The following is a 53,587-nucleotide window of genomic DNA, read 5'->3' as shown; positions in this document are numbered from 1 at the left end:
AAGGGCAAGTATACGCCCGATTGCTAACCTTGGGCGATCTGGGCCACCAACGCTCTGCGCCGCTGCAGGCTCTCCGCCATCTGCGCCTGTACCCTGGCGTAAATGTGCGGCGGGGCCAATTCCGGCGTGCCGCCCTCGAACGGCGGCGCCGGGGCGTATTCCAGATAGAGCTGGATCATTTGGGCGGTCTCTTCGCCGTGCAGTTCGGCGATCAGCGCCAGTGCGAAATCGATGCCGGCGGTGACGCCGCCGCCGCTGATCACATTGCCGTCGCGCTCCACGCGCGCTGAGCTCGGCACGGCGCCGAACAGCTTCAGGCTGTCGCGCATCGACCAGTGGCAGGCGGCGCGTTTGCCTTGCAGCAGACCGGCGGCGGCCAGGATCAGCGAACCGGTGCACACCGAGGTCAGGTAGCGGGCATCGGCGCCCAGCCGACGGATCTGCTGCATGAAGGCCTCATCTTGTAGCGCCTGGGTGCAGCCGCTGCCGCCCGGCACGCACAGCACGTCGCAGCGCGCGATCTCCGGCAGCGGGCGCAGTTGGGTGAAGTGCAAGCCTTCCGACTCGACATCCGCGCCGTCTACCGAGGCGACGATGATTTCCGCGCCCGGCATGCGGCGCAGGAACTGCAAGGGGCCCGTGAAGTCGAGCTGGGTGACGCCTTGATAGATGGGAAATACAATCACGAGTGATTCAGACATGATATTCGCCTCATTTTTATCGTTGGACCTGGGGCATAATAGCCGCCCTGTTTTTGGCTGATATGACAGATAACCCTCAAAAAGCGCCATCATGAAAACGATCGGTTTTGTGGTTTTTCCCGGTTTTAACCTGCTGGACTTTGCCGGGCCGCTGGCGGCGTTCGATAACGTCAGCCAGTTCACCGACCCGCCGGCCTACCGCTGTGTGGCGATCTCGCCGCAGGGCGGCATGGTCGCCAGCTCGGCCGGGGTGGAAATCGCCACGCAGCCGTGCGGCGACGAGCGTTTCGATACGTTGGTGGTGGCCGGCGGCAGCGGCAATGTGATGGCGGCGCAATCACCGGCGCTGGCGGCGTTCCTGGCCAACCAAAGCCGACGAACGCGGCGCATCGCCAGCGTATGTACCGGCGCGTTTATTCTGGCGGCCTGCGGGCTGCTGGACGGCAAGCGCGCCACCACTCACTGGTATCACGCGGCGCGGCTGCAGCAGAACTACCCGCGCATTCGCGTCGACAGCAACCGCATCTTCATTCGCGACGGGGATATCTGGACCTCGGCCGGCATCAGCGCCGGCATCGATCTGGCGTTGGCGCTGATCGAAGACGACCTGGGCGCCACCCTGGCGGCGGCCGTGGCGCGGCAGCTGGTGGTCTATCACCGCCGCCCCGGCGGGCAGTCGCAGTACTCACTGCTGCTGGCGCTGAATCCGTCGTCGGATCGCATGCGCACCGCGCTGTCGTACGCGCGCGAGCATTTGCATCTGCCGCTGTCGGTGGCGGATCTGGCCGACGCCGCCTGCCTGAGCGAGCGGCAATTCGGCCGGCTGTTCCGCGCCGAAACCGGGCAGACGCCGGCCAAGGTGATCGAGCAGCTGCGGGTAGAGGCGGCCAGGGGGCGTATTGAAGAGAGCGCCGAACCGCTGGAAGCGATCGCCCGCTCGGTGGGGTTCAGCGATCCGGAGCGTATGAGGCGGGCGTTTATCCGCGTATTTGGCCTGTCGCCGCAGGCGATCCGCCGGCTTGGCCGCGCGGGATAACTTTTTTGCCACGCCTGGCGGCGGGGCGCATCAGAGGAGCAACGGATGTATCAGGATTTTGAGAGCGAATTGAGCTGGGCGATGCGCCATATGCCGCGCACCCGGGCGGCGGTGGCGGCGTTGCCGGACCTGCACGGGGTGCGGTTGGCGTGCAATATGCACCTGGATCTGAAAATGGCGCCGCTGGTGGCCGGCCTGCTGGACAAGGGCGCGGCGATCTTTCTGACCACCTGCAATCCCACCACGGTACAGAACGACGTGGTGGCCTGGCTGGAACGGCGGGGCGCGCAGGCTTACGCTTGGCGCGATATGAGCGCCGGCGAATGGTCGGAATCTTTCGATCGCGCGCTGGCCTGGCGGCCGACTCACCTGTGCGAAATGGGAGCGGATCTGACCACCCGTCTGCACCAGTCGCCGAACGGCCCGCAGATCGTCGCCGGGCTGGAGGCCACCGGTTCAGGCATCAGCCGGTTGAACGGCGTGGCGCCGCGCTACCCGATCTTCAATTGGGACGATCTGCCGGTGAAAGAAGGGTTGCATAACCGGCACATGGTTGGGCTGACCGCCTGGCATACCTTCTTCCAGACCACCCATTTGACGCTGCACGAGAAGCGCGTGCTGGTGATCGGTTACGGCCTGGTCGGGCAGGGCACGGCGGCCGCGGCCAGAGCCTACGGCGGCCAGGTGATGGTGGCGGAAATCGATCCGGCGCGTGCGCTGCAGGCGCGTTATGACGGCTGGCAGGTGGTGGATCTGGCGAGCGCGGTCGCGCAGGCGGACGTTATCGCCACCGCGACCGGCGCGAAAAACGTGCTTTCGGCGCAGCATCTGCAACAGGCGCAGGACGGCGTATTTATCCTCAACGTCGGCCACGTGGCCGAAGAGATCGATGTCGGCTTCCTCAAGAGCCTGCCGCACCACGAGCCGATGCCTTATGTGAATGCTTACCAACTGAATGAAAAGACGGTCTATTTGCTGGCCAATGGCTCGATGTTCAACCTGACCGCCGGCTATGGCGACAGCCTTAACGCTTTCGACGTCACGCTGGCGGTGATGGCGGCCGGCATCGGCCATATCGTCGGCGCGGGAGCGCGGCAAACGCCGGGGCTGTACCTGTTGCCGCAGTCGGCGTGGCAGCCGGCACTGTAACTTTTTCCCCGCGGGCGTTCATCCCAGAGCGCCCGCGGGCTGTACCGATTTTCGGCCGACAGAATTTGTCACAAATCCGCCATACAATCCCAGTGCCAAGCGCTGAACCCTCACATATAATTCGCTGAATTCAAGCCCCCATTTCAGAGTAATGCCTGTGAAAATACGTGTTTTGGTTCTGACTCTGCTCGCTTTGCAGGCGGGCGCAGGCTTTGCGCCGCGCGCGCTGGCCAGCGACAACGCCGCCGCCGTGCACGCCACCCAGCCGGAGCTGGCTTCCGGCAGCGCGATGGTCGTCGATATGCAAACCCATAAGGTGATGTACGCGCGCAACCCGGATGAGGTGGTGCCGATCGCCTCGATCACCAAGCTGATGACCGCCATGGTCACGCTGGACGCGCACCTGCCGCTCGACGAGATGCTGTCGGTGGACATCCACCAGACGCCGGAGATGAAAGGGGTGTATTCGCGGGTGCGGCTGAACAGCGAAATCAGCCGCAAGGATATGCTGCTGCTCGCGCTGATGTCGTCGGAAAACCGCGCGGCCGCCAGCCTGGCGCACCACTATCCGGGCGGCTACAACGCCTTCATCAAAGCGATGAACGCCAAGGCCAGGGCGCTCGGCATGACCAATACCCATTATGTGGAACCGACCGGGCTCTCTATTCATAACGTGTCGACGGCGCGCGATTTGACCAAACTGCTGATCGCCACCAAGCAATATCCGTTGATCGGCCAGCTCAGCACCACCACCGAACGCATGGCCAGCTTCAAGGATCCCAACTACACGCTGCCGTTCCGCAACACCAACCACCTGGTGTACAACCCGAAATGGAACATTCAGCTGACCAAGACCGGCTTCACCAACCAGGCGGGGCACTGCCTGGCGATGCGCACCGTGATCGGCAACCGCTCGGTGTCGCTGGTGGTGCTGGACGCCTTCGGCAAATACACCCACTTCGCCGACGCCAACCGTCTGCGCAGCTGGATTGAAACCGGCAAGGTGACGCCGATCCCGGCTGCCGCGCGTGACTATCGCCGCCAAAAAGACGCCCGTCTGGCGAAGAACGACAGCGAATAACCCGCCTGGCGGTCCGCCCGTTTGCGGCGGGCCGCTATCGGCCCTCGGGCCGTCTGATGACAAATCCCCGCTCGCGATCGCCGTCGAAGCCCGCTTTCAGGTAGAGCTGATGCGCGCCGGTGCGTTGCTGCCCCGACAACAGCATCACCTTGTAACAGCCTTTGCGCCAGGCCAGCTGCAGCGCGTACTCAATCATGGCGAGCGCTACGCCGTGGCCGCGGTAGGGCTCCGCCGTCACCACGTGTTCGATGACGCCGAACGGCTGCGCCTGATGCGCCAGCCCCGGGATCAGCGCCAGCATGCAGGTGGCGATCGGGTGTTCTTCTTTCGCCGCCACCACCAGACGGATCGCCGGGTCGTCCAACAGGCGTTGCAGGGTACGGCGCGCATCGTCGGCGCGCAGCGGCGCGTCCTGCGGGCGCAGCTCGCGATACAAGGCTAACAGGCCGTTGAGATCGTCCGGCTGCGCCAGGCGATGAATGATGCTCATGGTTGCTCCTTTCCGCCGCTTCAACGGTAATCCGCTATCCTCCATTAATACCACAACGTTTGCCGGAGGGGATGTTATGAGTCAGGTTTCGACCTTTGTCATGTTCCAGGGAGAGGCGCAGCGGGCGATCGATCTCTACAGCCAGGTGTTCGAGCGTTTTCGGCTCATGCAGGTGCAGCATTACGATCCGACGCCGGACGGCCGGCGGTTGATCAAGCATGCGTCCATCGATTTTGATCGGCAGAACCTGGTGTTTACCGATAGCCCGATCAGCCATGACTTCAGCTTTACCCCGGCGGTGTCGCTGTTCATCAACCTGCCTAACGAAGAAGCGTTGGAGCGGGCGTTCCACCGGCTGGCGGAGGGCGGCAAGGTGCTGATGCCGCTCGATGACTACGGCTTCAGCGCCCGTTTCGGCTGGCTCAACGATCGTTTCGGCCTTTCCTGGCAGCTCAATGTGCCGGCGGGCGATCTGCCCTGAGCTCAGCGCGCGGCGTGCAAAAGGGATGGTAGCGCCTACTGTTGTTTCATATGCTTATCGCCATGGCGGCAGGGCTCTCTGCCGTGGGCAATACCGACAACATCATGGAAAGGTGCGCTTTGATTGATTTTGACCGCTATGTTGAGCAAGCGAAGTCTTACGGCGAGTGGCCGGGCGGGCATGTGGACATGTCGTCCGGTTGCGTCGAGGGGTTGAGCTATCGTCTGTATCGGCACGCAGCCGAGAGTGAAGACGCGATCGTGGTTTATCACGGTGGCGGGGTGAACAGCGCCGCCGGGTATGGCGTTCTTGCGCGCCAGCTGGCCGCCGAGCCAACGCTCGCGGTGTGCCTGGTGGATATCCGCGGACATGGCGATTCCACGGGAGAGCGGGGGACGGTTGAGCGGCCTGAGCGTATTTGGCGCGATGTCGATGTCATCCTGGCGGAAATGCGCCGCCGGTTTCCGTTGGCGCGCAGGCACCTGCTGGGCCATTCGAGCGGCGCCGGGATGTTGCTCAACTACCTGACCCGTTACCCAGGCGAACAGCGTGCGGATAGCCTGATCATGCTGGCGCCCGAGCTGGGGCCATTTTCCGGGATGGCCCGCGATCTGGCGGCGACGGCCCGTTTTGCGCAGGTGCGTCAATGGCCGTTTGTCGCCAATGCGCTCAGCGGCGGGCGCTGGTTTGGGCAAGTTCGGGCGGTCAGCCTGAATTTTCCCCCGGCTGTGCTGGCCGCCGCCCCCGATTTTGTCTGCCAATACAGCGTCAATATGGCTAACGCGTTGACGCCTCGCGCCCCGGCCAGGCAACTGGCGGCGCTGCGATTACCGACCTTGCTGCTGGCGGCAGCGCAGGATGAGTTGTTCAATGCGCAAGCGATGCAGCGCTTCGTCGAACAGCATGGCAACGCCCAAACCGCCTTTGGTTTGCTTGAAGGCAGCACGCATTTATCGTGCGTATTTGATGCCCATCGCCTTGTCCTTCAACATATCTCGCGTGCGGCCGCTACCGGATCCGATGAGGGGCCGGCGGGCGAGGGGGGTTAACGTCGGCGCGGGGCGGCCATTGCTGGCCTGGCGTTTTCCTCTCTCATCCTATATCCCTGCATGGCACTTAACCGCTATGCTAAACAAATAATAAATGTGAATGTAAAAGGATGAATCATTTTGGCAGGAAGTAGCTTACTCACTCTCATCGACGACATCGCCTCATTGCTGGACGATGTCTCTTTAATGAGCAAGATGGCGGCGAAAAAAACCGCCGGGGTGCTGGGGGACGATCTGGCGCTCAACGCGCAGCAGGTCACCGGCGTTAAAGCCGACCGCGAGCTGCCGGTGGTGTGGAGCGTCGCCAAAGGCTCGCTGATCAACAAGGCGATCCTGGTGCCGTTGGCGCTGCTGATCAGCGCCTTCGCGCCCTGGGCGATTACGCCGCTGCTGATGGTGGGCGGCGCCTACCTGTGTTACGAAGGGTTCGAAAAGGTGTTCCACAGCCTGAGCCCCGGCAAGGCGGCGCAGGAGGAGACATCGGACGGGCCCGGCGCCAATGAGGACGCCGCGGCCTATGAAAAACGCAAGGTCAAGGGGGCGATACGCACCGATTTTGTGCTGTCCGCCGAGATTATCGCCATCACCTTGGGCACGGTCGCCGGCGCCACCTTCAGCCAGCAGGTGATCGTCTTGTGCGGCATCGCCGTCGTGATGACGCTCGGTGTGTACGGCATTGTCGCCGGCATCGTCCGCCTGGACGATCTGGGGCTGTATCTGAGCCGCAAACGCAGCGCGGTGGCGCGCTCCCTCGGCGGCGGCATCGTGCGCGCCGCGCCTTATTTGATGAAAACGCTGTCGATCGTCGGCACTGTCGCCATGTTTATGGTCGGTGGCGGTATTCTGACCCACGGTTTGCCGCCGGTGCATCATCTGTTCGAAGACTGGGCCTCGTACACCACTGTGGTGCCGACGTTTGGCCATCTTTTGCAGGGGGTGATCCCGGCGCTGTTGAACGTGGCGTTCGGGCTGGTGGCCGGCGGTGTCGTGCTGGCGGTGGTGTCGGCGCTGGGTGCCGTGCGCGCGCGTTTCAAGGCTTGATGAAAAGTCTCGCCCCGGGAGGGGCGGGACGTATCAGACGGATTAAAAGATCAGTTTGAGAACGCCGGTAATCGTCAACAAACCCACGATGAAGATGATGGCGACAATCCACAGAATAATTTTCATTGGCTTCTTCCTTACCGGTTAAAGGTGGGGCGCGATTGGCGCTAACTTAATGAAATCATTCTTCACTATAGACGCTATCTCTCTATCGTGCGTCGTCATGCCTTCACGGGCGCCGCTTGTCGCCCGCGCCCAGCGCGCGCTGCATAATCTGCGTGTCACGCCATTCCCCCAGCTTGAACCCCACCGCTTTTAACGTCCCTGCACTGGTGAAGCCGAGTGACTGATGCAAGGCCAATGAGCCGCGGTTGGCGGCGGAATCGCCGACGATCGCCAGCATCTGGCGCCAGGGGCCTTGTTCGCAGCGGGCGATCAAGGCGCTCAGAAGCGCGCTGCCGATGCCTTTACCCTGTTGCCCTTCGGCGATGTACACCGAGTCTTCCACGGTAAAGCGGTAAGCCGGCCGGGGGCGATAAGGCGTGGCATAACAGTAACCCACAATGACACCTGCGCTTTTCGCCACCAGCCAGGGCAGGCCGGCCTCCCGCACCTTGCTCAGGCGCAGCTGCATTTCCGCCAGCGTCGGCGGCTGCTCTTCAAACGAGGCCGCGCCGTACAGCACGTGCTGGGTGTAAATACGCAGCACGGCGGCCATATCGTCCGGTGTGGCGTCAAGAAGGCTGAGTACGGGGGCGGAGAGCGTTGTCACGTGTCTGTTTACCTTGAAAATCAGCGGATAAACGCCATTATGCGCGCTGCTCGCCGTCGGGATAAATCGGGTTTTCTTATGGTGAGATAAGAAAAGGCGATGATGAGCGGGAAGGGGCTCTTTGGGGAGAGCCCCTGAGGCGGTTTGCCTGGCATTACCAGCCTTTCACCGCGCCGCCGTTGAAGATTTTTTCGGCGGCTTTGGCCACTTCATCCGATTCATAGGCCTTGATGAAGTTCTGCACGTTCGGCGCGTCCTTGTTGTCTTCGCGCGTGACGATGATGTTGGTGTACGGCGAGTCTTTATCTTCGATGAAGATGCCGTCTTTGGTCGGCGACAGGCCGGTTTGGTTGATGTAGGTGGTGCTGATGACGGCGACGGTGACCTTCGGATCGTCCAGCACATGCGGCAACTGCGCGCCTTCCAGCTCCATGATCTGGTAATGATGCGGGTTGGCGCTGATGTCCAGCGCGGTAGGCAGCAATCCTTTGCCAGGCTTCAGGCTAATCAGCCCGGTTTTTTCCAGCAGCAGCAGGGCGCGTCCCAGGTTGGTCGGATCGAGCGGAATGGCGATCACCGCCCCGTCCGGCAGCTCTTTCAGCGATTTTATCTTTTTGGAGTAGCCGGCCATCGGGAAGACGAAGGTATTGCCGACCGCCACCAGCTTATAGCCGTGATCTTTGTTTTGCTGTTCGAGGAACGGGCGGTGCTGGAACACATTGGCGTCCAGTTCGCCTTTGTCGGTGGCGTCGTTCGGCAGCAGCGAGCCGCTGAAACCGACCAGCTCGACGTCCAGCCCGTATTTCTCTTTCGCCACCTGCCTGGCGACTTCTGCCACGTCCTGTTCCGCGCCGTTGATGACGCCGACTTTGATATGGTTTTGGTCGGTTTTTTGATCGCAGCCCTGAAGCGCCAATACGGCGGCGAAGGCCGCCGCCAGAGGGGTGATACGCCAGCGTAAGGTCATCGAACTCTCCCTGAAAAGAACAATAAAATCAGTTGGTTTTTGTTCTTACAGCTAAGCCTGAACCGCCGATGAAGTCAAACGCTCGTTCAGCATAAACGGCTATAGCTTATAGCCGTTATACGGTGGGGGATTATCGGCTGAGTGAACGCAGCACCACGATGCCCGGCGTGGCCATCACGTAATCCATAAAGGGTGAATCGACGACCTGCATGTTGGCCTTGCGCGATGAGGCGTTGCGCAGCACCGGGCCGTTGTCGGTCATGACGAAGATGCCGGTATGGGTCACGTCCAGCCCGGCGAGGTTGGTGTAAATGCCGATGTAGTCGCCGGTGCGCAGCTGGGCCAGCACCTTGTCGTCGACGCGGTCGCTGGGAATGTAGGTCACGCTGCGCTGCACGACGGGCAAGCCGGGCAGGTAGCTGCCGCCGTCGGCTTTCTGATTGAGGTTTTTCACGAGGCTGACGGCGTGCGGGCTGAGCTGGGCGGTGATGTCTTCGGCCACTTTTTTCGGCCGCTGCGCCCAGTCGGTGAAGAAGTGTTTGCGCTGCGGGAAGGCGATTTTGCCGTCGACATAGCGGATGTCCACCAGGCGCTGAACGAACTCGGCTTCGCTGCGGGCGGTGCTGAGCGCTTCGACATAATCGATGTAGGTGAAGCAATCCAGCCCACGGAAGTCGATCACCAACTGCTCGGGCGTGCTCTGCGAACCGATCAGGCGGTTGGCGAGATAGGGCGTGCCGAGGAATTCGCGCGAAATCAAATCGACGGTGCGGCCATGCGGCTGCGCGGCGGGCCAACCGGCGCGCAGTGCGAGGATCTCACGCAGCTTGCTGCGGGTGCTGTCATCCATCTGCGGTTGCAGGTTCGGCGGCGAAACGGCGGCGTCGGTCGGCGGCGTTGGGGGGGGGACGGCGGTGGGGCGATCGGCGCATCCGCTCATGGCGATAGCTAACATCAGTAAAACAGCCTTGTTCTTGTTCATACGGCCCTCCATGGGTGTCGCTGGTTTATCAGAGTAAGTGATAACAGTTCTCATCCGATGGTAGGGGTTAAAAAGTAAACATAACCTCAATGGCAATCGATAAATCAGTAACCGATTTCGCTATTGAACGGCAAATACCAGAACAGCGCGATTTCGTGATCGGCGATCTCCGGTTCGGCGCGGTACAGCAAGCGATCGATGCCGCCGAGGATAAACCCATAGTGCTGGTAGCAGCGGCAGGCCGCCAGGTTGTTGTTCTGCGTTTCGAGCATCATACCTGAGGTTTCCTGCTGCCGCGCCCACTGTTTGGCGCAGTCCAGCAGCGCCCCGGCGATGCCCTGGCGGCGCGCGTCAGCGCTGACGGCGATCTCGTCGATCAGGGTGTAGCCGTTCCAGTTTTTGCTCAGCGTGATGTGGCCAACGGCGTCGTTCTGGCGATAAGCCAGGAAGGTCACGCTGTCTTCGTTGGCGAACGGCGCCAGGGGATAGCGTTTGCGAAACGGCGCCACCGGTCGGGTTGGCCAGCTGTCCACCGGGCTGTCGAACTGCGGCAGGGCGTAACAGGCGATGGTGAAGCTGAAATCGCCGCGGGCCAGATAATCGTCGGGCAACGTCTCAATGGCCGCGATGCGGATGGCCGGGTTCATTACGGCAGCTCCCGCAGCAGACGCGCCGGGTTGCCGGCGTAGATCCCCTTGCGGGTGATGTCGCGGGTCACGACCGCCCCGGCGCCGATCACCGCGTCGCTACAGATCGTCACCGCCAGGATCGTGGCGCCGGAACCGATGGACACCCGATCACCGATGCAGGTGCGCCCCCAACTGGCCGGATCGGCGTTGGGCGCGCCGTCCCGGAACAGATCGTTGGCGAAGGTAACGCCGTGGCCGACAAAGCACGCTTCGCCGAGGGTAACGTATTCGCAGATAAAGCTGTGCGACTGAATTTTACTGCGCGCGCCGATGCTGACGTGGCGCTGGATCTCGACGAACGGGCCGACGAAGACATCGTCGCCGAGCCGGCAGCCGTAAAGATTGCAGGGTTCTACCACGGTGACGTTGCGCCCGGCGTCGACGATCCCCGCCTGGCGGGTGATGATAGCGGATGACATAACCTTCCTCACAGCCTGGGTTTAATGGGGGGAGTATAAGACAAAGCGCCGCGCCTTTCGCTTTCCGCACGTTTTTTCGCCAAAAGACTATAATTAGTACAGGGGAGAGAGCCCCGTGGCCGCAATCCTCGCACGGGTAGCTGTCCGTCAGAGGTGTGAAATTCGTTCGCCGATCGCGGCCTACGGCGAGATAGGAGGTGTCTCATGGTCAGTCATGTTTGGGGACTTCTGGCGCATCCCAGCGCCGAGTTCGAACAGATCAAAAGCGAGAATGAAAGCGTCTCGCACCTATACACCCATCACGTGTTGCTCTTGGCAGCAATCCCGGTGGTCTGCGCCTTTATCGGCACCACCCAGTTGGGCTGGCTCTCCGGCGAGGGACATGCCATCAGGCTCGACATGTTTACCGCGTTTTATACCGCCGTGGCGTTCTACCTGCTGATGCTGGCAGGCGTAGCGGCCATGGGGAAAGTCATTCACTGGATGGCGCGGCGTTATGAATCGCGCCCAAGCCTGCACCGCTGCATGGTGTTCGCCGGCTACGTGGCGACCCCGATGTTCCTCAGCGGGGTAGTGGCGCTTTATCCGGTCGTCTGGCTGTGTCTGTTTGTCGGCATTATCGGCCTGTGCTATTCGGGCTATCTGCTGAATCTGGGGATCCCGCACTTCCTGAATATCGACAGTAAGGAAGGGTTCATCTTCTCCAGCTCGACCTTCGCCATCGGCATTCTGTTGCTCGAGCTGCTGCTTGGGGTGACGGTGCTGCTGTGGGGGTACGGTTCCTGGTTATTCTGAGTTAACGGTTGTTGTTATCGCCCCCGCGCCGGAGGAACGGCGCGGGGGCTTTTGTTTTTAGGCTATGCGCGGCGGAAAACCAGCATCACGCCGAGCACGATGCCCGCCATGCCCAGCAGGCTCAGCGCGGCCAGCGCGTGGCCGAGCAGCAGATAATCCAGCAGAGCGGTGACCGCCGGGATCAGGTAGAACAGGCTGGTCACCTGCACCAGGTTGCCGCGCTGGATCAGCCGATACAGCAAGAACGTCGCCAGCACCGAGATCACCACCGCCATCCACAGCAGCGGCAGCACGAACTCAGGCTTCCATTCGACCCGCAGCGGCTCAAACGGCAGCGCCAACGCACACATCAACAGCCCGACGGCATACTGCAGCGGCAACACCGCCAGCGGCGGCTGCGTCATGCCCTTTTGCAGCAGGGTGCCGGCGGTCATGCAGCCCAAGGCGATAAAGGCGAACAGCATGCCGCTCAGCGAGAAATGGGCCACCATCAGGCTTTGGTACACCACCAGCGTCAGCCCCGCCAACGCCAGCGCCAACCCGAGCGCGCGCAGCCCGGCGCAGCGCCGTTCGGTAATGAACTGGGTCAGGATCGGCTGTACGCCAAGCAGCGTGGCCAGCACGCCGGGGGTAATGCCCCGTTCGAGGGCCAGCAGATAGCAGATCTGATAGCTGCCGATCATCAGCACGCCGATCAACGCGACGCGCCGACGGGTGCCGGCGGCGGGCAGGCACTGGCGCTGCCACAGGCCGATGGCCAACAGCACCGCCAGCGCGATGGCGCAGCGGAAGAACAGAAAAGCGAAGGCGGAGGCGTGCTCCAACCCCCAACGGGAGAAGATCGCGCCGCTGCTCCAAAGCAGGACGAACAGCGTAGCCAGGCCGGCATTGGCCCAGAGAGAAGGTAATCGCATATCAATTTCACCTGTCGTGAAAATTACAGGCTCCGGCGCGCGCGGCGGTCTACGCCTGAACGCAACAAATCAACATAAGCCGGAGGTAAAAAGTCGGTGTGGCTTAGCGCACGACCACAAGGCGTGGCGGGTAAGCGGCAACCGCGGAAACGACAGAGAAAACTGCGGGTGGAGCGGAGGAAGCACACAGCAAAACGACGGCCGGAACGGTCGCGTTTGTCGGGTCTGTGCTGTGCGCCAGGTAGGTCATGTGAGTTCCTGAAAACCGTGAATGAAACCAATCGCTTCAAACATAGCCAAGTTCAGCGGGGCGCGCAACCGAAAATCACAGAAGCATAAATGATAATGAAAATCATTATCATTAAATTAAAGGTGTGCTATGTTGCTGCAAAAACGCAGTTTTAACGCCAGCGCGAGGCGCAAGGGGGTAGGCTCCCCGCCGCCGTTTCCCGTCATGCGTGCAGTGAGAGACTTTACGATTCGTTTTTGCAGAGGGCGCGCAATCGTGATAAAAATATTGATATGTTATAATATAACAATTAACACATAATGAATTCAGCTCACGACATCCTCCATGTTGATGGGGTTAGCCTGACCGGCCACGGCGGGGCCTCGATACTCGACAACATCCATTTCACGCTGCGCGCCGGTGAGAAACTGGCGGTGATCGGCCCTAACGGCAGCGGCAAATCCAGCCTGTTGCGCACGCTGATCGGCGAAACGCGGCCGGACAGCGGCGAGATTTACTGGCGAGGGGGCGCTTTGTCCGGCTTGTCGGCGGCGGAACGCGCCAGAAGCATCGCCTTTCTGGCGCAAAACGATCTGCCGGATTTGCGGCTGTCGCTGGAGGACTATGTGGCGTTAGGGCGTTTGCCGCATGGCGAACGGCCCGCGGCGGGAAAACGCATCGTTGACGAGATCATCGGGGAAACCGGCCTGGCGCCGCTCAGGCACCACCCGTTGGGGCGGCTCTCGGGCGGCCAGCGTCAGCGCGCTGCGTTGGCCCGGGCGTTGGCGCAGACTCCCGACCTGTTGTTGTTGGATGAGCCGACCAATCACCTCGATCCCCCCGGGCGTTCGGCGCTGCTGTCGTTAGTAAAACATAAAGCCATCGCCGTGATTGCGGTGCTGCATGACCTGCCCGTGGCGGAGGCGTTCGCCGATCGGATCCTGGTGCTCAACGAAAGCCGCCAGGTGGCCTGCGGCTCGCCCGCGGCGGTGTTGCAAACCCCGGTAATTCTGCCGGTGTTCGGCATGCACAGTTTCAGCGTGGCGCATCCCGTCAGCGGGAAAACGCTGCGTATTTTTGAAGTTCCCCATTGCGCTTGATAAACCAGAGAGAAACATGAACATACGCGTATTCCCCTTGCTCCTGCTGTTGGCCGGCGGAGCGGCAGCGGCCGAAAAATTTCCCGTCACCGTAGAAAGCTGCGGTACGCCGATCACTTTCAATCAGGCGCCGCAGCGCGCCGTCATCAACGACATCAATATGGCCGAGATGGCCTTTGCGCTTCATCTGCAGGATCGGATCGTCGGGCTGACCGGCATCACCGGCTGGTACAAATTGACGCCTGATTTCAAGGCGGCGATGGGCGCCATTCCCGAACTGGCGCCGAAGTATCCCGCTCTGGAAACGTTGCTGGCGGCGCAGCCGGACTTTTTCTTCGCCGGCTGGAATTACGGCATGAAGATCGGCGGCGACGTCACGCCGGAGACGCTCGCGCCGTTCGGCATCAAAACGCTGGTGCTGAGCGAGAGCTGCGTACAGGCCGGCGGCCGGCCGCAGAAGGCCGATATGAACCTGCTGTATGACGATGAGCTGAAGCTCGGCAAGATTTTCGGCAAGCAGCGAGAGGCCGCCGCGCTGGTTGAGGGCTGGCGCCGCCGGTTAGCCGCGCTGCCCGCCAGACCGGCGGGTCAGGCGCCGCTCAAGGTGTTCGTGTATGACTCGGGAGAAGAGAAGCCTTTTACCAGCGGTAAATACGCCATGCCGACGGCGATTGTCGAAGCGGCGGGCGGCCGCAACGTGATGGACGGTTTGGCGGCGAGCTGGACGACGGCATCCTGGGAGGCGGTGGCGGCGGCGGAACCCGACTTCATCATTCTGCTGGATTACCAGACCGGGTCAGGCGCCGAGGCGCTGCGGCGTTTCCTCGAGTCTCATCCGTTGATGAAGTTGACGCCTGCGGTACGGCACCATCGTTATCTGAAACTGCAGTATGCGGAGCTGACGCCGGGGCCGGCCAATATCGGCGCGGTGGAAAAGCTGGCGCGGGCGCTGTACGCGCCGGAGGCTGAATGAACTCGCCGACACGGCGGTTTATGGTGCTCGCGCCGCTGGCGCTGTTGACGTTGTGCGGATTAATGGTCTGGAGCCTGCAATTGGGCAGCGTCGCGCTGTCATGGCGGCAGGCGTTGGCGGCGTTAGGGATAGGTTCGGCGCCGCTTTCCGGCATGCTGGACACTATCGTCGTGCAACTGCGCGTGCCTCGGGCCTTGTTGGCGGCGTTGACCGGCGCCGGGCTGGCGATGACCGGCGCGCTGCTGCAGACCACCACCCGCAATGAGCTGGCCGATCCTTTTTTGTTTGGGCTCTCCTCCGGCGCCGCTGCCGGCGCGGTGCTGGTCATCACGCGCTTCGGCGATGCGCTGGGGGCGCTGACGTTGCCGCTGTCCGCTTTCGTCGGCGGCATTCTGTCCGCGTTGGCGGTGATGATCCTGTTTCGCGTCAGCCGGGTCAGACGCGCCGAGCAGCTTATCGTCTGCGGCCTGGCGGTCTCATTTTTGTTCAGCGCGCTCACCAGCTATCTGGTCTTTTCCGGCGATCAGCGGGCGGCCGGTTCAGTGTTGTTCTGGTCGCTGGGCGGCTTGGGGTTGGCGCGTTGGGATAATCTGTTCATTCCGCTGGTGAGTTTCGCGCTGCTGGCCGGGTTTACGGCGCTGCGTTGGCGGGCGCTGGATGCGCTGCTGGCGGGCGAGCAAACCGCCCATTCGATGGGCGTCAACGTGGCGCGCCTGCGCACCGAGACCTTTCTGTGCTGCGCATTGTCTACGGCGTTTCTCGTTTCGCTGACGGGCGTGATCGGTTTTGTCGGGCTGATGGTGCCTTATCTGGCCCGGCGCCTGGTAGGTGTGCGCCACCGCTTGTCCGTGCCGATGTGCGGCCTGCTGGGGGCGATGCTGCTGACCGGCGGCGACATGCTCAGCCGCAGCCTGATCCCCAATCAGGAGCTGCCCATCGGCATCATTACGGCGGGGCTGGGGGGCGCGTTCATCGTCTCCTTGCTGTTGCGCGCGGAGCGGTGAACGCCGCCCTGTCTCAATAGAGTTCCAGGTGCAGGCGCTGCTGCTCAATCAGCGTCTGCCACAGGTTTTCCGCCCCGCAGGCTTGCTCCAGCGCCGTCGCCACGGCATGTTCCAGATACTGGCGATTGCCGCACAGGTAGACATGCGCGCCCCGTTGCAGCAGGCCGCTGACGGCATCGGCGTGATCGTCGATGGCGTGTTGCACGTAATACTTGTCGGCGGCGTCGCGCGAGAATGCCGTGATGAGCCGTGTGAGTACGCCCGTCGCGTTCAGCGTGACCAACTCCTCGCCATACAGGAAGTCTTCATCGCGCCTTTTCTCACCGAAGAACAGGACGGTTTCACGCCGTTCGCCCTGGGCGGCCATTTCGCGCAGTAAGCCAATCAACGGTGCGATGCCGGTACCGGTACCGATAAGCAGCACCGGCAAGGCGGTGTCGCGCGGCAGGTAAAAGCCGGGGTTGGCGCGGCAGAAGAGGCGGAAAGGGCCGGGGTGCTTGAGCAGCCAGCCGGTCGCCGTGCCGCGCCGCGTGCGGCCGCCGCGTTCATAACGCACGTCGCGCACGCACAGATCGAGGCTCTCTTCCCGCGTTGCCGAAGTGATGGAGTAGGCGCGCGGCAGGCAAATGGGCAGCAGCGCCAACAGGTTCTCCAGCGTGATCGCGTGCGGCGGGCAAAAATCGTGCAGCACGTCCAGCAGATCGGCGCCGTACAGATAACTCTCCAGGGATTTGCGCTGACGGATCTTGAGCAGGCTTTTGAGCTCTTCGCTGTCGGCCAACTGCGCCAGTTCGCGCAGCGTCGTTTTGCTGATCTGGCGCAGCTCCCGGCGCCGCAGCGCGTCGATGGCCTCCGGCCTGCCGAGCCACTCTGCCAGCCGGATCAATAATCCTTCGTCGTTCTCCGGCAACAGATAGACGGTATCCCCCGCCCGGTAAACGATGCCGCTGCCGGCGATATTCAGCCGCAAATGCCAGGCTTGCGGCGTGCGTGCGCTAAGCGGCCGTCGTTCGAGGAGGGCGGCGTTGAACGCATGGTCTTCACCGTAGGCGGTAACGCGCAGATGCAAATCGCGGCCCGCCTGGGCATCGCCGGCCAGCACCTTATCCAGCGTCGTTAGCCAGGTGGTGAAGAACGGTTCGACGTTAACGTCGGCGTCAACGCGATTGATGATGGCACGGGCGCCGTATTGCGTCAGGCGCGCATCCAGCGCCTGGGTAAACCCGCAGAAATGCGGGTAAGCGGTGTCGCCGAGACCGAAGATGGCGTAGCGCAACCGGTGGCGATCCGGCCATTGCGCCAGCGCGTCGGGGAAACGTTCGGCGTTGGCGGGCGGTTCGCCGTCGCCAAATGAGCTCGAGACAATCAACAGGGCGTCGCGTTCGCCCACATCGGCGGGCTGGATGGCGTTGAGTTCTTTAACGACGGGGCGGTAGGGTTGCAGGCTGCTTTGCTCGCCCAGGCGCATCGCCAGCGCCCGGGCGTTGCCCGACTCCGAACCGTAACCAATCAGGATGCGTTCGATGATGTCGGCCATAGCGGTTACTTGTCGTAGTGGTTGTCGAACTGTTCTTTGGCGAATTCCACCGATTCGAAGTCGGTCATCAGATCGTTAATTACGCGGCGGATGCTGATATAAGCCTCGATATTGCCTTGGGCGTCATACAGCGGTTGCACCGTGGTGTCGACCACGTACAGCACGCCGCCCTTGCCGACGTTCGGGATGATGCCGGTCCAGATGCCGCCCGCCTTGATGGTGTCCCACATTGCTTTGTAAACGGCTTTCGGCACGGAAGGGTGACGCACGATGCTGTGGGGCTGGCCCACCAACTCTTCCCGGGAAAAGCCGGTCAGTTGGCAGAACAGGTCGTTGACGTAGGTGATGGTGCCCTGCAGATCGGTGGTGGAGATCACCATCACTTTATCGAGCGCGGCCAACAGCTGGGCGGAATCGAGGGTCTGACTCATGGTAGGTTCCTTCTCATTAAGTTCGCGGTGAATGCCACGGCGGATGTCATGTATCCGTCACGACAGCTTTGTAATTAATTCTCATTTGCGATGAATGGTAATCGGGAATTTTATAAGTTGCAATAAAAATGCATCTTTATAAGCGGAAAGGTCACGACGAGGCGGGCAGGGGCGGTGAGGCCCGCGCCGGGTGGGCGGCGGGCCGATCGTGCGGCGTTTAGCGGGGGGCTTCGGCCCAGCCTTTGCGTTTGCTGGTTTTGCCGATGCCGGGGTTGAAGCTGTTGGTCGGATCGGCGGTGCGGTAGAACGCTTGCAGATCCGGTTTGGCGTGGTACAGGTGGCCGACGTTATGCTCCGCCGGGTACTCGGCGCCGCGCCGGTTGAGGATCTCGAGCATCTTTTCTTTCAGTGCATGGCTGTCCACGCCTTTTTTCACCACGTAGTCCTGGTGGAAGACGTGGCACATAAAGTGGCCGTAATACAGCTTATGCACCAACTGACTGTCGATTTCCGGCGGCAGCGTTTCGAACCAGTCGGTGTCGTTGCGGCGCAGGGCGATGTCCAGCGCCAGAATATCCTCCACCTTGTCGGCGTGCACCGCGTGGTAGCGCACGGCGGCGCCGGCGGCGGCGAAGCGGTGCAGGAAAGCCTTTTTGCCCTCGTCAGGCGTGCAGGCGAAGAAGGCACCTTCGGCCTGGGCGAAATAGTCGGTCAGGTAGCGCTGGGCCTCTTCCACGCCGGGGCCGGCCATCTTCAGCAGCAGATGGTGTTCGAAACGTTCGCGGTATTCCTTCATGCGTTTCGGCAGGTGGCTCGGCGCCAGATGGCTCAGGCCCTGCATCAGCCGATCGGTCAGGTTGTGCGGCAGCAGCGGCAGCTTGTTGAGGCTGGCGTCCATGCGGCCTTTCAGGGTGAAGAAGCGCGGCATCTGATCGGTGCCGAGCTTGTCGATCATCATGAAGGTGTCTTTGCCGTACACCTCGGCGATGTCGAAGATATCGCGGTGCATGTATTCACCGGCCACCGGCAGGTTTTCGAATTGGCTCAGCATGTGGCGGCGCAGTTCGGTCAGCACCGCGGTGTCGTTGGTGCCGATATAGAACACCTGCTCTTTGCCCTCTTTCTCGAAGGTGTCGAGCCGCACCGCGAACACCGCCAGCTTGCCGGCGCAGCCGGAGGCTTCGTACAGGCGGCGTTTGTCGGCGTTGAAGCGGGAAGGGGTGTCGGCGTCGACGTCGCGCACCCGGCTGGCGTACTCGTTATCCGAGGCGCGCAGCTCGCCGTATTCGACGTCGCTCGGGCGATAGTCGCCTTTTTCCAGCCGGGTGAGGATCTCTTCCGGCGTGTCGCCAAGCCGGATGCCCAGATGGTTCACCAGGCGCAGCTGGCCGTCTTCCCCTAACTGGGCGTACAGCGCCATTTCGGTATAGGCTGGGCCGCGTTTCACCAGCGAGCCGCCGGAGTTGTTGCACACGCCGCCGATAACAGAGGCGCCGATGCAGGAAGAGCCGATCACCGAATGCGGTTCACGGCCGTAGGGCTTGAGCAATTTCTCGAGGTGGTGCAGGGTGCTGCCGGGAAAGCCGACCACCTGCTTGCCGTTGTCCAGCACCTGAATATGGTCGAGGCGCAGGGTGCTGACGATGACGATATCGCGATCATAGTCGTTGCCGCTGGGGGTTGAGCCCTCGGTCAGGCCGGTGTTGGCGGCCTGCATGATGACGATTTTATCGGCGGCCACGCAGGCCTGCAGAATGCGCCACAGCTGCAGCAGGCTAGTGGGAAACACCACCGCCAGCGCCTGGCCTTCGCCGGAGCGGAACCCTTTGCGATACCGTTCGGTGTTGCGATCGCCGGTCAACAACTGCGGGCCGCCGACGATGTACTTAAGCTGGTTGAGAAACGCCTGATTGCCTGACTGCATGCTGCCTGTCTCCCTGTCATCCCCGTCGCTTTAACCGCGGCGCCGGAGTGCCGCGCAGTCAGCCAAGAGGCTATCAATTAAATAACTTATCAAGCCATTAGCTTATTAAGCTAATGGCTTGCGGATTTAGTAGCGTTCGGCGTAACCGGCCCGACGCTCTTCGTCGCGCAGCGTCAGGATTTCCACGCCGTCGGCGGTGACCGCTACGGTGTGTTCCCACTGCGCCGACAGTTTTTTGTCGCGCGTCACCACCGTCCAGCCGTCTTTCTTCTGCTTGATGCGGCGGTCGCCCTGATTGATCATCGGCTCGATGGTGAACACCATGCCTTCCTGCAGCGCCATGCCGCTGCCGGGTTGGCCGTAGTGCAGCACCGCCGGCTCTTCGTGCATGTCGCGGCCGATGCCGTGGCCGCAATACTCCCGCACGATGCTGTAGCCGGCCTGCTCGGCGTGGCGCTGGATGGCGTGGCCGATATCCCCCAGGGTCGCGCCCGGTTTCACCGCGCGAATGCCCTGCCACATCGATTCATAGACGTTGTTCACCAACCGTTTAGCCAGCGGCGTCACCTGGCCGATGCAGTACATCTTGCTGGAGTCGGCGATGTAGCCGCCGTTTTCCAGCGTGATGTCCACGTTGACAATCATGCCGGAACGCAGGATTTTGCTGGCCGACGGCACCCCGTGGCACACCACGTCGTCTACGGAGGTGTTGAGCACATAGGGGAAATCATACTGCCCCTTGCTGGCCGGGCGCGACTTCAGTTCTTCGACGATAAACGCCTCGGCGCGGTCGTTAATCTCCATGGTGGAGATGCCTTCGACGATGACCTCATCGAGCATAGCAAACACTTTAGCCAGCAGAGCGCCGGAATGGCGCATTTTGGCAATCTCTTCCGGCGTTTTAATCACAATCTGTTTCACCCGACAATCTCCTTCAGCGTCAGCGCATTATCTTTCATCATTTTTTTTACCAGTTGCGGGTAGGTCAGTTCCGGATGGAACTCCGCCAGCATGCCGATCTTGATCCAGTACTCGGCCTGCGCGTTGATCGAACGCGTCATGGTCAGGCTGGCGAGGCGCAGATCGTCATGCAGCGCGTCCGAAATTTTTACGATGCCCATCGGCGTCTCCATAAATGAACGATATACGAAGTGTATACGTTTTGGATGGTCGCGATGTGGCATTCTGTGGCGTAAGAAGATTCTGGTAACAACGATTGCCGCCGCCAGGCAATGCGTTTATTGTGATGAACGACTTTTTTGCCATGATTTTTCAGAAGGATTTAAGGCGTGACTAAACTACGTGTTGGGGTGATTTTTGGCGGTAAATCGGCAGAGCATGAGGTGTCGCTGCAGTCGGCCAAAAACATTGTGGATGCAATCGACAAAGAGAAGTTTGACGTCACGCTGCTGGGGATCGACAAACAGGGGCAGTGGCACATCAACGACGCCTCCAACTATCTGCTCAACGCCGAGAACCCGGCGCTGATCGCGCTGAACCGCTCGAACAAGAACGTGGCGCTGATCCCGGGCCAGGAAAAACAGCAGCTGATCGAAGCGGGCAGCGCCGGCGCGCTGGGCCAGCTTGACGTCATCTTCCCGATCGTGCACGGCACGTTGGGGGAAGACGGCTCGCTGCAGGGGCTGCTGCGCATGGCCAATATGCCGTTCGTCGGCGCCGGCGTGCTCGGCTCGGCGGTCAGCATGGATAAAGACGTGACCAAGCGCCTGCTGCGCGACGCCGGGCTGGCGGTGGCGCCGTTCGTCACCCTGACGCGCGCCAACCGCGCCGGGTTCACGTTTGAGCAACTGAGCGAGCGCCTCGGCCTGCCGCTGTTCGTCAAGCCGGCCAACCAGGGCTCGTCGGTCGGGGTCAGCAAGGTGGAAAACCGCGCCGAGTTTGACGCGGCGGTGGCGCTGGCCTTCAGTTTCGATCACAAAGTGCTGGTGGAGTCGGCGATCGTCGGCCGCGAGATCGAGTGCGCGGTGCTGGGGAACGACGATCCGCAGGCCAGCGTGTGCGGCGAGATCGTGCTGAGCGACGCTTTCTACTCCTACGACACCAAATACATCAATGAGCAGGGCGCTCAGGTGGTGGTGCCGGCGGCGATCGCGCCGGAAGTGAGTGACCACATCCGTGAGGTGGCGCTGAAGGCGTTCCGCGCGCTGGAGTGCTTCGGGCTGGCGCGGGTGGATGTGTTCCTGACGCCGGATAACCAGGTGGTGATCAACGAGATCAACACGCTGCCGGGCTTCACCAACATCAGCATGTATCCCAAGCTGTGGGCCGCCAGCGGCGTCAGCTACCAGGCGCTGATCACGCGCCTGATCGAATTGGCGCTGGAGCGCCACCAGCAAGATCGCGCGCTGAACAGTTCGGTGTTCGATCGCTAAACGCGGCAGGGGGCGGCGGTGCCGCCCCCGTCCATCACTTCACCGTCACGTCGATATCGCCGAAATACTTCTTCGACAGCGCCGTCACCGTGCCTTGTTGTTTCACTTTGGCGATGGCGGCATCCAGTTTCTTCTTCAGCGCCTCATCCCCTTTGCGCAGGCCGAAGGCGATGCCTTCACCGAGGATCTTGTCGTCGCGCACCGCTTCGCCGACGAAGGCGAAGCCCTTGCCGTCCGGCTGTGACAGGAAGCCGCTTTGCCCCGAGGGCGCCATCACCAGCGTGGCGTCGAGCCGACCGGCCGCCAGATCGAGATACACCTGATTCTGATCCTGGTAAGACACCACATCCACGCCCGCCGGCGCCCAATGGGTTTTGGCGTAAATCTCCTGAATCGAGCCTTGCAGCACGCCCACGTGTTTGCCCGCCAGCGCTTTGGCGTCCGGCAGCAGGCCGCTGTCGGCCTTGGCGATCAGGCGGTTCGGCACCTGATAGATGGCGTCGGTAAAGGCGATCGCCTGACGCCGCTGTTCGGTCACGTTCATCGCCGAGTTGATGGCGTCGAACTTGCGCGCCTGCAATGCCGGGATCAGGCTGTCGAACGAGGTTTCCACCCAGCTGCATTTCAACTGCGCGGCGGCGCATACCGCGTCGCCCAGTTCGATGTCGAACCCTTCCAGTTTGCCGCTGGCGGATTTGGATTCGAACGGCGGATACAGCGCTTCCAGGCCGAAGCGCAGGCTGTTTTCCGCCGCCAGCGAAGAGCCGGCGGCCAGCAGGCATCCGGCGGCGAACAGCGTTTTCAGTGCTTTCATAGGCAGTGCCCCTTTCCCATGGTCGGACAAAAATTACACCTGGCTCAGGCGGCGCGCGCCTTCCAGCAGGGTCTCGTTATCTTTGGAAAAACTCAGCCGAATAAGGCCGGTATCGGTGCCGTCGCTGTAGAACGCCGACAGCGGGATCGTCGCCACCTTCGCTTCGCGGATCAAGCGCACGGCGAAATCATTGTCGCTTTCGTGACTGAAGCCGCTAAAACGGGCCAGCATGAAGAAGCTGCCGCGGCTGGGCAGCAGCTCAAAGCGCGAATCCTGCAGGGCGCTGGCCAGCAGATCGCGCTTTTGTTGGTAAAACGCCGCCAGCCCCAGGTAACTCTGCGGGTTGGCGAGCGCGGCGGCGAAGGCGTGCTGCATCGGCGTATCGGCCGAGAACACCATGAACTGGTGCACCTTGCGGATCTCGTCCATCAACGCCGCCGGCGCCAGGCAGTAGCCGACGCGCCAGCCGGTGACGTGGTAGGTTTTACCGAACGACGACACGATCACGCTGCGTTCCGCCAACTGCGGGTAGCGCGCCATGCTGTGGTGAATATCGCCGTCGAACACCACGTGCTCGTAGACCTCGTCGGACAGGATCACGATGTCGGTGTCGCGGGTCAGGGCGGTCAGGCGGTCGATATCCGGCGCGTCGAACACCGCGCCGGTTGGGTTGTGCGGCGTGTTGACGATGATCATGCGCGTTTTGCCGTTGATGGCGGCGGCCACTTCGTCCCAGTCGACGCGAAAATCCGGCAGCGACAGTTTGATCGCCACCGGCGTGGCGCCCTGCAGGCGCACGATCGGCGCATAGCTGTCGAACGCCGGTTCGAAATAGATCACCTCGTCGCCGGGATGCACCAGCGCGCTGATCGCCGAGTACAGCCCTTCGCTGGCGCTGGCGATCACCGTGATTTCTTCGTTGGCGTCATAGCGCGCGCCATACAATCGTTCAGCTTTTTCCGCCAGAGCAGCACGTAACGCCGCCACGCCGCTCATCGGCGCGTATTGGTTATGACCTGTGCGCATGGCTTGCGCCGTTGCCTCGATCAGCTGCGGGTCACCGGCGAAGTTGGGCGCGCCCTGCGACAGGTTGAGGGCCTGATGTTCGGCGCTGAGTTGGCCAATGACGGTGAAAATGGTGGTGCCGACGTCCGGCAGCTTCGAGCGGGATGAGCAGGCGCTCTGCATGATGGGCTCCAGGCAAACAGGGAAGTGTTGAGCGATTAAGCATCAGGCGGCGTAGGCGGACAAGGGAAAGTTTGTCATACTTGCCATGCACTACGATCATACCTAATCGAGGCACGCTATGCCGATATCCCTGCCGTCGCTCGACGTATTGAAAACCTTTGTGGTGGTGGCGCAACGCCTCAACTTTACCCATGCCGCCCGGCAGCTGCACCTGACGCAGGGGGCGGTCAGCCGGCAAATTCTCGGGCTGGAACAGCGTCTGGGCTATCCGCTGTTCAGCCGTCAGGCGCGCGGTTTGGCGCTGACGCCGCAGGGCGCGCAGCTGTTGGTGCCGGTGCAACAGGCGCTGGGGCAGTTGGATGAAGCCCTGACGCGGGCCGCCGCCCCGCCGGGGGCGCTGCGCATCAAATGCCCGACCTGCGCGATGCGCTGGGTGCTGCCGCGCATCATTCGCCTGCAAAATGAACGGCCGGACATGCATATCGAGCTGACCGCCTCGGTGTCGCACGGCCTGGATTTCAGTACCGAGCAGTTTGACGCCGCGGTGGTATTCGGCCGGCCGCCGGGTAAAAAGCTGACCGCGCACCTGCTGTTCGACGAAATCCTCACGCCGGTCTGCACGCCGACGTTCCTGCCGCCGGCAGCCCGGTTGACGGACTTGACGGACAAAACCCTGCTGCACCCGACGCGCGATCGGCGCGACTGGCTGCGCTGGCTGAAGGCGGCGGGCGCCGATGCGTTGCCGTCCGGCAAGGCCCAGCATTTCGATACCCTCGATCTGGCGATGAGCGCCGCGCTGCAGGGATTCGGCATCGCCATCGGCGATCTGTGCCTGCTGGAGGAGGATATTCAGGCGCAGCGCATCGTAACGCCGTTCCCGCTCTGCGTCAGCAGCGGCGCGGCCTATTATTTGGTCTATCCTGAACGCACGGTGGCGCCGCCGACGTTAACCGCGCTGATCGATTTTCTGGCGACGGAGGCCGCCGACAGCCGCGCCCGGCTGCAGAATTACCTGCCGATAACCTGTAATGCTTTGTAAACATTAGCGATGCGAATTCCCTTGGCGATGAAACAGAGTGTGGCAAACTGTTTCTTCACTCCGATTAAACTCCGCGGCGTTGGCGGCGGAAACACGCCTGAGATAAAACAAGATGAAATGGCTTTGTGTGGTGAGTATGTTGTCCGGTCTGGCCCTCAGCCCGGTTTTTGCGCAGGAAACGCCGATAACGCAGGGCATTCACGCCCAGCAGCGCGACGCCTTCGTGTCCAATTTGATGAAGCAGATGACGCTGGAAGAGAAGATTGGCCAGCTGCGGCTGATCAGCGTCGGGCCGGATAACCCGAAAGAAGCGATCCGCGAGGGGATCCGCAAAGGGCAGATCGGCGCCATCTTCAATACTGTCACCCGGCCGGATATCCGGGTGATGCAAGATCAGGCGATGCAGCTCAGCCGCCTGAAAATCCCATTGTTCTTCGCCTATGACGTGGTGCACGGCCAGCGCACCGTGTTCCCGATCAGCCTGGGGCTGGCGGCCAGCTTCGATCTGGAAGCCATCGCGCTCAGCGCCCGGGTCGCGGCGCAAGAGGCCAGCGACGACGGCCTGAACATGACCTTCGCGCCGATGGTCGATATCACCCGCGATCCGCGCTGGGGCCGGGTCTCCGAAGGCTTCGGCGAAGACACTTGGCTGGTCTCGAAAATCGCCAAGGTGATGGTCGACGGTTTCCAGAATGGCGATCCGGCCAAACCCGGTTCGGTGATGGCCAGCGTCAAGCACTTTGCATTGTACGGCGCCGTCGAAGGCGGCCGCGATTACAACACCGTCGACATGAGCCCGCTGCGCATGCATCAGGACTATCTGCCGCCTTACAAAGCGGCGGTGGACGCCGGCAGCGGCGGAGTGATGGTGTCGCTCAACTCGGTGAACGGCGTGCCGGCCACCGCCAACCCGTGGCTGCTGAAAGATCTGCTGCGCGAGCAGTGGGGCTTTAAAGGCATCACCATCAGCGACCACGGCGCGATTAAGGAACTGATTAAGCACGGCGTGGCCGCCGACGCGCGCGACGCGGTGCGCCTGGCGATCACCTCCGGCGTCGACATGAGCATGAGCGACGAGTTCTACGACAAATACCTGCCGGGTCTGGTGAAGGACGGACTGGTGTCTGAAAGCGATATCGACCGCGCCTGCCGCGACGTGCTGAACACCAAATACGACATGGGGTTGTTCACCAATCCTTACGTGCATCTGGGCCCGGCGGGTTCCGATCCGCAGGACACCAACGCCGAAAGCCGTCTGCACCGCGCCGAAGCGCGGGTGGTGGCGCGCAAGACGATGGTGCTGCTGAAGAACGATAAGCAGACGCTGCCGCTGAGCAAGCAGGCGACCATCGCGCTGGTCGGGCCGATGGCCGACAGCCAGCGCGACGTGATGGGCAGTTGGTCGGCCGCCGGGGTGGTCAAGCAGTCGGTCACCCTGCGCGAGGGGCTGGAGCGGGCGGTGGGCGACAAGGCGCGCATTCTGTACGCCAAGGGCGCCAACGTCACGCAGGATAAAGGCATCATCGATTATCTGAACGAGTATGAGCCGGCGGTGGCGTTCGATACCCGTTCGCCGCAGCAGATGATCGACGAAGCGGTGCAGGCGGCGAACAAGGCCGACGTGGTGGTGGCGGTGGTGGGGGAATCGCAGGGCATGGCGCATGAGGCCTCCAGCCGCGCCGACATCACGATCCCGCAGAACCAACGCGATCTGATCGCCGCGCTGAAAGCCACCGGCAAGCCGCTGGTGCTGGTGCTGATGAACGGCCGCCCGCTGGCATTGAGCTGGGAGAGCGAGCAGGCGGACGCGATGCTGGAAACCTGGTACAGCGGCACCGAGGGCGGCAACGCGGTGGCGGACGTGCTGTTCGGCGATTACAACCCGTCGGGCAAGCTGCCGATGACCTTCCCGCGCTCGGTCGGCCAGATCCCGATGTACTACAACCACCTGAACACCGGCCGGCCGTTCGGCAAGGAGAACCCGGGCAAGTACACCTCGCGCTACTTCGATTCGCCGAATGGCCCGCTGTATCCGCTTGGTTACGGCCTGAGCTACACCACCTTCAGCCTGTCGGATCTGAAGTTATCCAGCCCGACGATGGCGCGCAACGGCAAGTTAACCGCCAGCGTCACGCTGAAGAATACCGGCAAGTACGACGGCGCCACGGTGGTGCAGCTGTATCTGCAGGACGTCACCGCGTCGGTCAGCCGCCCGGTGAAAGAGCTGCGCAACTTCAAGAAAGTGACGCTGAAGGCCGGTCAGTCGCAGCAGGTTGAGCTGCCGATTAGCGAAGACGATCTGAAGTTCTACAACGCCAGCCTGAAGTGGGGGGCGGAGCCGGGCAAATTCAACGTGTTCGTCGGCCTGGACTCCGACAACGTGCAGGCGCAAAGCTTTACGCTGAAGTAACCTTTTCCCCTCTTTCACTGCGGTGGGAGAGGGGGCATCCATCCCTTTCCGCTAACGTCACCGGAGCTTGCCTCATGAAACGCTATCTGGACTGCAGCGCCAGCGATCTGGCCGATATCGACAAAGCCGATCTGCTCTACGCCATCCGCGCCAGCGAAGGGCGCATCTTGGTCAGCGAAACCATCGCGGTCACTCAGCCGCTGCTCAATAACGTCACCAACGCCGAACTGGCGGCCAGCCAGGGCGCCGACCTGCTGTTGTTGAACCTGTTCGACGTCGATCGTCCGCATATCGCGGGCCTGCCCGCCGACGTGCCGCCGCAGGAGGCGCTGCGCACGCTGCAGCGCCTGACCGGGCGGGTGATCGGGGTGAACCTGGAGGCCGTCGATCCGGCTTTCGCCAGCGAACATAACGACTTTTGGCGGATGACGGCGGGCCGCGCCGCCACCGCCGAGAATGCGCGCAAGCTGTATCAGCTCGGCGCGCGCATGCTGGTGCTGACCGGCAACCCGAACAACGGCGTCAGCAATCAGGCGATCGCCGCCGCGCTGAAAGCGATTCGCGAGGAAGTGGGCGACGAGATGGTGCTGGTGACCGGCAAAATGCACGGCGCCGGTATCGTGCGCGAAAGCGGCAGCCAGCTGATCGGCGAGCAGGACATCGCGCTGTTCGTGGAGAACGGTGCGGATATCGTGCTGTTGCCGGCGCCGGGCACCATTCCCGGCATGTCGCAGGAGAAAGTGGCGGCGCTGATCGCCTTTGCCCAGCGGCAGGGGGCGCTGGCGATGACGGCGATCGGCACCTCGCAAGAGGGGGCCGACGTGCAGACCGTGCGGCAGATTGCGCTGATGAGCAAAATGGCCGGCGCGGATCTGCACCATATCGGCGATACCGGCTATTTGGGGCTGGCGCTGCCGGAAAACATCTTCGCTTACAGCGTGGCGATTCGCGGTGTGCGCCACACCTACAGCCGCATGGCGCGTTCAATTAACCGCTGAAATGGCTGCCGCTTGCGGGCTTTTCTTCCGATAGGCGACACTCGCAACGCATAGCCTAATAACGCCGGCAGACAAAGGTCGGGCTTTGAAGCGTACTGACCACATACAGGTTGCCGAGTACGTGTTCGACGGCGACATGGTAGGAGATTCGGGGATCTTCCGACTGCAAAAAGGTCGCCCAAAGGGGGGCGGGAACCGTATCTCCGGCATGTTTACGGTCGGCGGCGAATCGCAGCGTGTACCCATCGCCGCCGCCATCCTCTTCAGCCGCCTCATCGCCGGGGGTGTCATACACATAGTGAAGTTCGCGGTTCAGCACATAGGTCTTTTCTTGTCGCTCGATAAAGCCATTGAGCCTGATAAAGCCAGTGCCGTTGTGGTAGAGGAAAAAATACATCTTTGCTTTTAAAACCGCGGCGGGCTCCATGGCTGGGCCATAGCGGTTGCGCGCGGTGATCTCCGCTTCGCAACGCAGTAAGGTTTTAGGATGGTGCGACAGCTGGACGACCTGGCTTGCCAGGGGCGCCATCAGCAATAACAAGCCGACGATAAAGCGTGTTTTTTTATTCATGGCGTCATACCGTCGGTGTTTTTGATCGTGCGGCACCGGCCATATTGACCGGGTTGCGCCAGATTGCAGATGGCGATGAAGGTGATCTGAAAAGGAAGGTTGGGGTTGGCGATTTTGGTGTAGAACAGATCGGCGGGCGTTGTGCCGCAGTCGGTCGCTTCAGCTTTCAAGGCAGCGGCAATTTGCGCTTGCGTTTCACGCCGGTCGTTCAGCGCGGCGGTTTCCAACGTAAACACGTTGCACTGCTCATGGCGATAAAAAAAATCGACCCTGGCGTTTTTGAACGCGTGAACCGGCCGGTTGAACCACAATAAAGCGCAGACGAGGCTAAAGCACGCAATCATCATCAATGCTGCGGCAAGGGGCGCTTTATTTGCCTGGCAGATATTCCCACGCCGTTTTAACAGCACGCCGGCCCGGGTCAACAGGGTGGAAATAACCGCTTTTTGGTTTTCCGGTGAGCGCATGTTTTCGCATGAGGTAATTTCCGCTTCAAGAATGAACCCCAGTTTGGGGATGGTAATAATGATTTGCGGATCCAGCGCCAGCGACTCAAACGCTTTTCTTATCTCACTGATGCAACCATTCAGATTATTGTTTGAACCCACAAAACCATTATCTTCCCAGACCCGCTGCATCAAATGCCTGCGGGTGAGCATCTCTTTATGATGGGTAACCAATTCTAACAACAAGCGGGTGGCAGGGTTAGATAACGGCATAAAAGATTCCCGTTCATTGATGATGAACAATGCGCGTTCGGCAGGTGAGAAAATAATCATCTGATTAATGACGTATTCCATAATGTGCTGCTTGCCCTTATAGCGACGGCGAAATTTAGCGAGGACAGAGTCATCTATTATTTTTCACCCGTCAAGATGATGGCGATTTTTTCATGTTGTGAAATTTTTGGCGAAAGTTCAAACGTACGGGGGGCGCCAGTTTTATAATATTAGGTTTTCTTTGTTTTGGTTTTTAATTCCTTATTTTTATTATTTTTAGGAATTAAAAACTGTTTTTATGGTTAAATTTAATGCATGTATCTTGATTTTGGCTGCGGCGATACTATGGAACTCGCTGGGGAATGCGACAGGATTTTGCCGGTAATCCACGTTTAAATTGCGGGCTTTCTTTGCTTGAAGCCTGAATGGCCAAGAGGAAAAGGTATGTTTAAAAGAAACTGGATGCTTTTACGCTACAGGCGAAAGCTTTTTGAAGCTATTCAATCTGTCGGGATTGTGATGGCGATAGTTACCGGGCTGGTGTTGCTGACAGGCATTTCTTTTATTGCAATTGAAAAATGGCTTAGCCTTTTCTGATGGTTTTTCAGATAGATATTTTGGGATGAAATTATTATGTCTATTCCATGTTTAAAGTTCATGGTGATGGTCTATGTCAGCGTATTGCTTTTGTTGGGTGGCTATATTTATCACTATGATATGAACTATTTCTCGCTGACGTTTCCATATTCTCTTGTGATTGGGGTTGTCCTGTTTGCTTTATTGGGCGTCGGCGGCGCGCTCCTTTTTTTGCGAAAAGCGTGGGGGATGACCCCCGCGTGTTTTTTCTTTGCGCTGGGCGCGGTGATATTGCTGCTGCCCCTTTTTTATTCTCGTGCCGAGTGGGGCGTGCTTACCGTCGGGCGAATGGCCTGCCTGTTTGGCAGTTGGATTATTTACTTTATCCTATTGCAATATCGGGTCATGCAACACGTGCGTATTGCGTTTATCTATACGCTGGTATTAGCCGCAGCCGTGGGAGGCATTTGGCTTTTTTCCTCCCCGGCCGAGGCGGCGGCGGGCTATGCCGGCAGCGGGGGGCGTTGGCCGGATGCCGCGAGCAGTTTATTGGCGAGCGGATTATTGGCGGGATGGGGTCTGACGGTGTTGCCTCGGTTCCGCATGTTGCGCCGAGATAGCGAGCGATGGCGTATTTTACTCTTGCTGCCGCTCTTGATCGGTTTATCCGCCGCGCTGGGCTGGGGGGCATCGCAGACCGTTTGTCTCAGCGTGTTATTGGGTGCCGCGCTGTTGACCCTGATGTTTGTGCGCAGATACCCGCTGCATTGTGTGCTCGCGCTGCTGATGACGGCATTGGGATTCTGCCTGGCGATATTGGCGGATGAATTGAACGCCGGCGTTCGCTTGTCGAACGCCGCGCCGTGCTGCGATACGCTGCTTGATTCGCTGGCGCTGGTGGTAGAGCGGCCCTGGTTGGGATGGGGCTATGGCCGATTCGAGCATGGCTTTGAGCATTTACAGGCCCATGCGCTGCCCGCGGTGGCGCGGGCAGGCGCAGCGCGGCAACCCTATAATGAGCTCCTGCTGTGGTGGATAGAAGGCGGCGTCGTTGCGTTGGCGGGCATGTTGTGCCTGCTGGCGGGCGTGGCGGCGCTGGTGCGCCAAACATGGCGACGGGAGCGCATCGCCGCCCGCTTGCACAGCCCGGCCGCCGGGGAAGAGGCCGCGTTGGCGGCGAGCGGCATTCCCTTGCTGCTGTGCGCGCAGTTTTCCTACCCGTTCGGGCTGTCGCTCATCCAGTGGGCGGTTTTGACGCTGCTGCTCGTCACGTTGGATGGGCGCAGCAGGCTCAATGCCGGCCGGTTTTGCCGGTTTGTTTTCGCGCGGAGGGAAACGGCGTGAACACGGTCATCAATATCGCCTTCCTGGATATCGACCGCTTTTTTGTCGCCGGGGCGTATCGGGCGTTGAGCGACTATTTTAGTGAACGTGGCATCGAGGCGCGCTGCAGCGAGCCGATGAATGCCGACCTTGTGTTCCAGGCGATCGCCAAAGGCGACATGGCGCGTTTTTGCCATCCTCCCCATGCTCCTCACGCCCTTTATCTCGCCGTTTACGATCTCAGAGAAGCCCGCATTCGCGCCATTTCGGGGTGCCTGAGGGAAGCGGGCAGGGTGTACCGCAATGAAGGCGTCGCAAAGCTGTTGCACACGGTAGCGCGGGTGATAAAAGGCCGAACCGGCGGCGCCTGCGGTTTTTCTTGTTGCGCCTGGTGCCAGCCGTTGCCATTGACGCCGCAGGAAAAACAAGTGATGCGTTACCTGAGTTGGGAAATGACGCCGACCGCCATTGCCCGTCGGCTTCGGGTCAGCATCAAGACGGTGAGCACGCATAAACGGGCGGTGATGAGAAAGATGCATTTTCAGCGCGATGCGGAGCTTTACCGCTGGTTGCGTCTGGGGGAGTTCGGTCAGGGAAATGGCGATAGCCACGTCGTCTGAGCGATGGCATGGCAGGTCCGGGCCTGGCGGCCCGGAGCGACTTACCAAAACAGCGGCGTGGTGCTTTCGGTCAGAAACGCCAGCAGCGTTTCATTGACCGCCGCCGGATTTTCCTTGTTGCTGATATGCCCGGCGTTGGGGATCAGCACATGTCGGCAGCCGAGAAGATCCGCCATGCGCTGGCCTTCCGCCGGCGGGCGCGGCTTATCCTGCGCGCCGGTGATGACGATGCTGGCGGCGGTGATGTGTTCCAGCAGCGCCAGCTTGTCGGGACGGCCGAAGATCATCCGGCCCAGCGGCACGATGCTTTCGCGCAGGCGCTCGGCGGGCAGGCTTTGCAGATGGGCCAGCAACGGCTGCGACAGCGCAGCGGGCACTTCGTCGGAATAGAACTGCGCGGCGATATATTCCAGCAGCGGCGACGTGATGGCGCCGGCCTGTTCCACGGCGGCCAGCATGCCCATATAGCGCTGCCGCGCCTCTGGAGTTTCGTCGCCCAGGTAGCTGTCCAGCAGCGCCAGCACTTTCACCCGCTCCGGCGCCAGCGCCGCCAGTTCGGCGCCCCACATGCCGCCGACGGACAGGCCGACGATGCCGAACTCTTCAATATCCAAATGATCCATCAGCGCCAAATGATCGGCGGCGATATCCGACAGGCTGTTTCGCCCGGGTGGCAGCGCCGGTGAATCGCCGTGGCCCCAGAGATCCGGTACGATCAGGCGGTAGCGTTTAGCCAGCGCTTCGAACTGCGGCGCCCACATATTCAGATCGAACAGATAGCTGTGGCCCAGCAGCAATGGAAAGCCTGAACCTACGTCGAGATAATGCAGGGATTTGCCCATCGTTGGCATCTTATCGGTTCCTTATATAAAAAGAGTCCCGGCTGCTTATATCACACTCATATTCAACCCACGGTATTAATTTACCTTAAATTACTCAGGTGGAGGCTTATTTTTAATTATCCATTGCTAACAAGACGTCAATAAAAGGTGACATTAAGGATAATATTCTGGTCGATGCCGGAGCCTTGGTTTATGCTGGCGCTCCTTTCGGTATGGAATAGATAAACAGGGAGTCGCGATGAAAAGACTTTTCAGACTATTAATTATTTTGCTTGTCATTTTGCTGCTGGCGGCGGTGCTGTGGTGGTTCTTCGGGCGCGGCAATCCGAATGCGCTGTGGCAGATAGTCAGCCAACAGTGCGTGCCCAATCAGCAGCAGAACCACGATCCTGCGCCCTGCTTAAAGGTGGATTTAACCGAAGGATATGTGCTGTTTAAGGACAGCAAGGGCCCTTACCACGATCTGGTGATGCCGACCGAAAAGGTCAGCGGCATCGAGAGCCCGATATTGCAAGCGGATCGAACGCCGCCTTATTTCGCCCAGGCCTGGAATAACCGCGAACATATATCCAGCGAGCTGGGTAAACCGTTAAAAGACGCATGGGTTTCTCTGGCGGTCAATTCGAAATATGGCCGCTCTCAAAATCAGCTGCATATTCACGTTGCCTGCTTGCGCCTGGATGTCTATAACGCGCTGGGGGAACAGGCTGAGCAATTAGATCAACAGTGGCGGCCGCTGGCGGTGAAATTGGTCGGCCATCAATATCTGGCCAGAAAATTGGCGGGCACCGATTTAACCCAGGAAGATCCTTTCCGCTTGTTGCAAAACTACGTGGTCGAGCAGGGCGACAGCATCGGCAATTACGGCCTGGCGCTGGCGGTCAGCCCGCAGGGCGAGATGCTGCTGTTGGCAAACCGTTTGAAGTTGACCGATCTCAACCTGGGGTCGGCCGGTGAAATTCAGGACTACCGGTGCGAGGTGGCGGGGAACTCTAGATGATAACGGCCCGCCGGCTCGATCAGCCGGCGGCTGCCGTGCGGTCAGAGTTATTTCAGCAGCGCCAGCAGTTGCGCTTCGCTTTTCTCCGCCAATCCGTCGATCGCCAGTTTGATGATGTCGGAGCGGGTGATGCGCACGATGCCGTTGCGCGCCGCCTGCACGATCACTTCATCGATAGCCTCAATGTGGTTGTCCGTCAGGCTGACGGAGATCGCCTTGTAGGTGCGCTTGCGGCCGGCCGGCTTGGTTTCCGGCGCGGGCGCCGCGACCGGCAGCGTATGCGAGGTGGCGCTGTTGATGAATTCGTCTTCCGACATGCGGTGGGTGGGGGTGCGTTTCTTCACAGGATCACCTCTTTCACCAGGCATTCAATTTCGGTCTGCGCCTTTTCATTGTTCGCCTCGTGCACGGTGATGGCTTCACCCCAGGCGTCGCGGTAAATCTTGCGGTCGCACAGGCGATTGCTCACCAGGGTGAACTCCGGGTATTCACTCAGCACCTGCGCCGCTTCGTTGGCTTCATTAATGAAGATATTGGTCGGGCACATGTTCAATACGATGTAGCCTTTGACCTTCTCGTTGTATTCCTGCGCGGTGGAGAACATCTCCGACAGATAGCCGATGGTGTCGAGATCCATCTGCGAAGGGCGCAGCGGCGAGAGGAACAGATCGGCGGCCAGCAGGCCGGAGCGCAGTTCGGCGCTGTCGCGGCCGGCGGTATCGACGATCACGTAGTCGTAATGGCGATCGAGCTCCAGCAGCGTTTCCTTGATTTTACCCGACGCGGCCACCACCGGAATGTGCGGCAGCCCCTCGACGTTCTGACGGTCGTTGTACCAGGTCATGATCGATTTCTGGTCGTCGGCATCGACGATGATCGCCGTCTTGCCTTGCTTAAGAATCAGATACCCGGCGATATTCACTGCTTTCGTCGATTTGCCGACGCCGCCTTTTTGCGAGCCAATCAGAACAATCATGCTGCCATCTCTCAAGTTATTAAGCGGGTAACTTATTAAGTTAATGTGCTTATTAGGTTGATAATCAAACAGGTTAACAAGAACAACTCGCGAACAATATGCACCAACTGCGGCGGCTTGCCAAGCCAGTATGTTGTTAACTGCGCAGCTTATTTTGCGGTGAATGAACCGGATGGGTAAGTAGGAATTCTCTGGGAAGTGGCGGAACGGAAGCGCCTTTTGTTAATTTAACAGCTTAATAAGTTAGTGGCTCATTAAGCTGTCGATGGCGTTACTTCTTCATCATCGCCTTCAGGTTGGCGAACGGGTTGTGGGTCGCGACGCCGATATCTTTTTGCGCATCTTCACCGGCCACCACCGTCGAACCGTATTGATCGGCCTCGGTGTATTTCGAGTGTTCGTGGTCGTGGCAATACAGACACAACATTTCCCAGTTACTGCCGTCTTCCGGGTTGTTGCTGTGATCGTGATCGATGTGGTGCACCGTCAGCTCGCGCAGGTTGGAATAAACGAATTCGCGCGAGCAGCGTCCGCATACCCAGGGGAACAGTTTCAGCGCTTTTTCGCGGTAGCCGGTTTCCAGCTTCGCATAGTTTTTGGGGATATAGGCCATGGTGGTCGTCCGTCGGAAATCAATATGCGGCCAATAATACCACAGTGCGTGCGGCTACAACGTGCGGCTCATCACCGTGACGGTTTCACCGGCGACCTGGCGTTGTTCCAGCGAGCGCCAGCCGAGTTTCTGATACAGCGCCTGCTGGTCGGGCGTATACAGGTACAGTTCGCTGATGCCCTGGGTTCGGCCGTGCTCGATGCAGCGCGCGATCAGGTTGCGGGCAATGCCTTGGCCGCGGTGCTGCGGGTGGGTAAAGACTTCGCTCAGCCAGTATTGGCGCTCCGGTTTATCCGTCAATTCATACAGCGTCAAACTGGCGGTGCCGACGATCTGTTGCTGCGGCGACAGCGCCAGCAACACGACGCCTTGGCTCTCGGGCGCACAGCGTTTAGCCAGCCGCCGGCTGATGGTCTCGCGGCTGCTCCACTGCGCAAAGGCGCCCCATTCTTGATGCAACAACGCGGCCAGTTCCTCAATGCGCCGGCGATGGGCGAACAGCGGTTCGATATGCATGATTTGCCTATTTTTTTAAAGTCGGGAAAAAAGCCGCTCCTGCCTAAGCGGCCGGTTAATGAAATGTCTCCACCGCCCAGTCGATGAACGCCCGCAGCTTACCGCTGAGGTGGCGATTGGACGGGTAGACCACGTACATCTGCTCCGGCGGCGGCTGCCAGTCGTGCAGCAGGCTGACCAGTTCGCCGCGCTCGAGGTGCGGCTGCGCCATAAACCGATAGATCTGGATGATGCCCAAGCCGGCCAGGCTCGCCGCCAGCAGCGCGTTGCCTTCATTGATGCTGACCGGGTAGCGCTGTTGGATGGCGATCTCTTTGCCGCGCTCGACATAGCGTTGCGGATGGATGCGGTCGTTGACCGGATGGCGGTAGTGCACCATCGGAAAACCCTGTTCCAGATCGCACGGGTGGCGCGGGGTGCCGTGGCGCGCCAGATAGGCCGGGGTGGCGCAGCTGACCCAGTCCAGATCGAACAGACGCCGGGCGATCAGGCTGGAGTCGGCCAACGGACCGCTGCGGATCACGCAGTCGGCGCTGTCGCTGATCAAATCGATAACGCGATCGCCGATGCTGAGATCGATCTGGATTTGCGGGTAGCGTTCCAAAAAGCCGGGCAGCGCCGGCAACAGTAGTTGGCGGGCGGTGCCGCTGCCGGTATCGATGCGCAGCACGCCCTGCGGAGAATTCTGCGACTCGGTCAGACAGCCCTCCATCTGCTCCAAATCCGCCAGCCATTTCACCGTATTCTGGTAATAGCATTCGCCTTCGCGGGTGACCGACACGCTGCGGGTGGTGCGCTGGAACAGTTTGGTCTGCAGGTGATCCTCCAGATTTTGGATCAGCTTGGTGACCGTCGCTTTCGGCATGCCCAGCGAATCGGCGGCGCGGGTAAAGCCGCCGGTTTCCACGACGCGGTTAAATACCCGGATAGCGAGCAAATGATGGTCCATAGGTTCTCAATGCCATGCCCCGGCGGTGGCCGGGGCATGTTTCTGCAGATAGATAATGATTAACACTGTTTAGCGCCAATCGCGCCGGAGCGCAAGCTGAGGCCGAATACCAGCGTGGCGGAGAGGATCAGCGCGCCGCCGAACAGCATGGCGCTGCTGACGCCCTGCCAGTCCACCACCTCGCCGCCCAGCAGTGCGCCGGAGGCCAGCGCGATCTGGATGACGCACACCAACAGCGCCTGACCGGCCTCCGGCGCCTGCGGCACGGCGGCGAACATCCAGTTGGTGGCGCAGACCGGCACGGCGCCAAAGGCCAGCCCCCATACCAGCACCATCAGCGTGGCGCCGGCGAGGCCGCTGAGCAGCGGCGAAACGATCAAAATGCCCGCCAGCATGGCGGCGATCAGTATGAAGGTGGCGTGCAGGCTGTGTTCCGCCAGACGCTCGCCGAGAAAGGTGCCCAGCAGACCGATGGCGCCATAGGCCAACAGCTGCAGCGAGATCGCCGATGGGCTGAGCACGAACACCTGCTGCAGCAGGGGCCGCAGATAGGTATAGGCGGCGAAGTGGCCGATGAACAGCAGCACGATGGCGATCAGGCCGATGCGAGCCATCGGCAGGCGCAGCGGCAGCACCAGATCGCGCGGCGTGACCGGTCGGGAGGGCGGTACCGACGTGAGCAAACGCAGCTGCGCCAACAGTACGCCGACTGCCAGCGCCGCACCGCCGAAGAAGGCGGCGCGCCAGCCGAACAGATCGCCGATCAGCGCCCCGGCCGGCACGCCGCATACCGCGCCGACCGAGATGCCGCTGAGGATCAGCGCAGTGGCGCGGCCCTGGCTGGCTTCCGGCACCAGATGGCGGCCGTAGTTGGCGGCGAACGACCAGAAGCCGCCGACGCAGATGCCCAGCAGCACGCGGCCCAGCAGCATCATCGGGAAGTTGACGGCCAGCGCCGCCACCAGGTTGGACACCATCAGCAGCAACGACAGCCCCAGCATCAGCAGGCGTCTGTCCAGCCGGCCGGAAGCCAGACTCAATACCGGCGCGGCCACCGCCGCCACGATGCCGGGCATGGTCACCATCAGCCCGGCGGTGCCGGTGCTGACGCCGAGCGAAGGGGCGATGTTGGTCAGCAGGCCGATCGGCAAAAACTCGGTGGTGACCATGACAAAACAGGCGACCGTCAGCGAGAAGATCGCCGGCCACGGGGATGATGCAGGGTTATCTTTATTATTCAGCATAATGCCGCTCTTCTCAGGTGAATGCGCAGGCCGCGCTCGGGGCGCGGCGTGATCAAAGTCACAATCTACGGCAGGCTGAAGGCGCAGATAAATCCATCTGCGGTGGTTACACTGTTTCTGAGGGGGAACAATGACGGCAGCGAGTTAAAACGCGGCTTGCGCCGCGCCGAGGGGAAAGGAATAAAACGGTATAAGGTTATGACCTGGCCGCGCGCGGCGCTAGAGGCCCGGCGCTTTCCACAATGAGGTGGTCAGGCCGCTATCCACCAGCGTCAGCTGATCGGCATAGACCCGCCGCCAGTTTTCTTTCTGTTCCTGATACCGCGCATGGTTGGTGAGATCCGGCTGATGCTCGCGCTCCCAGCGCACCAGCTGCTCGCCGGTTTCGGCCAGCGACGCGTAAAGCCCGGCGCCGACCCCGGCGGCGATCGCGCAGCCCAGCGCGGTGGCTTCTTTCACCACCGGCACCCGCACCGTCAGGCCGGTGACATCGCTGAGGATCTGGCTCCACAGTTTGCCTTTCGCACCGCCGCCGGCGAACACCAGCGAGCGGGCCTGCACGCCGGAGAAGGCGGCGATCTGCTCCAGATTACAGGCGGAGACGATGGCGGCATTCTCCTCCAGCGCGCGGAACAGCGTCTGTTTGTTGCAGCGTTCAGGATCGATAGACATGTTGATGAACGACGGCGCCGCGTGATACCAGGTTTTGAAATGCATGGCGTCGGAAAAGATCGGCATCACGCCGTAGGCGCCCGGCGGCACCCTGGCCGCCATCTCTTCCAGCAGGCTGTAAGCGTCGATCCCCAGTCGCTCCGCCAGCAGTTTCTCTTCGGCGCAGAAAGCGTCGCGGAACCAGCGCATGGTAAGGCCGGTAAAGAAGCTGATGGATTCCGCCTGCGCCATGCCGGGAATGACGTGAGGGTTGATGCGGATGTTCATTTCCGGATCGATGGCCGGTTCCGGCAGGTTGACGATTTGCTGCCAGAAGGTGCCGCCGAGCACCGCCGTCTGCCCGGCGCGCACGATGCCGAGCCCCAGGCTGCCGAGCTGCACGTCGCCGCCGCCCATCACCACCGGGGTGCTGCGCAGCAGCCCGCTCTCCTGCGCCGCCTGCTCGGTGACGCGCCCCAGCACGACGCCGGTCTCTTTCACCGGCGACAGAATATCGGCGCGCAGCCCGGCCATATCGAGCAGCGCCGGCCGCCAGTCGCGGCTGGTCAGATCCAGCATGCCGGTAGTGCCGGCGTTGGAAGGATCGACCGCCAGCTCGCCGCTCAGCATGTAGGCCAGCCAGTCGCTGATCATGGTCAGCGTCGCCGCCTGGCGATAGATGTCCGGCCGGTGGTGCGCCAGCCACAGCAGGCGCGGCATGGCGCTCAGCGCCAGCGTCTGGCCGGAGTACTGGTAGACCTCACGTTCGAAGCCGTGGTTGTGCAACTCTTTCAGTTCGCTGACTTCATGGCTGGCGCGCGCATCGACATTGGCGCAGGCCCAGATCGGCACGCCGTTGCGATCGTACAGAACGATGCCTTCACGCATCGAGCAGCAGGCTACCGCACGGATCGCCTGCGCGCTCAGCCCCGCGCGCTGCAACGCCTGGCGGATGCACTGGCAGGTCAACTGCCAGTTGCGGTTGAGATCGAATTCCATCGAGCCGGGTACGCCCGGCACCGCGAGGTGTTGCCACTCGGCCTGGCCGTGCGCGATCTGATTGCCCGCCAGATCGAAGATCACCGCGCGAATGCTGCCTGTTCCTGCGTCCAGCGCCATCAAGTAGTTATCCATAGCCTATGCTCTCAGGGGGAGGAATAGTAACTATAGATGCCGCCGTCTTCCCTCGCCGGGGGCGGGGTGGGCATCGCCGGTGCGATTTGTGAGCCAGGCGGCAAAATTGCCGTTGCGGCAGGGCAATCGACGGGAATAAACCTATGGTTGGAAAGCGCCATGCTGCGGCGCGCCGTTTAAACAAGGAGCTGTCATGCACGTCACATTGGTAGAGATCAACGTTAAACAGGACAAGATCGACGAATTTATCGACGTTTTCCGCGCCAATCACCTGGGGGCGATCGAAGAGCCGGGCAACCTGCGTTTCGACGTGCTGCAGGATGAGCATATTCCGACGCGGTTTTACATCTACGAAGCCTATCACGACGAGCAGGCGGTGGCGGCGCACAAGCAGACCCCACACTATCTGCAGTGCGTGGAGAAGCTGGAAGCGCTGATGACCGGCCCGCGCAAGAAAACCACCTTCATCGGCCTGATGCCGGAATAAACGCCGGCGTTTGCCGGTGTCCATGCGCCCGGTTTGGTTGTAACCTGCAAGGCAAAGCGAATTTTCAATGGGATAAGCGGGGCGAGGATGACATTGCGCGATCGGCTGTTGGCGCTGTTGGTGGTGGTGATCTGGGGCGTGAATTTCGTGGTAATCAAGTTCGGCCTGCAGGGGATGCCGCCGTTCCTGTTGGCCGGGATGCGTTTTTTACTGGTGGCGTTGCCGGCGATCTTCTTTATCCCGCGCCCGACCATCCCGTGGAAATGGCTGTTGCTCTACGGCATGACCATGAGCTTCGCGCAGTTTGCCTTTCTGTTTGTCGCCATCAAGGTGGGCATGCCGGCGGGGCTGGCCTCGCTGGTGTTGCAGGCGCAGGTGTTCTTCACCCTGCTGTTGGGTGTCGTGCTGATGGGCGAAAAGCTGCGCGTCAATCATTTCGTCGGCATCGCCATCGCCAGCGGCGGCATGCTGGCGCTGGCGCAGGCCAGCCTGCATAAGCCGGGCAGCGGCGCGGTCCCCCTGGCGGGCCTGTTGCTGACCCTGGCAGCGGCGTTCTCCTGGGCGCTGGGCAACCTGACCAACAAGAAGATCCTGGCCGGTTTCCCGCAGCGCAACATTTTGTCGCTGGTGGTGTGGAGCGCGCCGATCCCGGTACTGCCGTTCCTGATTTGCAGCTGGCTGTTCGACGGCTCGCAGGCGGTGCTGGCCAGCCTGAGCCATGTGCAGGTCGGCACCTGGCTGGCGGTTGCCTATCTGGCGTTCGCCGCCACGCTGTTCGGTTATTCGGTGTGGGGCAGCCTGCTGGGGCGCTACGAAACCTGGCGCGTCGCGCCGCTGACGCTGCTGGTGCCGCTGGTCGGGCTGTTCGCCGCCTGGCTGCTGCTGGACGAAGCGCTGTCGCCGGCGCAGTTCGGCGGCGCGTTGCTGGTGCTGGCCGGCATGGCGGTCAATACCTTCGGGTTGCCGCGCCGACGGGCCGTCGCGGTGCGCTAAACCTAACAGGGCAATTCTGTTCAATACGTTGTCGGCGCGGCCCGGCATTCTGGCGCCTGTGAATTTTTCCTCAGGTGCCCTCATGAATAATATCTACCTTTCCATGGCCGCATTTGCGCTGGCGGCCTCCATCACGCCCGGCCCGGTCAACATCGTCGCATTGAGCGCCGGGTCGCAGTTCGGCTTTGGCGCGACCCAGCGTCACGTGTTCGGCGCCACGCTGGGGTTTACCCTGTTGCTGGTGCTGCTGGGTTTGGGCATGCACCAACTGCTGATCCTGTGGCCGGCGTTGACCCGCTTGATCCAATGGGCCGGCGTGGCCTTCCTGCTGTTTATGGCCTACCGGCTGGCGTTTGACGACGGCAGGCTGGGCAACGGCGAGGCGCAGGCGCCTTCCTGTTGGTACGGCGCGCTGATGCAATGGCTGAACCCCAAGGCATGGCTGGCGTCGGTGGCTAGCCTCGGGGCGTTTGTCGGCGACGGCGACATCCGGCTGCTGTGGCAGTTCGCCGGGCTCTACTTCGTGATTTGCTATGCTTCGGTGGCTTGCTGGGCTTACGTTGGCGCGATGTTGCGCGGCCTGCTCAGGCAGGCGCGCAACGTACAACGCTTCAATCGCGCGATGGCGGCGTTGCTGGCGGCCAGCGCCTGCTATCTGTTGGCGGAGGGTTTTTGATACTGACCGGGCGTGGCGGCCAGCAGCTGTTTGAAGGTACGCTGGAAGTGCGCCTGATCGGCAAAGCCGCTTTCGCTGGCGGCCGCGGCGATCGGCAGGCCGCTTTTCAACAACCGATGACCGTGCTGCACGCGGCGATTGACCAGATAGGCGTGCGGCGTCATGCCGTAGCGCTGGCGGAAGGCGCGGATCAGGTAGGAGGGCGAGAGCGCGGCGGCGTGGCAAATGTCTTCCAGCGTCAGCGACTGAGTGCAGTGCGCGTCGATAAACGCCGCCGCCGCTTCCAGTCGGGGGTGCGGCGGCGTCTCCGGCTGGCGGCCGCTGCCCAGCGCGAGCTGCAGGGCGCTGAAATACTCCACCAGGGCGATCTGTTTTTCCAGCGCGCCGCACTGCGCGTTCGTCAGCAGCGCGTACAGTTGGTTCAGCCCGTTGAACAGCGCCGGATCGCGGCTGAGCGGCCGGCTGAAGGGGACAAAGCGGTCGTCGTCGCCGCCCATCATTTCCTGCTGCAGCGCGCCGAGCCAGGCGAGATCGAGATAGAACATGATGTATGACCAACGGCGGTCGGCGATCGGGTTGCAGGCATGCGCCTGCTGCGGATTGATGATCACCACATCGCCGGCGCCGACCTGCATGCGCCGCTCGCCGTTGACATAGGTGCTGACGCCGCCGGTGATGGCGCCGATGGAAAAGAATTCGTGGCTGTGCAGGCTGTAGCACACTTTGCGGCCATCATTGATGGCGCGCGCTTCGACAAAAGGCAACTGCGGGTCGCGCCAGAACTGGGGCGTTTTTTCACTCATGCGCTTTCCTTTTCACTGCGGCGGCATCACAGTGTTATAGCCTGAAAGCGACGAAAAGGGGAATGGCGGATGATGATTTTTAACGTGTTCGGCCGCCTGGTAGGCGTGAAGCGTATCGGGGACGAATGGCGGCTGTTCCGCGTGACGCTGCCGGAGCGCAAATATGCCCCCAGCTACGATATCGTGTTGCCGGCGGATCTGCGCGAAGAGGAGATCGCCGGCTATCTGGGGGATATCTATCACGAAGCCGCGACCCCGCAGCGGCCGGACGTGTTTCGCGTCGAGTAGCGCGGGCGTTACTCTTCCGCGTTGCGCGCCATGAGGCGGCGCTGATGTTCCTCGCTGGCGGCCTGGATCTCTTCCAGCACCGAGCCGACGTCGGCGCGCTTCTGAATTTCGCTGAATCGGCCGCTGAGGACGCTGTCCGGCGTCAGCGTGCCTTCCTGATACAGCGCCCAGATCTCTTTGGCATATTGGCTGTCGCGCAGCTCCGGCGCAAATTGGCCGTAATATTCCGCCAGATTGTCGATATCGCGCTCGAACATGCTTTTGGCGTGGTTGTTGGCGGCGGCGTCCACCACCTGCGGCAGATCGATGATCACCGGCCCGTCTTTATCCATCAGCACGTTGAATTCCGACAGATCGCCGTGCACCAAGCCGGCGCACAGCATGCGCACCGCGTAGTTCATCATCAGAGCATGATCGGCGCGCGCCTGTTCCGGCGTCAGGATGACATCGCTCAGACGCGGCGCCACCAGGCCTTCCTCGTCGGTGATCAGCTCCATCAGCAGCACGCCGTCCAGGCAGATGTCCGGCTGCGGCACCCGCACCCCGGCCCTGGCCAGCAGATACAGCGCGTCCACTTCGGTGTTCTGCCAGGCTTCTTCCTGTTGCTGACGGCCGAATTTGGAGCCTTTGCTCATGGCGCGCGCGTCGCGGCTGTTGCGCACCTTGCGCCCTTCCTGGTAGTGCACGGCCTGCTTGAAGTTGCGCTTCTCGGCTTCTTTGTACACTTTGGCGCAGCGGATCTCATCGCCGCAGCGCACGATAAACACGTCGGCTTCTTTGCCGCTTTTCAAACGGCGGATGACTTCGTCGATTAATCCGTCATCCACCAGCGGCTGGAGTCGTTTTGGAATTTTCATGCAGCCTTGTACCCTATTTAGGCTCCGGTGTGAATGGCTTGCGCAGTTGATAGCGTAAGTTAGACCCGAAAGGCAAACATTAGTTTTGCCGCCGCGGCATCATTGCGCGGCGGCGGGCGTTCACAGGCTGCCTGTCGGCACCCAGACGCTGACGCTGCCGGCGTTGACCGGGAAATGGGCGCTGCCCTGGTCGTCGGTGGTGATTTCCTCCTGGCGGTTACCGAGGAAATCGCGCCAGGCGGTGTGCGCCAGATCGGCGCCGAGCGCGACCGTCTTGCCGCTTTCGCCGCCGTTGGTCAACACCACCACGCAGCCGGGGGCGTCGGCGGTGCCGGCGCGGCTGAAGGCCACGCAGTGGCTGTCGTCGAAGTAGTCGGTTTGCGGGCCGTTGGCGAAGCGCTGGCGGGCGGCGATCAGCTTCTCCAGCTCCGGGATCGCCGGCATGTCGATCTGGTATTCGCCGCCGTCGCGCCCTTTATCGCGGTAACTGGCGCCATAAAGGTCGGGGTAAAACACGCAGGGCACGCCCTGTTCACGCAGCAGGATCAGCGCGTAGGCCAGCGGTTTGAACCAGGGTTCCACCGGCGCCTCCAGCGATTGCAGCGGCTGGGTATCGTGGTTGGCGACCAGCGTCACCGCGTGGGCCGGATCGGCGGCGGTCAGGGTATCGGTGAAGATCTGCGCCATGTCGAAGCCGTCGCCCTGTTTTGACGCCTGATGAAACTTCAGGTGCAGCGCCACGTCGAACAGCATCACTTTGCCGTCCACCAACTCGATGTATTGTTGCAGCGCGCTGAGATCGTGCGACCAGTATTCGGCGACGATAAACAGATCGCGCTGCGCGCTGTCGCGCACGTGATCCGCCCACTCTTTGAAAAACCAGGCGGGAATGTGTTTGGCGGCGTCGAGGCGGAAGCCGTCGCACGGCAGCGTGTCCAGCAGCCAGCGCGCCCAGTATTTGAGCTCCTCCGTCACGGCGGCGTTGCGGAACTCCACGTCGGCGCCCATCAGGTAGTCGTAGTTGCCTTTTTCGTCGTCGACCTGATCGTTCCAGCCTTCGTCGCCGTAGTCGTTGGCGATTTTAAACACCCCTTTATCGTCCGGCTGCTCAACGTAATCGACGCCGCTGAAGCATTTGTAATCCCAGATAAACTCGGAATGCGCGCCCTGGCGGCCGGGGAAGGTAAAGCGGGTATAGGCCAGCGCGTCGAAGCCCTGGTCGTCAATGTCGTTGCGGTTGTTGGCGTCCACCTTGAACACGTGCACCCGTTCTTTCTCGTCCGCGCCGAGCTTGTGGTTGAACACCACGTCGTAGAGCACCCCCACGCCGTGTTCGCGCAGCGTAGTGGCGGCGTGTTCGAGCGCCGCCTTGTCGCCGTATTTGGTGGCCACGCTGCCTTTCTGGTCAAACTCGCCCAGATCGAACAGATCGTAGGTGTCGTAACCGACGGAGTAACCGCCGGAAGCGCCTTTGTAGGCGGGCGGCAGCCACAGATCGGTAATGCCCAGTTCGGCGAGGTGCGGGGCGCGTTCGGTGGCCTCCTGCCACAGTTTGCCGCCGTCGGGGTAGTACCAGTGGAAGAATTGCAGCAGGGTGGTTTTTTTCGTCATGAGCCAGCGTCCCGGTTAGCCAGAAGGAAAGGAGCAGTTAAAGCATGGGCTACTTTTGGCAAAAGGGACAAGTTTGGTATAGGCGGCCCGAGAAGGCCGCCCGAGAGACTGCTTAACGCTGGCTGGCGTAATGAGGTGAGCGCGGGCCATAAAGAATGGCGCCGTTCTGACCTGTTGCCGACAGGAGGCGAGTGTTGGCGATGGCACCAATGTCGAACCCTTTGTCGCTTATGGTATCCGCGATTTGTGAAATCGCGGCGCTGATCACCATGCCCAGCAGGCCACCTGAATTGTTGTTGCCTTCGTTGCTGGATGCGGTGGCGGTGCCGGCCCACAGCTGTTTGCCGTTGCGCAGGTCAACCAGGCGAGCGGCTACGGTAACGCGAGTTTCGCTGCTGATCACCATGTAGCTGGTACCGTATTGCGTGACATCCAGGTACAGCACGGTGTCGGCGCCGAAAATCTGGTGCAGTTTTTTCGGACTGACGGCGCGGATGTCGTTGGCGTTGGTTAGACCGTTTTGCAGGAAGGTTTCCTCCACTACAGCGACCGGCAGCACATAGTAACCGGCCTCGGCCAGCGGTAAGGTTGCACTGGCGAGCACGCTGTGGCTGGCTTTGACATCCGGCGACTGATTAACCGGCGGCAAGACCAGGATCGACTTCGGCTTGCTCTCATGGAATGCCGCATAGTCATAAGGCGTTTGCTTGGCACAGCCGCTCAGCAACAGGATGGCGGTAACGCTGAGGAAAGTGAGTACACGCTTCATTTAAAGCTCCCCTTATCCTTGGCCATCAGGAAATTCATAAACGGTGCCGATTCCGGGAACAGCATTTTTTCCGTGTTGAATTCACTCATGGCTTGTCCGTCGTTGCCGGTTTTGCTGTACAGCAGCCCCAGTTGCGCATGCAGCCCCGGCGGTACGGCTTTATCCTTGGCGCGGGATTTCTCGACGATCTCTTTCAGCGTAGCGATCTGCTGCTCAGGGCTTTGCCCATCCTGCTGGTAGTATTGATAAAGAGAAGTTTGGTAGCCATCCCAATTGTAAAGCGTTTTCGGCGCGGCGCAGCCGGCCAACAGGGTCGCTGCAAACAGCGCCCCGCCCATTTTTTTAGTTATCATCTTTCTGCTTCTAGTCCGTTAGTTAGCAGGGCGCCATGCGCCGTTTTCGAGACCGGTAACCAGGTTATTGACGGCTTCACGCACGGCCAGATCCAGCACCTTGCCGTTAAGGGTGGAGTCGTAGCTGGCGGTGCCCCCGAAACCGATGATTTCGCGATTGGACAGTTCGTATTCACCGGCGCCCTGAGAGGAATAGACGACTTCTGAGGTCTGTACGTTCACGACGTTCAGATTAACTTTGGCGTAAGCGACCTGTGATTTACCACGGCCCAAAATGCCCCACAGCTGATGATCGCCGACTTCTTTGCGGCCGAATTCAGTGACATCGCCGGTAATCACATAGTTGGCACCTTTCAGCGTTTGTGCTTTCCCTTTAATGCCGGCTTCAGTTTTCAACTCTTCCATGTTGGCGCGATCCAGCACGTTGAAACGGCCAGTCTGCTGCAAATGCGTGATCAGGATAGTCTTGGACTGATTGCCCAGCCGATCGACGCCATCGGAGAAGATGCCATTCATGTAGCTGGAGCGGTTGTCGAATTTACCGACGGCGATAGGGCTGCGTGGGCCCTGATAAGTGGTGTTGTAGGAAGCCACTTTCGGCACTTCCAAAGAGCGGGAGGATTCGGTCGCGCAGCCCGCCAGCAAAGTGACGGAAAGGGCGACGGAACAGACGGCGAGTGATTTTTTCATTGGCATGCGATCTCTCCATGAGCATAAAACGGCGCGGGAGCAACCCGCGCCCGATGTTTCCATAACGAGCGTTGTCGCCGTTATGGAAGCGCCGCGATCCTGCCATGAAGATGTAACAAATTACAACAAGATATCGGCATTAATGCCGCTATTAACATTGTTGTAACCTATTGTAATGAAATGGATTGATATCAATTTTTTCTCTTATCCGCAGATTTTTTCATGATTGTATGTTTTTTAACTGGTTTATTGTTTTATCAACATTAAATTAATGAATTTTTATTCTGATTTTTTTGAATTAATCAGTTTACTGTATTGGGTAATGTAACGTTTTGCATCAGCTCCTCTGTTATACCGGGGTTCATGGCGGTTTGATGATCCGTTAAGGTAGTGAGAATTAGGTAACACTATCAACTAAATCTCATTTTTTATCGGTAGCTAATTGGGGTATCAATTGTGAACATCAGGGATTTCAGAGCATTGGCGCGCAATTTGGTCAGAGAATTCGGCATGTTGAACAAGCAGAGCAACGGCTCGCGCTTTTCGCCGCTGCAGATCCATCTGATGATCGAAGTCAGCGAGCAGCCGCTGGGCGTCACCGAGCTGGCGGCCCGGCTGTGCATCGACAAGGCCAGCGCCAGCCGGGCGCTGCGCAGCCTGGTGGCTGCCGGCGTGATAGAAACGGTGGATCATCCGGATGACAAGCGGCACAACCTGCATCGGCTGAGTAAACAGGGCGGCAAGGCGCTGGCCGGCATCGAGAGCGACGCCGACGGCTTTATGCAGGCGGCGCTGGCGCAGTTGGATGACGATGAGCTGGCGAGCACCACTGCGGCGATGAAAAAGATGACTGCGGCGCTGCGCAGCGCGCGCAAACAGCGCGACGCCAACCTGCGGGTGCGGCCGATCGCCGAGCGCGACGATGCGGCGATGGCGGCGATCATTCGCGAGGTGTTTCGCGAGTACGGCATGGACAAGATGGAAGGGGTCAGCCTGCACGATCCGGATCTCGATCGGCTGACCGGCCTGTATCGCGACAACGGCGGTCGCTACTGGGTGCTGGAGCGGGACGGGCAGGTGGTGGGGGGCGTCGGCATGGCGCCGCTGGCCGGCGAAGAGCCCGGCTATTGCGAACTGCAAAAACTGTTCTTCAAACCCGGTGTGCGTGGGCTGGGCATGGCGCGCTATATGGTGGTGCAGGCGCTGAAGGCGGCCCGGGCGGCAGGGTATCGCTATTGCTATCTGGAAACCACCGAACAGTTGAAAGAGGCGATCGGGTTGTATTACGCGCTGGGTTTCACGCTGCTGACGGAACGGCGCGGCAATACCGGCCACCACGGCTGCAATGTGTGCATGCTGAAAAATCTGCAGAACGACGATATGTGAGCGGTTTCAAGGTTAACGCCCGCGCCTTGTGTCACCCTGTTAACCGTTTGATAACAATCAAAACGTTTTATCAGGGAGAAGAACTATGTTGGGGGATCCCATGGCGCTTTCTGCGCTGGTCACGCTGGTGGTCATCGCGCTATGGGCCAGCGCCCGTTTGCCGGAGTATTTGGTCGCGTTGCTGTTCTTTGCGGCGGTGATGGTATTGCAGCTGGCACCCGCCGCGGTGACCTTTTCCGGTTTCGCGTCTTCCGCATTCTGGCTGGTGCTCAGCGGTTTCGTGTTGGGCACCGCCATCCGCAGTACCGGCTTGGCGGATCGCCTGGCCAACCGACTCTTGCCGCATCTGGCCGGTTCCTGGCCGCGCCTGGTGGGCGGCGTGGTGGCGATAAGCTACGCGTTGGCGTTTGTCATGCCCTCCAATATGGGGCGCATTACGCTGCTGATGCCGATCGTCATGGCGTTGGCCGAGCGCGCCGGCCTAGCGGAAGGCTCGCGCGGCCGCATCGGTTTGGCGCTGGCGGTGGGGTTCGGCACCTTCCAGCTTTCCGCCAGCATCCTGCCGGCCAACGTGCCTAACCTGGTGATGAGCGGCGCGGCAGAAAGCGCCTACGGCAGCCACTTCGCATATCTCTCTTATCTGCTGTTGCACGCTCCGGTGCTCGGGGTGGCCAAAGGCGCGCTGCTGACGCTGTGCATCTGTGGCCTGTTCCGTGCCCGGCCGCAGCCGGTGGCGGCCGAGGCGGCACAAACGCCGCTCAGTGCCGCCGAGTGGCGGCTGATCGCGCTGTTGGGCATTACGGTACTGTTGTGGATGACCGACAGCTGGCACGGCATCGCCCCCGCCTGGATAGGGTTGGCGGCGGCCTGCTTCTGCCTGTTGCCGCGCATCGGTTTTCTCAACGGCGAGCAGTTCGCCGCCGGGGTCAACGTGCGCACCTGTATTTACGTGGCGGGGATCCTGGGGCTGACCGCATTGGTCAGCCACTCGGGGCTCGGCGATCGGTTGGGCGGCGCGCTGCTGGCGATGATGCCGGATCTGCACGGCAAACCGTTTACAGCATTCGGTTCGCTGGTGGGGATCACCGCGCTGTTGAATTTCGTGGTGACCGCCAACGGCGTGCCGGCGCTGTTTACCCCGCTGGCGCAGGCGTTGTCCGCAGGCAGCGGCTTGCCGCTGCTGACGGTGCTGATGACCCAGGTGATCGGTTACGCCACGCCGCTGTTGCCGTATCAGGCCTCGCCGATCGTGGTGGCGATGGGGATGGGCAAAGTGCCGGCGCGTGAAGGGCTAAAGCTGTGTCTGCTGTTGGCCGCGCTCAGCTTTGCGCTGCTGGTGCCGTTGGACTATCTGTGGTTCAGGCTGCTGGGGTGGATCCCGTAAACAGCCCCGCGCCGCCGGCAAAGCAGTCTTCGTCCAGCGTCAGGGTGGCGATTTTATGCGCCGGTCCGCGCATGCTGACCTGAAAATCGCCGCTGAAGGCGATCTGCAGTTCGCCGCCCGGCATCCGCACACTAACCCGATCGCCGACTCGTCCCAACTTGCGCATCACGCTGGCGGCGGCGCAGCTGCTGCTGCCGGAGGCGAGGGTAAAGCCGGCGCCGCGCTCCCAGATGCCGATGCGCAGCGTCTGGCGATCGACCACTTCCACCAGTTGTACATTGGTGCGTTTCGGGAACAGCGGATGGCGCTCAATCTGCGGTCCGAGCCGATGCACCTGCGCCAGATCCAGTTTTTCCACCGGCACCACGCAGTGCGGGTTGCCCATCGACACCAGCGAAACGCTTAACGTCTCCTCCTTCAGGGGCAGCGGATAGTTCAGCGCCTCCGGCAGATCGATCAAGGCCGGCAGCGCCGCCGGGCTGAAATTGGCGCGCCCCATCTCCACGGTTATCTGATGCGCGTCTTCCGCCACCTGGCAACGCACGTCGCCGCCGGCGGTGTGCACCAGAAACGGCTGATGCGCCACGCGCTTGCTGTCGAACAGATACCGCGCGTAGATACGCAAGCCGTTGCCGCTTTTCTCCGCTTCGGAGCCGTCCGGGTTGATGATGCGCAGGGTGGGATTGACGGTGTCGCCGCTGTCGATCAGCAGGCCGTCGGAACCGATGCCGTAATGCGGGTGGCACAACAGGCGGATCTGTTCCTGGCTCAGGCGATCGGCGACCGAACGGTGGCATACCAGGTAGTCGTTGCCCAGACCGTGATATTTGTGAAACAGCAGGGGAGTCATGACGTTGCTCGGCTCAGCGGGAAGAGGTCGCTACAGCTTACAACAGAACGTTGGCGTTAAAGCAAACAAAAGGCGGCCTGAGCCGCCCTTTTGCACGATTGCCGATCCGGCCATTAGTTGTAGATGATCGCGGTGCCGTGCAGTTTGTTGTCACCGGTAGTGGCGATGATCTGGAAGGATTTGGCACCCGCCGCGTCGGCTTTGGCCGCCAGTTTGTTTTCCAGGCTGCTCAGGTCGGACGCGCCGCTGACGGTAACGACGCCGGCTTTTTGCAGGTCGGCGGGTTGCGCGTTAACCAGTTCGGCGGCGAAGCTGCCGAAGGAGGCGGAAGCCAGTGCGATGGCTGCGATGGTCATTTTCAGGTTTTTCATGGTCTTATTTCCTATCAGTGTTCTTTACGATGTTTGTTTTGTAAGGTCGTTAAATTAATTAACGATCGATAATTTAATGTTAGATGCCGGTTTGACGGATTGCAAGTATTTTTTTAATGCTCGTTAATTAATTTTTTTTTACGCCCTGGCGTTGTGAGCAATAAGGGTATGCAGTCCACAGGCTTAATGCTTTGTTATTGATAGATTTCTGCAGTGCCATGCAGCTGGTTGTTGCCGCCGGCACTGGTGATGCGGAAGGATTTGGCGCCGGCCTGATCGGCTTTGGCGGCCAGGCTGTTTTCCAGCGAGGTCAAATCGGACGCGCCGCTGACGGTGATGACGCCCACTTTTTGCTGGTCGGCCGGTTGGCTAGTGACCAAATCGGCGGCGAAGCTGCCGAAGGAAACGCTGGCCAGAGTGAGGGCGGCTAAGGTTAGTTTTAAGCTTTTCATGATGTTAATTCCTTTTCGATAACGGTCAATAGAGGGTTTTAATCCGGTTCGCTAATTTTTATTAACGATCGATAACTAAATGCTAATCGGTTCTCGACGAGGGCGCAATATTTTTTTATAATGATCGTTAAGTTATTTGTGCTAAGCCTGCTGTGGAGCGGGATAGGAGAGGAACGATGAGCATCAATGAAGCGGTCTGCGGCAAGAAAAGCCGTGGCAGACCCAAACAATTTGATCGCGACCGGGCGTTGGAAAGCGCACTCGATCTGTTCTGGCGGCACGGGTATGAAGCCACCTCGCTGGCCGATCTGGTGGAAGTGACCGGCGCCAAGGCGCCGACGCTGTATGCCGAGTTCGGCAACAAAGAAGGGATGTTCCGCGCGGCGGTGGAACGCTATCTGCAAAAATACACCACCTGCACCAACCAGCTGTTGGAACAGGATGTGCCGGTGGCCGAGATCGTCGAGGCCTACGTGCGTTCTTCGGTTCAGGTCTTCACCGATCCCGATACCCCCTCCGGCTGCTTTATGGTGTGCGCCTCCGCTGCGCTGTCGTCCGCTTCCGACGACGTCGCCCAGATGCTGCGCAAAAAGCATCATGCGCAGGAAGCGGCGCTGAAGGCCTGCTTCGATCGCAAGGTGCAGCAGGGTGAGCTGCTGGCGAAAACCGATACCGCGCTGCTGGCGAAATACGTGATTTGCACCATTGAAGGCATGTCGGTGCAGGCGCGAGAAGGGGCAAGCCGGGACGATCTGTTGCGGTTGCTGGAGGCGCTGATGCTGGTGTGGCCGCGGCTCAGCCAGATTGGCAATAAGGTGTAGAAACAGGCCCGGTTTTCACCGGGCCGTATACAGCGTTACTGATTGACCGGGATCACCGCGCCCTGGTACTTCTCGCGGATAAAGTCTTGAATCGGCTTGGAGTGCAGCACTTTCACCAGCGCCACGATCTCCGGCTTGTTCACGTCGGCTTTGTGCACGGTGATGATGTTGGCGTACGGGTTGTTTTCGCCGCTTTCGACCGCGATCGGATCCTTGGTCGGATTCAGCCCGGCGTCGATGGCGTAGTTGGCGTTGATCACCACGGCGTCACCTTCGTTGTTGTTGTACATCTGCGGCAGCAGCGCGCCTTCAACGTTAGCCTGGAACTTCAGGTGTTTCGGGTTTTCCACCACGTCGGCGATGCGTGCATCCACCTTGCTCACCCCTGGCTTCAGCTTGATCACGCCTTCCCGTTCAAAGATTGACAGAATGCGGCCTTCTTCCGCCACCGCGTCG

General features: G+C 60.8%; 60 protein-coding genes (1 of these 60 cut by a window edge). 25 read left to right on the top strand and 35 right to left on the bottom strand.

Annotation, left to right across the window (positions count from 1 at the left end):
• Positions 1-23: 23 nt before the first annotated feature.
• The gene (locus tag ACSBQV_RS08650) at positions 24-701 is read right to left on the bottom strand and encodes a DJ-1/PfpI family protein (protein ID WP_033652379.1); all 678 of its coding nucleotides are present in this window, start codon (positions 699-701) and stop codon (positions 24-26) included.
• A 91-nt stretch (positions 702-792) separates the two neighbouring features.
• Between ACSBQV_RS08650 and ACSBQV_RS08645 the strand changes: the two genes are divergently transcribed.
• The 3 genes from ACSBQV_RS08645 (at position 793) to pbpG (ending at position 3,967) form a co-directional block, all read left to right on the top strand.
• Positions 793-1,737 (top strand): GlxA family transcriptional regulator, encoded by a 945-nt coding sequence (locus ACSBQV_RS08645; protein ID WP_342204909.1) that lies wholly within the window; start codon positions 793-795, stop codon positions 1,735-1,737.
• Between the two features lie 45 nt (positions 1,738-1,782).
• On the top strand, positions 1,783-2,886 hold the full coding sequence (locus ACSBQV_RS08640; protein WP_072628133.1) for an adenosylhomocysteinase: 1,104 nt from the start codon (positions 1,783-1,785) through the stop codon (positions 2,884-2,886).
• A 151-nt stretch (positions 2,887-3,037) separates the two neighbouring features.
• Positions 3,038-3,967, top strand: coding sequence for a D-alanyl-D-alanine endopeptidase (gene pbpG, locus ACSBQV_RS08635; protein WP_099785302.1), 930 nt, complete (start codon positions 3,038-3,040; stop codon positions 3,965-3,967).
• A 34-nt stretch (positions 3,968-4,001) separates the two neighbouring features.
• Here the strand turns inward: pbpG and ACSBQV_RS08630 are convergent, their stop codons facing one another.
• Positions 4,002-4,457, bottom strand: a complete 456-nt coding sequence (locus ACSBQV_RS08630; RefSeq protein WP_046686614.1) for a GNAT family N-acetyltransferase — start codon at positions 4,455-4,457, stop codon at positions 4,002-4,004.
• 76 nt (positions 4,458-4,533) lie between these two features.
• Between ACSBQV_RS08630 and ACSBQV_RS08625 the strand changes: the two genes are divergently transcribed.
• The 3 genes from ACSBQV_RS08625 (at position 4,534) to ACSBQV_RS08615 (ending at position 7,028) form a co-directional block, all read left to right on the top strand.
• Positions 4,534-4,938, top strand: a complete 405-nt coding sequence (locus ACSBQV_RS08625) for a VOC family protein (RefSeq protein ID WP_033652382.1) — start codon at positions 4,534-4,536, stop codon at positions 4,936-4,938.
• An 83-nt stretch (positions 4,939-5,021) separates the two neighbouring features.
• Positions 5,022-5,987: an alpha/beta fold hydrolase gene (locus ACSBQV_RS08620; protein WP_241900191.1), complete on the top strand. Its 966-nt coding sequence runs from the start codon at positions 5,022-5,024 to the stop codon at positions 5,985-5,987.
• A gap of 120 nt (positions 5,988-6,107) precedes the next feature.
• Entirely contained in the window at positions 6,108-7,028 is a 921-nt protein-coding gene (locus ACSBQV_RS08615) for a DUF808 domain-containing protein (protein WP_033642270.1), read from the top strand.
• 229 nt (positions 7,029-7,257) lie between these two features.
• Here the strand turns inward: ACSBQV_RS08615 and ACSBQV_RS08610 are convergent, their stop codons facing one another.
• The 5 genes from ACSBQV_RS08610 to ACSBQV_RS08590 form a co-directional block, all read right to left on the bottom strand.
• Positions 7,258-7,800, bottom strand: coding sequence for a GNAT family N-acetyltransferase (locus ACSBQV_RS08610; protein WP_072055787.1), 543 nt, complete (start codon positions 7,798-7,800; stop codon positions 7,258-7,260).
• 154 nt (positions 7,801-7,954) lie between these two features.
• Complete coding sequence (locus ACSBQV_RS08605; RefSeq protein WP_033642272.1) at positions 7,955-8,767, bottom strand: MetQ/NlpA family lipoprotein; 813 nt, start codon at positions 8,765-8,767, stop codon at positions 7,955-7,957.
• Between the two features lie 130 nt (positions 8,768-8,897).
• A complete protein-coding gene (locus ACSBQV_RS08600) occupies positions 8,898-9,749 on the bottom strand; it encodes a DUF1460 domain-containing protein (protein ID WP_099785300.1) in 852 nt (283 codons plus the stop codon).
• Positions 9,750-9,853: 104 nt separating this feature from the next.
• Complete coding sequence (locus ACSBQV_RS08595) at positions 9,854-10,396, bottom strand: GNAT family N-acetyltransferase (RefSeq protein WP_033652386.1); 543 nt, start codon at positions 10,394-10,396, stop codon at positions 9,854-9,856.
• Complete coding sequence (locus ACSBQV_RS08590) at positions 10,396-10,857, bottom strand: acyltransferase (RefSeq protein ID WP_099785298.1); 462 nt, start codon at positions 10,855-10,857, stop codon at positions 10,396-10,398. Before ACSBQV_RS08590 ends, ACSBQV_RS08595 begins: the two co-directional genes overlap by 1 nt.
• Before the next feature lie 204 nt (positions 10,858-11,061).
• On the opposite strand from ACSBQV_RS08590, the gene ACSBQV_RS08585 reads away from it, so the two are divergent.
• The gene (locus ACSBQV_RS08585; RefSeq protein WP_019453944.1) at positions 11,062-11,652 is read left to right on the top strand and encodes a Yip1 family protein; all 591 of its coding nucleotides are present in this window, start codon (positions 11,062-11,064) and stop codon (positions 11,650-11,652) included.
• Between the two features lie 62 nt (positions 11,653-11,714).
• Here ACSBQV_RS08585 and ACSBQV_RS08580 read toward each other — a convergent pair whose 3' ends face one another.
• A complete protein-coding gene (locus tag ACSBQV_RS08580; protein WP_069100125.1) occupies positions 11,715-12,566 on the bottom strand; it encodes a DMT family transporter in 852 nt (283 codons plus the stop codon).
• Between the two features lie 549 nt (positions 12,567-13,115).
• Between ACSBQV_RS08580 and ACSBQV_RS08575 the strand changes: the two genes are divergently transcribed.
• From ACSBQV_RS08575 to ACSBQV_RS08565, 3 genes are read left to right on the top strand one after another with little or no spacing between them, the layout of a single operon-like run.
• Complete coding sequence (locus tag ACSBQV_RS08575; protein WP_241019226.1) at positions 13,116-13,895, top strand: ABC transporter ATP-binding protein; 780 nt, start codon at positions 13,116-13,118, stop codon at positions 13,893-13,895.
• A 16-nt stretch (positions 13,896-13,911) separates the two neighbouring features.
• Positions 13,912-14,868 (top strand): ABC transporter substrate-binding protein, encoded by a 957-nt coding sequence (locus ACSBQV_RS08570; RefSeq protein WP_033652389.1) that lies wholly within the window; start codon positions 13,912-13,914, stop codon positions 14,866-14,868.
• Positions 14,865-15,872 (top strand): FecCD family ABC transporter permease, encoded by a 1,008-nt coding sequence (locus ACSBQV_RS08565; protein ID WP_033652390.1) that lies wholly within the window; start codon positions 14,865-14,867, stop codon positions 15,870-15,872. The genes ACSBQV_RS08570 and ACSBQV_RS08565 overlap by 4 nt, the downstream gene beginning before the upstream one ends.
• A 13-nt stretch (positions 15,873-15,885) precedes the next feature.
• Here the strand turns inward: ACSBQV_RS08565 and ACSBQV_RS08560 are convergent, their stop codons facing one another.
• From ACSBQV_RS08560 to ACSBQV_RS08540, 5 genes are all read right to left on the bottom strand, one after another.
• Entirely contained in the window at positions 15,886-17,409 is a 1,524-nt protein-coding gene (locus ACSBQV_RS08560) for a flavodoxin domain-containing protein (protein WP_099785294.1), read from the bottom strand.
• A gap of 5 nt (positions 17,410-17,414) precedes the next feature.
• A complete protein-coding gene (locus ACSBQV_RS08555) occupies positions 17,415-17,840 on the bottom strand; it encodes a PAS domain-containing protein (protein ID WP_023447580.1) in 426 nt (141 codons plus the stop codon).
• Between the two features lie 217 nt (positions 17,841-18,057).
• Complete coding sequence (dld, locus tag ACSBQV_RS08550; RefSeq protein WP_099785292.1) at positions 18,058-19,764, bottom strand: D-lactate dehydrogenase; 1,707 nt, start codon at positions 19,762-19,764, stop codon at positions 18,058-18,060.
• 126 nt (positions 19,765-19,890) lie between these two features.
• Positions 19,891-20,685 (bottom strand): type I methionyl aminopeptidase, encoded by a 795-nt coding sequence (gene map, locus ACSBQV_RS08545; protein WP_033642282.1) that lies wholly within the window; start codon positions 20,683-20,685, stop codon positions 19,891-19,893.
• Positions 20,682-20,885 carry a ParD-like family protein gene (locus tag ACSBQV_RS08540; RefSeq protein WP_006324220.1) on the bottom strand — a complete coding sequence of 68 codons (204 nt, stop codon included), beginning with the start codon at positions 20,883-20,885 and terminating at the stop codon, positions 20,682-20,684. Before ACSBQV_RS08540 ends, map begins: the two co-directional genes overlap by 4 nt.
• 168 nt (positions 20,886-21,053) lie before the next feature.
• On the opposite strand from ACSBQV_RS08540, the gene ddlA reads away from it, so the two are divergent.
• Positions 21,054-22,157 (top strand): D-alanine--D-alanine ligase, encoded by a 1,104-nt coding sequence (gene ddlA, locus ACSBQV_RS08535; protein WP_015377061.1) that lies wholly within the window; start codon positions 21,054-21,056, stop codon positions 22,155-22,157.
• A gap of 34 nt (positions 22,158-22,191) precedes the next feature.
• Here the strand turns inward: ddlA and ACSBQV_RS08530 are convergent, their stop codons facing one another.
• Together ACSBQV_RS08530 and ACSBQV_RS08525 are read right to left on the bottom strand one after the other, a co-directional pair.
• Positions 22,192-22,971 carry an ABC transporter substrate-binding protein gene (locus ACSBQV_RS08530; RefSeq protein WP_099785290.1) on the bottom strand — a complete coding sequence of 260 codons (780 nt, stop codon included), beginning with the start codon at positions 22,969-22,971 and terminating at the stop codon, positions 22,192-22,194.
• Between the two features lie 33 nt (positions 22,972-23,004).
• A complete protein-coding gene (locus tag ACSBQV_RS08525; protein ID WP_099785288.1) occupies positions 23,005-24,159 on the bottom strand; it encodes a methionine aminotransferase in 1,155 nt (384 codons plus the stop codon).
• A 118-nt stretch (positions 24,160-24,277) separates the two neighbouring features.
• Here ACSBQV_RS08525 and ACSBQV_RS08520 point away from each other — a divergent pair, with 118 nt between their 5' ends.
• The 3 genes from ACSBQV_RS08520 to ACSBQV_RS08510 all read left to right on the top strand — a co-directional run bounded on the left by ACSBQV_RS08520 (position 24,278) and on the right by ACSBQV_RS08510 (position 28,606).
• Entirely contained in the window at positions 24,278-25,198 is a 921-nt protein-coding gene (locus ACSBQV_RS08520; protein ID WP_099785286.1) for a LysR substrate-binding domain-containing protein, read from the top strand.
• A 112-nt stretch (positions 25,199-25,310) separates the two neighbouring features.
• Positions 25,311-27,608, top strand: a complete 2,298-nt coding sequence (gene bglX, locus ACSBQV_RS08515) for a beta-glucosidase BglX (protein ID WP_099785284.1) — start codon at positions 25,311-25,313, stop codon at positions 27,606-27,608.
• Positions 27,609-27,682: 74 nt separating this feature from the next.
• Complete coding sequence (locus ACSBQV_RS08510) at positions 27,683-28,606, top strand: PEP phosphonomutase (RefSeq protein ID WP_099785282.1); 924 nt, start codon at positions 27,683-27,685, stop codon at positions 28,604-28,606.
• 55 nt (positions 28,607-28,661) lie between these two features.
• On the opposite strand, the gene ACSBQV_RS08505 is transcribed toward ACSBQV_RS08510, so the two are convergent.
• Together ACSBQV_RS08505 and ACSBQV_RS08500 are read right to left on the bottom strand one after the other, a co-directional pair.
• On the bottom strand, positions 28,662-29,177 hold the full coding sequence (locus tag ACSBQV_RS08505) for a hypothetical protein (RefSeq protein ID WP_099785280.1): 516 nt from the start codon (positions 29,175-29,177) through the stop codon (positions 28,662-28,664).
• A complete protein-coding gene (locus ACSBQV_RS08500; RefSeq protein WP_099785278.1) occupies positions 29,174-29,977 on the bottom strand; it encodes a winged helix-turn-helix domain-containing protein in 804 nt (267 codons plus the stop codon). Before ACSBQV_RS08500 ends, ACSBQV_RS08505 begins: the two co-directional genes overlap by 4 nt.
• A gap of 363 nt (positions 29,978-30,340) precedes the next feature.
• On the opposite strand from ACSBQV_RS08500, the gene ACSBQV_RS08495 reads away from it, so the two are divergent.
• From ACSBQV_RS08495 to ACSBQV_RS08485, 3 genes are read left to right on the top strand one after another with little or no spacing between them, the layout of a single operon-like run.
• Positions 30,341-30,493: a hypothetical protein gene (locus ACSBQV_RS08495; RefSeq protein WP_158234560.1), complete on the top strand. Its 153-nt coding sequence runs from the start codon at positions 30,341-30,343 to the stop codon at positions 30,491-30,493.
• Between the two features lie 36 nt (positions 30,494-30,529).
• Positions 30,530-31,816, top strand: coding sequence for an O-antigen ligase family protein (locus ACSBQV_RS08490; protein ID WP_158234559.1), 1,287 nt, complete (start codon positions 30,530-30,532; stop codon positions 31,814-31,816).
• A complete protein-coding gene (locus ACSBQV_RS08485; RefSeq protein WP_050440169.1) occupies positions 31,813-32,415 on the top strand; it encodes a helix-turn-helix transcriptional regulator in 603 nt (200 codons plus the stop codon). The genes ACSBQV_RS08490 and ACSBQV_RS08485 overlap by 4 nt, the downstream gene beginning before the upstream one ends.
• Before the next feature lie 41 nt (positions 32,416-32,456).
• Here ACSBQV_RS08485 and ACSBQV_RS08480 read toward each other — a convergent pair whose 3' ends face one another.
• Positions 32,457-33,257 (bottom strand): alpha/beta fold hydrolase, encoded by an 801-nt coding sequence (locus ACSBQV_RS08480; RefSeq protein WP_099785272.1) that lies wholly within the window; start codon positions 33,255-33,257, stop codon positions 32,457-32,459.
• Positions 33,258-33,495: 238 nt separating this feature from the next.
• Here ACSBQV_RS08480 and ACSBQV_RS08475 point away from each other — a divergent pair, with 238 nt between their 5' ends.
• Positions 33,496-34,257: a CDP-diacylglycerol diphosphatase gene (locus ACSBQV_RS08475; protein WP_168177240.1), complete on the top strand. Its 762-nt coding sequence runs from the start codon at positions 33,496-33,498 to the stop codon at positions 34,255-34,257.
• A 47-nt stretch (positions 34,258-34,304) separates the two neighbouring features.
• Here the strand turns inward: ACSBQV_RS08475 and ACSBQV_RS08470 are convergent, their stop codons facing one another.
• The 7 genes from ACSBQV_RS08470 to lsrK all read right to left on the bottom strand — a co-directional run bounded on the left by ACSBQV_RS08470 (position 34,305) and on the right by lsrK (position 40,340).
• On the bottom strand, positions 34,305-34,601 hold the full coding sequence (locus ACSBQV_RS08470) for a hypothetical protein (RefSeq protein WP_099785267.1): 297 nt from the start codon (positions 34,599-34,601) through the stop codon (positions 34,305-34,307).
• Positions 34,598-35,233, bottom strand: coding sequence for an AAA family ATPase (locus tag ACSBQV_RS08465; protein WP_016928620.1), 636 nt, complete (start codon positions 35,231-35,233; stop codon positions 34,598-34,600). Before ACSBQV_RS08465 ends, ACSBQV_RS08470 begins: the two co-directional genes overlap by 4 nt.
• 271 nt (positions 35,234-35,504) lie before the next feature.
• Entirely contained in the window at positions 35,505-35,846 is a 342-nt protein-coding gene (gene yajD, locus ACSBQV_RS08460) for an HNH nuclease YajD (protein ID WP_004939576.1), read from the bottom strand.
• Positions 35,847-35,900: 54 nt separating this feature from the next.
• The gene (locus ACSBQV_RS08455) at positions 35,901-36,362 is read right to left on the bottom strand and encodes a GNAT family N-acetyltransferase (RefSeq protein ID WP_099785265.1); all 462 of its coding nucleotides are present in this window, start codon (positions 36,360-36,362) and stop codon (positions 35,901-35,903) included.
• 55 nt (positions 36,363-36,417) lie between these two features.
• The gene (locus ACSBQV_RS08450) at positions 36,418-37,311 is read right to left on the bottom strand and encodes a LysR family transcriptional regulator (protein ID WP_033652403.1); all 894 of its coding nucleotides are present in this window, start codon (positions 37,309-37,311) and stop codon (positions 36,418-36,420) included.
• 59 nt (positions 37,312-37,370) lie between these two features.
• Positions 37,371-38,555 (bottom strand): MFS transporter, encoded by a 1,185-nt coding sequence (locus ACSBQV_RS08445; protein ID WP_099785263.1) that lies wholly within the window; start codon positions 38,553-38,555, stop codon positions 37,371-37,373.
• Between the two features lie 219 nt (positions 38,556-38,774).
• Positions 38,775-40,340: an autoinducer-2 kinase gene (gene lsrK / locus ACSBQV_RS08440; protein WP_168177239.1), complete on the bottom strand. Its 1,566-nt coding sequence runs from the start codon at positions 40,338-40,340 to the stop codon at positions 38,775-38,777.
• Between the two features lie 193 nt (positions 40,341-40,533).
• Between lsrK and lsrG the strand changes: the two genes are divergently transcribed.
• From lsrG to ACSBQV_RS08425, 3 genes are all read left to right on the top strand, one after another.
• Positions 40,534-40,827, top strand: a complete 294-nt coding sequence (lsrG, locus tag ACSBQV_RS08435) for a (4S)-4-hydroxy-5-phosphonooxypentane-2,3-dione isomerase (protein WP_099785261.1) — start codon at positions 40,534-40,536, stop codon at positions 40,825-40,827.
• Positions 40,828-40,914: 87 nt separating this feature from the next.
• Complete coding sequence (locus tag ACSBQV_RS08430; RefSeq protein WP_099785259.1) at positions 40,915-41,820, top strand: EamA family transporter; 906 nt, start codon at positions 40,915-40,917, stop codon at positions 41,818-41,820.
• 82 nt (positions 41,821-41,902) lie between these two features.
• Entirely contained in the window at positions 41,903-42,496 is a 594-nt protein-coding gene (locus ACSBQV_RS08425; RefSeq protein ID WP_099785257.1) for a LysE family translocator, read from the top strand.
• Here ACSBQV_RS08425 and ACSBQV_RS08420 read toward each other — a convergent pair.
• Entirely contained in the window at positions 42,472-43,299 is an 828-nt protein-coding gene (locus tag ACSBQV_RS08420) for an AraC family transcriptional regulator (RefSeq protein WP_099785255.1), read from the bottom strand. The two genes, ACSBQV_RS08425 and ACSBQV_RS08420, sit on opposite strands and share 25 nt — an antisense overlap.
• Positions 43,300-43,368: 69 nt before the next feature.
• On the opposite strand from ACSBQV_RS08420, the gene ACSBQV_RS08415 reads away from it, so the two are divergent.
• The gene (locus ACSBQV_RS08415) at positions 43,369-43,587 is read left to right on the top strand and encodes a DUF7661 family protein (protein ID WP_033642303.1); all 219 of its coding nucleotides are present in this window, start codon (positions 43,369-43,371) and stop codon (positions 43,585-43,587) included.
• An 8-nt stretch (positions 43,588-43,595) separates the two neighbouring features.
• Here ACSBQV_RS08415 and ACSBQV_RS08410 read toward each other — a convergent pair whose 3' ends face one another.
• The 5 genes from ACSBQV_RS08410 to ACSBQV_RS08390 form a co-directional block, all read right to left on the bottom strand.
• Positions 43,596-44,444 carry a PA4780 family RIO1-like protein kinase gene (locus ACSBQV_RS08410; protein ID WP_033642304.1) on the bottom strand — a complete coding sequence of 283 codons (849 nt, stop codon included), beginning with the start codon at positions 44,442-44,444 and terminating at the stop codon, positions 43,596-43,598.
• Positions 44,445-44,564: 120 nt separating this feature from the next.
• Entirely contained in the window at positions 44,565-46,055 is a 1,491-nt protein-coding gene (gene amyA / locus ACSBQV_RS08405; RefSeq protein WP_099785253.1) for an alpha-amylase, read from the bottom strand.
• A gap of 112 nt (positions 46,056-46,167) precedes the next feature.
• The gene (locus ACSBQV_RS08400; protein WP_033642306.1) at positions 46,168-46,824 is read right to left on the bottom strand and encodes a DUF799 domain-containing protein; all 657 of its coding nucleotides are present in this window, start codon (positions 46,822-46,824) and stop codon (positions 46,168-46,170) included.
• The gene (locus tag ACSBQV_RS08395; protein ID WP_099785251.1) at positions 46,821-47,177 is read right to left on the bottom strand and encodes a DUF4810 domain-containing protein; all 357 of its coding nucleotides are present in this window, start codon (positions 47,175-47,177) and stop codon (positions 46,821-46,823) included. Before ACSBQV_RS08395 ends, ACSBQV_RS08400 begins: the two co-directional genes overlap by 4 nt.
• 18 nt (positions 47,178-47,195) lie before the next feature.
• On the bottom strand, positions 47,196-47,867 hold the full coding sequence (locus ACSBQV_RS08390) for a CsgG/HfaB family protein (RefSeq protein WP_033642307.1): 672 nt from the start codon (positions 47,865-47,867) through the stop codon (positions 47,196-47,198).
• A 480-nt stretch (positions 47,868-48,347) separates the two neighbouring features.
• Between ACSBQV_RS08390 and ACSBQV_RS08385 the strand changes: the two genes are divergently transcribed.
• Entirely contained in the window at positions 48,348-49,253 is a 906-nt protein-coding gene (locus tag ACSBQV_RS08385) for a bifunctional helix-turn-helix transcriptional regulator/GNAT family N-acetyltransferase (protein ID WP_099785249.1), read from the top strand.
• A gap of 85 nt (positions 49,254-49,338) precedes the next feature.
• Positions 49,339-50,637 (top strand): SLC13 family permease, encoded by a 1,299-nt coding sequence (locus ACSBQV_RS08380; protein WP_099785247.1) that lies wholly within the window; start codon positions 49,339-49,341, stop codon positions 50,635-50,637.
• Here ACSBQV_RS08380 and dapF read toward each other — a convergent pair.
• The 3 genes from dapF to bhsA (ACSBQV_RS08365) all read right to left on the bottom strand — a co-directional run bounded on the left by dapF (position 50,612) and on the right by bhsA (ACSBQV_RS08365) (position 52,310).
• Positions 50,612-51,487: a diaminopimelate epimerase gene (gene dapF, locus ACSBQV_RS08375; RefSeq protein ID WP_099785245.1), complete on the bottom strand. Its 876-nt coding sequence runs from the start codon at positions 51,485-51,487 to the stop codon at positions 50,612-50,614. The two genes, ACSBQV_RS08380 and dapF, sit on opposite strands and share 26 nt — an antisense overlap.
• A gap of 113 nt (positions 51,488-51,600) precedes the next feature.
• The gene (bhsA, locus tag ACSBQV_RS08370; RefSeq protein ID WP_042783929.1) at positions 51,601-51,858 is read right to left on the bottom strand and encodes a multiple stress resistance protein BhsA; all 258 of its coding nucleotides are present in this window, start codon (positions 51,856-51,858) and stop codon (positions 51,601-51,603) included.
• Between the two features lie 194 nt (positions 51,859-52,052).
• Complete coding sequence (gene bhsA / locus ACSBQV_RS08365; protein WP_033642312.1) at positions 52,053-52,310, bottom strand: multiple stress resistance protein BhsA; 258 nt, start codon at positions 52,308-52,310, stop codon at positions 52,053-52,055.
• Positions 52,311-52,486: 176 nt separating this feature from the next.
• On the opposite strand from bhsA (ACSBQV_RS08365), the gene ACSBQV_RS08360 reads away from it, so the two are divergent.
• Positions 52,487-53,131, top strand: coding sequence for a TetR/AcrR family transcriptional regulator (locus tag ACSBQV_RS08360; protein ID WP_033642313.1), 645 nt, complete (start codon positions 52,487-52,489; stop codon positions 53,129-53,131).
• Positions 53,132-53,166: 35 nt separating this feature from the next.
• Here the strand turns inward: ACSBQV_RS08360 and ACSBQV_RS08355 are convergent, their stop codons facing one another.
• On the bottom strand, positions 53,167-53,587 hold the 3' portion of the coding sequence (locus ACSBQV_RS08355) for a MetQ/NlpA family ABC transporter substrate-binding protein (protein WP_033652662.1). It continues 398 nt past the right edge of the window; only the last 421 of its 819 coding nucleotides appear in the window; its start codon lies beyond the right edge, outside the window; its stop codon occupies positions 53,167-53,169.

The sequence above is a fragment of the Serratia sp. B501 genome (assembly GCF_051172315.1).
Lineage (GTDB): Bacteria > Pseudomonadota > Gammaproteobacteria > Enterobacterales > Enterobacteriaceae > Serratia > Serratia ureilytica.
This window is presented reverse-complemented; position numbering and strand designations above follow the sequence as displayed.

Coding starts and splice junctions, on each gene's coding strand:
- ACSBQV_RS08560 (WP_099785294.1), bottom strand. CDS start 17,409: ATGGCCGACATCATCGAACGCATCCTGATTGGTTACGGTTCGGAGTCG.
- amyA (WP_099785253.1), bottom strand. CDS start 46,055: ATGACGAAAAAAACCACCCTGCTGCAATTCTTCCACTGGTACTACCCC.
- bhsA (WP_033642312.1), bottom strand. CDS start 52,310: ATGAAAAGCTTAAAACTAACCTTAGCCGCCCTCACTCTGGCCAGCGTT.
- ACSBQV_RS08510 (WP_099785282.1), top strand. CDS start 27,683: ATGAAACGCTATCTGGACTGCAGCGCCAGCGATCTGGCCGATATCGAC.
- bhsA (WP_042783929.1), bottom strand. CDS start 51,858: ATGAAAAACCTGAAAATGACCATCGCAGCCATCGCACTGGCTTCCGCC.
- ACSBQV_RS08595 (WP_033652386.1), bottom strand. CDS start 10,396: ATGAACCCGGCCATCCGCATCGCGGCCATTGAGACGTTGCCCGACGAT.
- dld (WP_099785292.1), bottom strand. CDS start 19,764: ATGCAGTCAGGCAATCAGGCGTTTCTCAACCAGCTTAAGTACATCGTC.
- ACSBQV_RS08465 (WP_016928620.1), bottom strand. CDS start 35,233: ATGATTGTTCTGATTGGCTCGCAAAAAGGCGGCGTCGGCAAATCGACG.
- ACSBQV_RS08565 (WP_033652390.1), top strand. CDS start 14,865: ATGAACTCGCCGACACGGCGGTTTATGGTGCTCGCGCCGCTGGCGCTG.
- ACSBQV_RS08650 (WP_033652379.1), bottom strand. CDS start 701: ATGTCTGAATCACTCGTGATTGTATTTCCCATCTATCAAGGCGTCACC.
- ACSBQV_RS08585 (WP_019453944.1), top strand. CDS start 11,062: ATGGTCAGTCATGTTTGGGGACTTCTGGCGCATCCCAGCGCCGAGTTC.
- ACSBQV_RS08455 (WP_099785265.1), bottom strand. CDS start 36,362: ATGCATATCGAACCGCTGTTCGCCCATCGCCGGCGCATTGAGGAACTG.
- ACSBQV_RS08640 (WP_072628133.1), top strand. CDS start 1,783: ATGTATCAGGATTTTGAGAGCGAATTGAGCTGGGCGATGCGCCATATG.
- ACSBQV_RS08425 (WP_099785257.1), top strand. CDS start 41,903: ATGAATAATATCTACCTTTCCATGGCCGCATTTGCGCTGGCGGCCTCC.
- ACSBQV_RS08600 (WP_099785300.1), bottom strand. CDS start 9,749: ATGAACAAGAACAAGGCTGTTTTACTGATGTTAGCTATCGCCATGAGC.
- ACSBQV_RS08645 (WP_342204909.1), top strand. CDS start 793: ATGAAAACGATCGGTTTTGTGGTTTTTCCCGGTTTTAACCTGCTGGAC.
- ACSBQV_RS08625 (WP_033652382.1), top strand. CDS start 4,534: ATGAGTCAGGTTTCGACCTTTGTCATGTTCCAGGGAGAGGCGCAGCGG.
- ACSBQV_RS08540 (WP_006324220.1), bottom strand. CDS start 20,885: ATGGGCATCGTAAAAATTTCGGACGCGCTGCATGACGATCTGCGCCTC.
- lsrG (WP_099785261.1), top strand. CDS start 40,534: ATGCACGTCACATTGGTAGAGATCAACGTTAAACAGGACAAGATCGAC.
- ACSBQV_RS08410 (WP_033642304.1), bottom strand. CDS start 44,444: ATGAAAATTCCAAAACGACTCCAGCCGCTGGTGGATGACGGATTAATC.
- ACSBQV_RS08480 (WP_099785272.1), bottom strand. CDS start 33,257: ATGGGCAAATCCCTGCATTATCTCGACGTAGGTTCAGGCTTTCCATTG.
- ACSBQV_RS08605 (WP_033642272.1), bottom strand. CDS start 8,767: ATGACCTTACGCTGGCGTATCACCCCTCTGGCGGCGGCCTTCGCCGCC.
- ACSBQV_RS08445 (WP_099785263.1), bottom strand. CDS start 38,555: ATGCTGAATAATAAAGATAACCCTGCATCATCCCCGTGGCCGGCGATC.
- bglX (WP_099785284.1), top strand. CDS start 25,311: ATGAAATGGCTTTGTGTGGTGAGTATGTTGTCCGGTCTGGCCCTCAGC.
- ACSBQV_RS08400 (WP_033642306.1), bottom strand. CDS start 46,824: ATGAAGCGTGTACTCACTTTCCTCAGCGTTACCGCCATCCTGTTGCTG.
- ACSBQV_RS08420 (WP_099785255.1), bottom strand. CDS start 43,299: ATGAGTGAAAAAACGCCCCAGTTCTGGCGCGACCCGCAGTTGCCTTTT.
- dapF (WP_099785245.1), bottom strand. CDS start 51,487: ATGACTCCCCTGCTGTTTCACAAATATCACGGTCTGGGCAACGACTAC.
- ACSBQV_RS08430 (WP_099785259.1), top strand. CDS start 40,915: ATGACATTGCGCGATCGGCTGTTGGCGCTGTTGGTGGTGGTGATCTGG.
- ACSBQV_RS08495 (WP_158234560.1), top strand. CDS start 30,341: ATGTTTAAAAGAAACTGGATGCTTTTACGCTACAGGCGAAAGCTTTTT.
- ACSBQV_RS08590 (WP_099785298.1), bottom strand. CDS start 10,857: ATGTCATCCGCTATCATCACCCGCCAGGCGGGGATCGTCGACGCCGGG.
- ACSBQV_RS08580 (WP_069100125.1), bottom strand. CDS start 12,566: ATGCGATTACCTTCTCTCTGGGCCAATGCCGGCCTGGCTACGCTGTTC.
- ACSBQV_RS08500 (WP_099785278.1), bottom strand. CDS start 29,977: ATGGAATACGTCATTAATCAGATGATTATTTTCTCACCTGCCGAACGC.
- ACSBQV_RS08575 (WP_241019226.1), top strand. CDS start 13,116: ATGAATTCAGCTCACGACATCCTCCATGTTGATGGGGTTAGCCTGACC.
- ACSBQV_RS08450 (WP_033652403.1), bottom strand. CDS start 37,311: ATGGACCATCATTTGCTCGCTATCCGGGTATTTAACCGCGTCGTGGAA.
- lsrK (WP_168177239.1), bottom strand. CDS start 40,340: ATGGATAACTACTTGATGGCGCTGGACGCAGGAACAGGCAGCATTCGC.
- ACSBQV_RS08520 (WP_099785286.1), top strand. CDS start 24,278: ATGCCGATATCCCTGCCGTCGCTCGACGTATTGAAAACCTTTGTGGTG.
- ACSBQV_RS08490 (WP_158234559.1), top strand. CDS start 30,530: ATGTCTATTCCATGTTTAAAGTTCATGGTGATGGTCTATGTCAGCGTA.
- ACSBQV_RS08570 (WP_033652389.1), top strand. CDS start 13,912: ATGAACATACGCGTATTCCCCTTGCTCCTGCTGTTGGCCGGCGGAGCG.
- ACSBQV_RS08360 (WP_033642313.1), top strand. CDS start 52,487: ATGAGCATCAATGAAGCGGTCTGCGGCAAGAAAAGCCGTGGCAGACCC.
- ACSBQV_RS08380 (WP_099785247.1), top strand. CDS start 49,339: ATGTTGGGGGATCCCATGGCGCTTTCTGCGCTGGTCACGCTGGTGGTC.
- ACSBQV_RS08525 (WP_099785288.1), bottom strand. CDS start 24,159: ATGCAGAGCGCCTGCTCATCCCGCTCGAAGCTGCCGGACGTCGGCACC.
- ACSBQV_RS08530 (WP_099785290.1), bottom strand. CDS start 22,971: ATGAAAGCACTGAAAACGCTGTTCGCCGCCGGATGCCTGCTGGCCGCC.
- ACSBQV_RS08555 (WP_023447580.1), bottom strand. CDS start 17,840: ATGAGTCAGACCCTCGATTCCGCCCAGCTGTTGGCCGCGCTCGATAAA.
- yajD (WP_004939576.1), bottom strand. CDS start 35,846: ATGGCCTATATCCCCAAAAACTATGCGAAGCTGGAAACCGGCTACCGC.
- ACSBQV_RS08630 (WP_046686614.1), bottom strand. CDS start 4,457: ATGAGCATCATTCATCGCCTGGCGCAGCCGGACGATCTCAACGGCCTG.
- ACSBQV_RS08390 (WP_033642307.1), bottom strand. CDS start 47,867: ATGAAAAAATCACTCGCCGTCTGTTCCGTCGCCCTTTCCGTCACTTTG.
- ACSBQV_RS08395 (WP_099785251.1), bottom strand. CDS start 47,177: ATGATAACTAAAAAAATGGGCGGGGCGCTGTTTGCAGCGACCCTGTTG.
- ACSBQV_RS08415 (WP_033642303.1), top strand. CDS start 43,369: ATGATGATTTTTAACGTGTTCGGCCGCCTGGTAGGCGTGAAGCGTATC.
- pbpG (WP_099785302.1), top strand. CDS start 3,038: ATGCCTGTGAAAATACGTGTTTTGGTTCTGACTCTGCTCGCTTTGCAG.
- ACSBQV_RS08475 (WP_168177240.1), top strand. CDS start 33,496: ATGAAAAGACTTTTCAGACTATTAATTATTTTGCTTGTCATTTTGCTG.
- ACSBQV_RS08505 (WP_099785280.1), bottom strand. CDS start 29,177: ATGAATAAAAAAACACGCTTTATCGTCGGCTTGTTATTGCTGATGGCG.